This window comes from Vibrio splendidus (assembly GCF_002873455.1).
Lineage (GTDB): Bacteria > Pseudomonadota > Gammaproteobacteria > Enterobacterales > Vibrionaceae > Vibrio > Vibrio splendidus_J.
Window position 1 is genome coordinate 54066 of the sequence record NZ_MCUN01000008.1, and the last position, 57671, is coordinate 111736.

Consider the following 57671-nt stretch of genomic DNA (forward strand, 5'->3'; position numbering starts at 1 on the left):
GCTCCCTTTTTTGTATTCGGCGTTCTATCTTAAAATCAGCTATCTGTTTATTCACACTAGATAAGTATGAGTTAGATAAGTACGCTTTAGATGAGTATCGTAGCTAAGCCTAAGAACACCGATAGGCCAATCACATCGGTTACTGTGGTCAATGCCATACCGCCCGCAAGTGCAGGGTCGATATTCATCTTCTTCAGCATCACAGGAATGGTTACACCGGCAATACCCGCGACAATCAAGTTTGTCATCATCGCCGCCGAGATAATACCTCCTAAGATCCAATTGCCTTTCCAAGCAACCACGATACCGCCAATGATAACGGCCCATAGAATGCCGTTAAGGAAGCCGATAGAGGCTTCTTTGAGTAGTAGTTCGCGCTTGTTACTGTCACCGATGTGACCAAGTGCTAAACCACGAATGACTAGAGCGACGGTTTGGTTACCAGCAACACCGCCCATGGATGGTACGATGGTCATCAAAACAGCGATGGCTGCCATCTCATTCAGTGTCGCCTCAAACATGTTAGACACAGACGCTGCGGCGAGTGCTGCCAAAACATTTGCGCCTAACCACACACTACGACGACGTGCGGATTTTACGACCGGAGCGAAGGTATCTTCGTCATCGTCCATACCCGCCATACTCATCATTGAGTGCTCGGCATCTTCACGAATGACATCAACCACGTCATCGATAGTGATACGACCGACAAGGTGTTGATTACTATCGACCACTGGTGCAGAAACCCAATTACGACGTTCGAATAGGCTAGCAATATCAGAGGCGCTAGTTTCGACCGCGATCGCTTCGTCGGCATCTTCCATCACTTCGGAAACAGACACATCAGGCTGAGTCGTAATTAGTGTGCTGAGCGATAGGTTACCAATGAGGCGTTCGTCGTCATCGATAACATATAATGCATCGGTAGCGTCAGGTAATTCACCACGCATACGCAAATAACGCAATACGACCTCAACATCGACATCACCACGGATCGTGATTACGTCGGTATTCATTAACGCACCCGCTGAATCTTCTGGGTACGATAGTGCGGTTTCAACTAAAGCACGATCAACGGAGTCCATTTGAGAAAGGACTTCGCGAGAAACATCGTCAGGTAGGCTTCGAAGTACGTACGCGACGTCATCGGTTTCCATGCCTTCGGTTGCTTCTGCCAAGGTCTCTGGTGCCATTTTCGACACAAGAGCATCTTTGACGTCTTCGTTTAGTTCATCAAGAATTTCACCGTAGTCTTCTGGATCGGTGAGTTGCCAGAGTACGTCACGACTTTTGCGAGGGGAGGCTTCTAAAAGGTGTGCAATATCCTCAGGTTCCATATCCTGAAGTTGTCGGCGTACGTGAACAAATCGGCCGTTTTCTAGGGCTTCGCTGACTTCTTGGAGGGTTTGGTGAGCTTGGTCGAATTCTAATTGCTCTGCCATATTTTCCTCCTATCTCATTATTCTAACAATGCTTGGAATAGTAACTTAATTCTGGGGCTTATTTAAATCATTAACTTAGGTAGAACTAAGAATTAATATTGGTTGATGCGTGGTTTGAGTTTTAGAGGTTGTGAGTGAAGCGTTTTTGCTACTCGCCCTCATCAAACCGGTCTTCAATTAGGTGACAAACGGCATCAAGCGCTTGCTGTGAATCGGTGCCTGCGGCTTGGATGGTGATGTGTTGCCCTTGCGCCGACTCCAGCATAAGTAGCCCCATCACACTGTCTGCTGTTGCCGTTTTATCTTCTTCACTATGGATAGTGATGGTTGCATCAAAGCTCTGTGCAAGCTCAACCAATTTTACGGCTGCTCTAGCGTGAAGACCCAAGCGATTTTGGATCAGTACAGTTCGAGTTAATTCCATGGTTAGCCCTGTTGGTGCTTCTCTAGGGAGGCGTGTCTGATTTGAACTTGATGGCCAAGTTGTTCGAAGTATTCACCAATTTTCTGAGTTAGGTAAACCGAGCGGTGTTTACCGCCAGTACAACCAATCGCGACCGTTAGATAGCTGCGATTATTCTTCTCTAACATTGGCAACCACTGTTCAACAAAGCCTTGGATTTGCTGCTTGAGTTCAAGAACTTCTGAGTGTTTTTCAAGAAAAGAGTGAATGGGTGCATCAAGACCCGTTAATGGTCGTAGTGCTGGTTCCCAGTGAGGGTTTGGCAAAAAGCGAACATCAAACACATAGTCAGCATCACTTGGTAGTCCGTATTTGAAACCGAAAGATTGAAAGACAATGATCAGCTCTTGCTTCTCTTTGCCTTCAACTTTAAATCGAACCTTTTCGCTCAGTTCATAGAGGTTGCACTCACTGCTGTCAATCACAATGCAGGCTTGCTCTGCGAGAGGTGTTAGGAGTGTCTTTTCTAAATCAATCGCTTGCTCAAGAGATAACTTTTCCTGACCGATCGATAAAGGGTGAATTCTACGTGTTTCGCTGTAGCGTTTGAGCAGCGTTTGCTTACTTGCGTCTAGAAACAACACGTTCACATCAATATCTGTGGCGGCTTCTAGTTGTTCTAGTGTCTTTGTAACTAACTTCGGTTCTTTCGGTAAGTTGCGAATATCAATGCTAACAGCGACGTTTTGATTGATCTCGCGTACCGATTCGACGAAGTCGCTGAGCAGGTTTACTGGAAGATTATCAACACAGTAATACCCCAAGTCTTCAAGGACTCTTAACGCAACACTTTTACCGGCCCCAGATTGGCCACTCACAACGATTAATCGCATGTTATTGCTCGCAAGTTGGCACTTGGATCATGATGTCGTAAAGCTCTTGATCGCTTTGAGCATTACGCAACTGTTTAAGAGTCTGCTTGTCGTTAAGTCGTTCTGCCATACATGAAAGGGTTTTTAGATGCTCCTTGCACTGTTCACTTGGAACAAGTAGGGCAAACAGTAGGTCAACAGGACGATTATCAATCGCATCAAATTCGATTGGGTCTTGGCATTGCAGTAATACAGCTATCGCTTTATCACTGACATTCATACGAGCATGAGGAATAGCGATGCCATTACCAATACCAGTACTGCCCATTTTTTCACGGCTCAACATGCACTCAAACAGTTCTGTTGAATCTTGACCACAGCTTTCTGCTGCGATTTGACTGATGAGTTCAAGGGCTCTTTTCTTGCTTGTGCATTGGACTGCACTTTTGGTGCAGTCCAATGAAAGTACTTCGCTTAATTGCATGTTAGTGACTACTTAGCTTTTCTTTGTGCTTGTTGAGTTGGCGAACGAGTTTATCAACCAATGAATCAATCGCTGCATACATGCTTTCATCTGTTGCTGTCGCATGTATCTCCCCTTGATTTATATGCAGGGTAGCTTCCGCGATTTGATTGATTTTCTCAACTTTTAAAACAACCTGAACGCTATTGATATGATCAAAGAAGCGCTCAAGTTTGTCGAATTTAGTGCGAACATAGTCTTGCATTGAATCGGTAAGATCAACGTGATGGCCTTGAATATTGATTTGCATAGACTTTCCTTTTCAGTTGGTTGCCAAGTTATAACTAAATTAGTCGTTAACTAAATAGCTAACGAAACTAGCTTATAGCAGGCGTTTACGCTGACTCGATGGGGCAATGCCCAGAGACTCACGGTATTTTGCTATGGTACGTCTAGCTACCTGAATTCCTTGGTCAGCCAGTAAAGCAGCAATCTTACTGTCACTTAGAGGCTTAGCGGTATTTTCCGCTGCGACAAGCTTCTTAATGAGTGCGCGAATTGCTGTAGATGAACATTCACCGCCATTGTCAGTGCTGACATGGCTTGAGAAAAAGTATTTGAGTTCGAAGATACCACGTGGCGTGTGCATGAACTTTTGAGTCGTCACACGAGAAATCGTGGATTCATGCATATCAACGGCTAACGCAACATCATTCAGAACCATTGGCTTCATCGCTTCTTCGCCATGTTCGAAGAAATCACGCTGATGTTCAACAATGCATCGCGCAACTTTGAGTAGCGTCTCATTTCGGCTTTCTAAGCTTTTGATTAGCCATTTTGCTTCTTGCAAATTTGAGCGAATGAATTGGTTGTCTGCGCTGCTGCCCTTGCTACCAAGAGCGGCATATTGCTGATTTACTTTCAGCTTAGGGACGCTATCAGGGTTAATGGTGACTAACCACTTTCCAAGATCTTTGAATACCGTTACGTCAGGAACCACATATTCAGTCTCGTCCGGTGTAATCTTACTGCCAGGTCGAGGATCCAGTTGCTGAATCAGCTGCAGAACCTCACGTAGTTCCGCTTCTTTCAGCTTGGTTTCTTTGATGACTAATTTGTAATCGCGGTTACCGAGTTGGTCGATGTGGCTAGTAAGTACTAACTTAGCTTCGTTAAGCCAAGGGGTATCCTGGGGAAAGGTTGCCAGTTGCAGTAACAAGCAATCTTGTAGGTTCACTGAACCGACACCCAGCGGGTCAAACTGCTGAACTCGTTTGCGGACGGCTTCAATCTCATCAAGCTCTACTTCTTCGCTATCGAAGTTTTCAAGGATATCTTCACAAGATACGGTTAGGTAGCCATAGTCATCAATGGCATCAATCAGCGCGAAAGCAATGCTTCGGTCAGTTTCAGAGAATGGTGTTAGGTCGAGTTGCCAAAGTAGATAATCGTGTAGGCTTTGAGTGGTTTCGCCTTGATAAACAGGCATCTCGTCATCAATCGCAATACCAGTGTTACCTGTGTTTGCGCTGTAGACGTCTTCCCAAGTTGTGTCGATTTCTAGTTCGTTGCCAATTTCTGACTTTTCGATTAAGTCTGAGCTATCAGGTAAATCTTGCTCTGTGGCTTCAACTGTTTCTTTCTCGTCACTGCTAGGTTTCTCTTCCGATGTAGGCGTGTCTTCATTGCCTTCTTCGACATCGAGTAGTGGATTAGATTCAAGTGCTTCTTGAATCTCTTGTTGCAAATCTAAAGTAGACAATTGCAACAAACGAATCGCTTGCTGCAACTGAGGAGTCATTGCTAACTGTTGGCCTAGCTTAAGTTGTAATGAGGGTTTCATTCAGTGTGACTTACCTAGTTATTATTCTTAGAACTCTCGATACTCTCTATATAATCATAGACGGAATTGTTCGCCTAGATAAACTTGTTTAACTTGTTCGTTATTGAGAACATCTTCAGGAGTACCCTCGGCGATCAGGTGTCCTTGGCTTACGATGTAAGCTTTTTCACACACATCTAATGTTTCACGAACGTTGTGATCGGTAATCAAAACGCCCAAGCCGCGATCGCGCAGGTGGACAATGATTTTTTTGATATCGATAACTGAGATCGGGTCAACACCGGCAAAGGGTTCATCCAGTAGAATGAACTGCGGGTTTGCTGCTAGAGCACGAGCAATCTCAACACGACGTCGTTCACCACCTGACAGAGCCATACCATTACTGGTGCGGATATGTTGGATGTGGAACTCTTCCAGCAGGTCTTCCAGCTTATCTTGACGCTGTTCATTGGTCATCTCATCACGGGTTTGTAAAACGGCCATGATGTTGTTCTCAACTGACAACTTACGGAAAATCGATGCTTCTTGCGGCAGATAACCGATCCCAAGGCGAGAGCGACTATGCATAGGCAAGATACTGATGTCTCGGTCATCAATGCTGATGGTACCTTCATCACGCGCAACCAGACCAACAATCATATAGAAAGACGTGGTTTTACCCGCACCGTTAGGTCCAAGCAGACCAACGATCTGGCCTGACTCTACCTGCAAGCTTACGTCAGTAACAACTTTACGCTTGCTGTAGGTTTTCGCTAGGTTTTTTGCTTTAAGAACAGCCATCGTTACTTATTCACTTCCGTTGGTTGTAAAACCGTTGACACTCGTTTGTTTTCACCACTGTCAGCGACTAATTTTTGAGAGCCGATCTGGTAGGTGATCTTAGATCCTCGAATGATGCTGCCATCTTGAGATAGCATTGCATTCTTAGTCATGATCAGTTTGTCGGCAACAAGCTGGTAATGTAAGTCGTCAGCTTCACCGTAGAGTGTCTTCCCGTCGTCAGTCAGTTGAGAGAAGGTTGCTTGCTTACCGAAGCCTTGAATTTCTTCAATCTCACCGTTTACGGCGTTGCGGGTAACAATAACCTTATCGGCATTGATATTGATGCTGCCTTGCTTAAGGTTTACATCACCAAGGAAGGTAACTTGGTTACTTTTCATATCCAATTGCTGGCTGTCTGAGTCAATGTAGACAGGTTGCTCGCTATCCGAAGAAAGGGCATAGACATTAGGCGCCGCAAGGGTCAAAGCGAATAAACTAAGGTGTAAGAGTTTCATATCTACCTTGAACAGAATTAAAGAGGGTTGCATTGTTGGTACCGAAGTTACCTTTCATTGCTTGTCCCTCAGTTTCAAAAAATGTACCGATCATGTGGACCGGAGTCTCTGAATAAAAATCTCGGCTAGGCAGCTCAACAACCATTTTATCTGTGGTCATTGTATCGAAGCTGGCTTCTGGCAATAGGTTCTTTGCCACGACGTTGTCATAAAAAGTGACAACTTGATTCTCATCCATAATCGCGCGATCAGCGGTGACTTGCCATTCAATAGTGTGTCCTTCACGGAATACCGAAAGAACCGGGTTTTGAAAATGCGTATCGCCAACCACTGAATAATGTTCTAAATACGTCGATTCAACTTGATAGCTACGAATACCGCTTTCGTCATAGCTAATGTTGTTTAGACTTTTGCCACTAAACGCAGGCAGCTCCAAATTTGGAGCTACTTGTATTGTCGAAGTTTGCTCTTTGTCGAACAGATAATAGGTCGACCAAGAGGCAATAAATATTAGTATTAAATAGATAATACGAGTAAAACTCATATGCTTAAACCTTTATGCACGTCGAGTTCATTTCTTGCTTGTAAAATAAGGTCGCAGACTTCACGTACCGCGCCGTGACCACCGTTAATGGTTGTCACGTAATTTGCACGCTTTGCTAGCAGTGGGTGACCATCTGCTACACATACCTTCAAGCCAACTTTTTCCATCACAGGCCAGTCGATCAGATCGTCTCCGATGTAGCCCGTATTTTCAGGATTCACTGAAAGTTTATCGCAAATATCTTGATAGGCCTTAACTTTATCATCTTGACCTTGGTAAATAAGCTTAATACCGAGAGCGGTCATTCGATTCTCAACAATTTGAGATTTACGGCCAGTGATGATCGCGATTTCGATACCAGCGTTCATCAGTGACTTAATGCCATAGCCATCACGAGTGTGGAAGGTTTTCAGTTCTTCACCGTTGTTGCCCATGTAGATGCGACCATCTGAGAATACGCCATCGACATCGCAAATAAGCAATTTGATCTCTTTTGCTACGGCAAACACTTCTGAATCTACCGTGCCGTATAGAGTTTCGACTGTCTGTGTCATTACATTACTCCTGCTTTCAGTAAGTCATGCATGTTTAACGCTCCGACTAGTTTGCCTTCATGGCACAGCATTAGGCCATTGATGCTCTTAGCTTGCATCAAGTTCAAACCCTCAACCGCGAGCATGTTTGGTTCTGCTACCGTCGGATTTAGCGTCATCACGTCGCCGATCTGCGTATCATGGATATCGATGCGCTTGTCTAGGATACGGCGCAAATCACCATCAGTAAAAATACCGGCCATTAGACCGTCTTCACCCACGACTGCCGTCATCCCCAAGCCTTTTTGAGATATCTCCAAAAGAGCGTCTCGTACCAATGCTTCCGGTGCTACCACTGGGAGTGCATCGCCCGTATGCATGATATCTTCAAGCTTCAATAATAGTTGTCGACCCAAAGCGCCGCCAGGGTGGGACAAAGCAAAATCTTGCGCAGTAAAGCCTCTGGCTTGTAAAAGTGCGACGGCTAATGCATCACCCATCACTAAGGTAGCCGTTGTACTGGTTGTTGGCGCAAGACCAAGTGGACACGCTTCTTCTGGTACTGATATTTGTAAATGAATATCAGACAAAGTCGCCATGTTTGATGCTGGCTTACCTGTCATGCTGATAATCTTGATGTTCAAACGCTTCAATACCGGGAATAAGCTTAGGATTTCACCTGATTCGCCAGAGTTGGATATTGCTATCACAACATCGCCAGCCCCGATCATTCCTAAGTCACCGTGCGCAGCTTCCCCTGGGTGTACGAAGAAAGCGGATGTCCCAGTACTTGCTAGTGTTGCTGCTATTTTTTTGCCGATGTGACCAGATTTCCCCATGCCCATCACAACCACTTTTCCTTTGTTGTTTAGGATAAGGTCGCAAGCTTTGCAAAAGTCATCATTAAAATATTGGTCCAATTGAGTAAGACCTGCAACTTCGGTTTCCAAAACTTGCTTTGCAACACTGCGGTAATCGAATGACTGAGACATTAAATACTCCAAGTACGGGAAGTTAAATCAATAATTAAGCTGACATGTTCATAAGTAGGTAAGCTTGGTAGGCCACGAATGTCACTATTAGTACGCCGCCTTCAATACGATTCACACTGCGTGATTTACCTAACGCCATGACGACAAGCAGTAGCGATACGCCTAGCATTACCCAGAAGTCACGACCCATAGCAAACTCGCTTAAGACGGAAGGGTTGAGGATGCCAGGGATACCCATAACAGCAAGGATGTTGAATACGTTCGAGCCAATGATATTACCCACGGCCATATCATCCTCACCTTTCATTACGCCAGCAAGTGATGCTGCTAGCTCAGGCAGACTTGTACCAACGGCAATAATGGTTAAACCAATCACAAGGTCGCTCATGCCAAAGAACTTCGCGATAACAACCGCGTTATCAACTAATACATTGGCAGCTAAAGGCAGAATAATTAGACCAACCACTACCCACATTGCGGCTTTAAGGTTACTTACGCCTTCTGGAACCTCAGATTCTTGCTCGTCAAGGAAGGCATCGCCGTTCTTTTTCTCGCTGCGGCTGATTTGCAGCATCGCAAATAAGAATGCGGCAAAAAGAACAAACAACAACACACCTTCATAGAATCCTAAATGGTTGTCCCACAGCAAAGCGCCCGCTAGTAGAGTGACACCAATCATCAATGGTAGTTCACGGCGAATCACGCCAGAGCTAATAGATAGTGGCTTGATAAGGGCTGTAATACCTAGAATCAACGCGATGTTGGCGATGTTTGAACCGAGAACGTTACCTACAGCTGTATCTGTTTTTCCGTCAAGCGCGGCTGTTGCAGAAACCATCATTTCTGGGGCCGAAGAGCCCATTGCTAGAATTGTCATACCGATAACTAGTGGTGAGATACCGAAGTTGCGAGCAAGAGCAGCGGCACCATAGACCAGTTTATCTGCACTCCACACCAAAAAACCTAGACCGATAATGAGAAACGCAATCGCTTCAAGCATGATGATTCCTAAAAATTAATAAAAAACGGAGAATTAACCGCTAATTTTGACTTGTTGCTAGATAAAAGGGAAGTCACTCTACAAATTAATTGCCAGTTAGTGATAAAGAAATGTAGCCGAGCAAAGAATTTCTCAATGCTTTCAAATCCCTGCCATTATTTTCTGTTTTTTATAATTAATTGAACAGTGCTTTTAATTCTAAAGTAGACTCATTATTATTGCAGCCATAATTGGCGTTTTTTAAAGCAAGGAAACAACAAAAATATGTTGAACACTGAGCTTGTTAAAGTTAAGAACCTCAGCTTCTCACGCGGTGATCGCGTTATTTTTGATGACATCAGTTTAGAGGTGCCTCAAGGCAAAATAACCGCAATCATGGGCCCGTCAGGGATCGGTAAAACGACTCTACTGCGTTTGATTGGCGGACAATTACCGCCAGATGAGGGCGAAATTTGGTTTGATGGTGACAATATCCCTGCATTGTCACGTCGTAAGTTATATCAAGCCCGCAAGAAAATGAGCATGCTTTTCCAATCGGGGGCACTTTTTACTGATCTTAATGTCTTCGATAATGTGGCGTTCCCGCTGCGAGAGCACACTGAACTTAACGAAAAATTCATTCGTACCATCGTATTACTTAAGCTTGAAGCGGTAGGGTTACGAGGTGCTGCGCAATTGATGCCGAGTGAATTGTCTGGTGGGATGGCGAGACGAGCTGCACTGGCTCGTGCGATCGCATTGGATCCTGAACTTATCATGTACGATGAGCCGTTTGTTGGCCAAGACCCGATCACTATGGGCGTTTTGGTTGAGCTGATCCGTAATCTCAATCAAGCTTTGGGTTTAACCTCTATTGTTGTTTCTCACGATGTGCCTGAGGTGATGAGTATCGCTGACTGGGTTTATCTGATGGCTGATGGAAAAATCATTGCTGCTGGCACGCCTGATGAGTTGTATAGCAATAGCGACCCGAGAGTACAGCAATTTTTGCAAGGTGACGCGGATGGTCCTGTGCCGTTTAGATTTCCTGCGAAGAGCTTAAAAGAGGATTTGTTTTAATATGATTGTTAAAGCTATTGCGGGTGTCGGTAAGCGAACACTTGCGATCTGTGAGTCATTTGGTCGAGCAAGTCTGATGTTATTTGGGGCTTTGTTTGGCATTCCGAGACTAAAGAACTTCCCTTTATTCGTTAAACAACTTTATAGCGTTGGTGTTCAGTCATTAGCTATTATTTTGGTTTCGGGTCTGTTTATTGGCATGGTACTTAGCCTACAGGGTTATGTCGTATTAATTGATTACGGTGCTGAGGGTAACCTTGGGCAAATGGTTGCGCTTTCACTCTTACGCGAGTTGGGCCCTGTGGTGACTGCGTTGTTATTTGCAGGCCGCGCAGGTTCAGCGTTAACCGCTGAGATCGGCTTAATGAAAGCTACCGAGCAGATCTCTAGCCTCGAGATGATGGCCGTCGATCCTCTCAAACGCATTATTGCGCCACGCCTTTGGGCCGGGCTTATCTCAATGCCGCTGCTCGCTATGATCTTTATGGCGGTTGGGATTTGGGGCGCTCAGTTAGTTGGTGTTGATTGGAAAGGCATTGACCATGGCAGTTTTTGGTCTGCGATGCAGTCTTCCGTTGAGCTAGGTCGAGATATTGGTAACAGCACAATCAAATGTATGGTCTTTGCTATAACAGTAACTTGGATCGCACTTTTTAATGGTTACGACGCAGTGCCGACCTCAGAAGGTATTAGTCAGGCAACCACACGCACTGTAGTGCACTCTTCTCTAGCGGTATTAGGGCTAGATTTTGTTCTTACCGCATTGATGTTTGGGAATTAATCATGCAACAAACTCGAAAATTAGAATTATGGGTCGGCACTTTTGTTATTGTCGGAATTTGCGCAATCTTAATCATGATCTTTCAAGTCGCTGACGTAAAAGGCTTAGGTTCTAACCATACTTACAGTCTAAAAGCGACCTTTGATAACATTGGTAGTCTAAAAGTTCGCTCTCCAGTGAAGGTGGGTGGTGTCGTTGTCGGTCGAGTTAAAAGCATTGAGCTTGATACCGAGAGTTACCTTCCTATTGTTGAATTGTCTATTGATGCGAAGTACTCACAATTTCCAGATACCTCTAGTGCTCAAATCTTAACGTCTGGCTTAATCGGTGAGCAATACATCAGTCTAGTCCCAGGCTTCATTTTTGATGATGAAGAGATGTTGGTTGATGGTGATTCTATTGAAGACACCAAATCAGCACTAGTGCTAGAAGATTTGATTGGTCAAGTGCTGTATAGCGTTGGTGGTTCTGATGACAGCGAAGCTAAGGAATAAGATAATGTTGAAAACTATTAGTCACTTCAAAGCTATTGGTTACTTGAAATCAATGTTTATGGTAGCAATGGCTTCACTTATTTCTGCTCAAGCTTTTGCAGCAGAATCGATTGATCGCACTCAGCCTTATCAGATGATGACGCAAGTTGCTGAAGTGGCGTTTGATCGTTTAAAGAGTGAACAAAACAATATCCAAGAAGACCCTGAGTTGTTGAAGGTCATTGTTGAAGAAGAGTTGATGCCTTATGTAAATGCTCAATATGCGGCACTTAAGCTTTTAGGGCCTAACTTAAAAGGTGCGGATAGAAAAGACGTGCGTGTATTTATCGATGCATTCCGTAAATATCTCGTTTCTTCTTACGCTCAAGTACTGACTCAGTACACAGATCAGACGATTGAATTTGGTCCAGAACCAAAAATCAAAGCAGATAGTCGTATTACCAGTATTAAGGTTAGTATCATTGATACGCCGCGACCAAACATTAAGCTTGAATTTAAGCTACGCAAAGATAAGAAGTCGGGCGAGTGGAAGGCGTTTGATATGGTTGCCGAAGGTATAAGCCTGCTATCGAGCAAGCAGTCGGAGTGGAATTCTAAGATTCGTCAAGAAGGTATCTTGACTGTTGCTGATGAACTAGAGAGACTCGCAGCACAACCTATTCGTTTTGAGAGTAGTAAATAATGAGCCACTCTCAATGGCAAGCACTAAGCTCTAAAGAATATCAACTTCTCGGGGATATAGACCGAGATAGCGTCCCTGCAATCTGGCGTATATTGGAAAAGTGGCAAACGACGGAATCGAGCGTTGAAATTGACCTTAGCCATTTAAATCGGGTCGATTCAGCAGGAATGGTGATGCTAATTCACTTATTAGAGCATGCAAAAAATCAAAACTGTCATATAATGCTCAGTTTCGTGCCAGAACAATTACGAACGTTGTTCCAATTGAGCAATATCCAGCCAATGATGGCAGAACACATAAAAAATTAGGCAGGAGCTATTTGTGGACAGCACAAAAGTACAAGAATTATTGGCAGAGGCACTGAACCTTCAGGAAATTATCGTGAAGGGTGAAGGCAGTCATTACGAAGTTGTTGCGGTTGATGAATGCTTTGACGGCATGAGTCGAGTTAAGAAGCAGCAACTAATCTACGGCCCATTAGTGGAATACATTCAACGTAATGATATCCATGCTCTTTCTATTAAGGCATTCACGCCGGAAGAGTGGGAACGTGATAAGAAACTGATGTCACTTTAAGGTTTATGATGGAAAAGTTTCGAGTTATTGGATCGGACAAACCGCTAAGCGGTGAAGTGACGATCTCAGGCGCAAAAAATGCAGCGCTACCTATCTTATTTGCTTCAATCCTTGCTGAAGAGCCAGTTGAAGTAAGTAATGTTCCTCACCTACGTGACATCGATACTACGATGGAACTGCTTAAGCGTTTAGGCGCAAAAGTTTCGCGTAATGGTAGTGTTCATGTTGATGGCCGCGAAATCAACGAGTTCTGCGCGCCGTATGATTTAGTGAAAACAATGCGTGCTTCTATCTGGGCTTTAGGTCCTCTAGTGGCTCGTTTTGGTGAAGGCCAAGTGTCACTTCCTGGTGGTTGTGCAATTGGTGCTCGCCCTGTCGATTTACATATCCATGGCCTAGAACAGCTAGGTGCAACCATTGTATTGGAAGATGGTTATGTGAAGGCAAGTGTTGATGGTCGTCTGAAAGGCGCGCACATCGTGATGGATAAAGTAAGTGTGGGTGCCACCATTACTATCATGTGTGCAGCAACGCTAGCAGAAGGCACAACAGTATTAGACAACTCAGCGCGCGAGCCTGAGATTGTTGATACGGCTGACTTCTTAAACAAGCTAGGTGCTAAGATTTCTGGCGCAGGTACAGACACGATTACTATCGAAGGCGTTGAACGTCTTGGTGGTGGTCAACACTCTGTGGTTGCAGACCGCATTGAAACTGGTACTTTCCTTGTTGCAGCTGCTGTTTCTGGCGGTAAGGTGACTTGTCGCAATACTAACGCTCATCTTCTTGAAGCTGCTTTAGCGAAGCTTGAAGAAGCGGGTGCGAAAGTTGAAACTGGCGAAGACTGGATCAGTCTTGATATGACAGATCGTGAGCTGAAAGCGGTGAAAATCGTAACAGCACCTCACCCGGGTTTCCCAACCGACATGCAAGCACAGTTTACTTTGCTTAATATGATGGCGAAGGGCAGTGGCGTTATCACTGAGACTATCTTTGAAAATCGCTTTATGCACATTCCTGAATTACAGAGAATGGGTGCAAAAGCAGAAATCGAAGGTAACACGGCGATCTGTGGTGAGACTGAGAAGTTAAGCGGTGCTCAAGTAATGGCAACGGATCTTCGTGCATCTGCGAGTCTTGTTATTGCTGGTTGTATTGCTCAAGGCGAAACTATCGTTGACCGTATTTATCACATCGATCGTGGTTACGATAAGATTGAAGATAAACTTTCAGCCTTAGGCGCAAACATTACACGATTTAGTGAGTCGAACTAACTTAGGTTAGTTGATTTATGAATCAGTAAGATGAAAACATAAAAGTCGAAACCTTGGTTTCGGCTTTTTTATAGTTGTATTTACCGCAAGTGAACCTATTGCCTATTTTGTGCGAATAGATGAATCAACTTGGCGGTTGATGAGGAACAAAATGATAGCAATATTACGTATTTTCGCAGTGGCGATATTTGCGATTCTTATGTTTGTATTTGGGTGTGGTTACTGCTTACTAAGTCCACGTAACCCAAAACACGTATTTACCTTTGGCCGTTATTTTGGTCGTATGTCGAAAATCTTTGGCATGAAGTTAGAGCTTCGTATCCCAGAAGATGCTTACTCTCGTGGCCAACATGTTTATGTTGCAAACCACCAAAACAGCTGGGATCTATTCACTATTTCATCAGCGGTAACACCTAAAGTTGTGACAGTGGGTAAGAAAAGCCTAGTGTGGATGCCTCTTTTTGGTCAGCTGTACTGGTTGACGGGCAATATTCTAATTGACCGCGCTAACCGTAGCAAAGCAGTAGGCACAATTGATCAGGTTGTGACGAGTTTAAAAGAGAGCGATGTTTCGGTTTGGATGTTCCCAGAGGGCACTCGTTCTCGTGGCCGTGGTATGTTACCGTTCAAAACGGGAGCTTTCCACGCTGCAATTGGTGCGGGCTTGCCTATTATCCCTATCGTGTGCAGTTCAACAGGTGGCGTGAAGCTAAATCGTTGGAACAATGGTCATGTGATTGTTGAAATGCTGCCACCAATCAACACTGAAGACTACGATAAGTCTAATGTTCGTCAACTGGCTAACCTCGCTCGTGAGCAGATGGCTGCTAAGCTTGAAGAGTTAGACAAAGAAGTGGTTGAGCTTAATAAGAAGTAATCATATACGCGAAACGATGAACAATAAAAAAGGTTGCCAATTGGGCAACCTTTTTTGTATCTGATAAACGCTCAGCTTTATGCCAACTTGTTTACTAGAAACCGTTGTTCTATAGATTAAAATCTATTTGCGAACCGCAATAGCCTCGATCTCAATACCTACATCTTTTGGCAGACGCGCTACTTCAACACATGAACGTGCAGGGTAGTTTGCAACACCGTGCTCATCAAAGAACTTACCGTAAACTTCGTTTACTGTACCGAAGTCGTTTAGGTCTTTAACGAATACCGTTAGTTTTACGATGTCTTTTACTGTCAGGCCAGAAGCCTCAACAACGGCTTGAACATTGTCTAGAGATTGGCGAGCTTGCTCTGCGATATCAGCAGATACTTCACCAGTTGCTGGATTTACTGGGATTTGACCAGAAGTCAGTACCATGTTGCCAAGGTCAACACCTTGCACGTATGGGCCGATTGCAGCTGGAGCAGATTCTGTGTGAAGTACTTTAGTCATTGGTTTATTCCATCAGTTATTAGATAAAAATCAATTTTCAGTGTGCCTTCAAACTTTGGATAGGTAAAGGGTAAAATACCCCGCACAGGCGAGGTATTGAATAGTTTTTGCGTTCGATCGGTGTTGCCGTATGACGTTATCTTTCTGTCACGATCTCACGAGAGAATACTTTTTCGCAGTACTTACACTTCAATCGAATATCTTCTTTCTTTTCAAAGATCTTAAAGCTGCTTTCAACGGGTTCATTGTGAGTAATACAGTTGGTGTTTGGACACTCGAACACATCGTTGATTTGCTCAGGAAGTTCTAGTGGTAGCTTTTTAACCACTTCGTAATCTTCGATTTGGTTGACGGTCGCATGAGGCGCGTAAAGAGCCAGCTTGCTTGCTTGTTCTTCCGTGATAAACACATTCTCTATCTTGAGTAAGTCTTTACCGCCTAGAGCAGAAGATGGCAGGTTTAGGCCGATGGTTACTCGCTGGTTAGAGTTATGCATGTCGAACAGTTTGAGTACCTTGATCCCGATGTTTGTTGGGATATGGTCGATGACTGTTCCGTTCTTGATTGCTTCAACTTTTAATTGAGTCTCTTTAGACATGATATCTCTCCTCTACAGCGTTTCGTTAAGAACAAGGGCTAGCAATGCTTCACGTGCGTAAACACCGTTCTCTGCTTGCTGGAAGTAGTAAGCGTAAGGTGTTTTATCAACATCGATAGTAATTTCATCAACACGAGGAAGAGGGTGAAGAACCTTTAGGTTATCACGTGCATTTTCCAACATCGGAGCTGTCAGGATGTACGCTGATTTGATGTGTGCGTATTCCGATTCATCAAAACGTTCTTTTTGAACTCGAGTCATGTACAGAACATCCAACTCTGGAATCACATCTTCCATGTCTGTCAGCAGTTGGTACTTGATGCCCGCTTCATCAAGCTCTTCACAAATGTAGTCAGGCATCGCCAGTGCTTTTGGAGCAACGAAGTAGAAACAGATGTTGTCGAACTTCGCTAGCGCTTGAGTCAGCGAGTGAACCGTACGGCCGTACTTAAGGTCACCAACGAATGCAACATTGAGATTGTCTAAGCGGCCTTGTGTTTCAGCGATAGAGAATAGGTCTAACAGTGTTTGAGTTGGGTGTTGGTTTGCGCCGTCACCTGCGTTAATTACAGGTACACCATTAGAGAACTCAGAAGCCAAACGCGCTGCACCTTCTTGAGGGTGGCGCATTACGTAAGCATCAACGTATGAAGAGATAACCTGTACGGAATCCGCTAGCGTCTCGCCTTTCTTCGCCAGTGACGTGTTACCACCACTGTCGAAACCAATTACATCACCACCGATGCGTTGAATAGCCGTTTCGAAAGAGAGACGAGTTCGTGTTGAAGGTTCGAAGAAGCAGCTTGCAACAACTTTGTTCTTGATGAGTTCTGGGTTTGGTTTAGCCTTTAGCTGACCTGCCGTTTGAACAATTAATTCTAGCTCTTCACGAGAAAGCTCTGGAATTGAGATGATGTGCTTTTGATAGAGCGAATTCGCCATGATCTTCTTCCCCACAATAATGTATTGGCCATAAAAAAGCCCCCCATAATGGGAGGCTTTAAAAAAGTGCTGAAAAGCAGAATAGGCGGCCTGGCAAGCATGCTAGCTTGCGAGCAATATTTGGTGTTTTCACAATTTTATTATGTGTTTTCACAATATCATTATGTTTTATCACAACATTGCTTGGCGTCATTTTCACTACTCTCAGACAAATTGCCGAGAATTATACGCTTTCAAATTGTGAGCGCAAGCGATTACATCAAGCTTTGTTTACTTTCAGTTTTCGCTATTGACCCAGTGTCGCAACCATTACCGCCTTGATGGTGTGCATGCGATTCTCTGCTTCATCAAACACAATTGAGTAGTTGGACTCAAATACTTCGTCTGTTACTTCCAAGCCGTTCATTCCATATTTGTCTGCAACTTGCTGGCCGATCACGGTTTCATTGTTGTGGAAAGCTGGCAGGCAATGCATGAACTTCACTTGAGGGTTACCTGTGAGCTTTATGACATCCATATTCACTTGGTAAGGTGTCATCACAGCCACGCGTTCGTCCCAAGCTTCGGGCGCTTCACCCATAGAAACCCAAACATCGGTGTAAAGGAAATCACAGCCTTTCACGCCTTCGGCAACGTATTCTGTCAGCGTGATTTTGGCACCTGTACTTTGCGCGATAGCTTGGCACTCTTCAACGAGCTGTTCTTCTGGCCAGAACGCTTTAGGCGCGACAAGGCGAATATCCATACCCATTTTCGCTGCACCTACTAACAGAGAGTTCCCCATGTTGTTACGTGCATCTCCTAGGTAAGCAAAACTGATTTGATGCAGATGTTTACCGCGACCATGTTCGAGCATTGTGAGGAAATCAGCCAAGATCTGAGTTGGATGGAACTCATTGGTTAGACCATTCCAAACCGGTACACCGGCATAAGCGCCAAGATCTTCGACAATGCTTTGGCCAAACCCTCGGTATTCAATGCCATCGTACATGCGACCTAATACACGCGCGGTATCTTTCATTGATTCTTTTTGACCAATCTGAGAACCAGAAGGGCCTAAATAAGAGACTTGAGCTCCTTGATCAAAAGCAGCTACCTCAAAGGCACATCGAGTTCGAGTTGATGCTTTTTCAAAGATCAAAGCGATGTTTTTACCGTTAAGCTTTTTCTGCTCTGTACCTGCATACTTAGCTTTTTTAAGGTCAGCAGACAGGTCGAGTAAAAACTGAATCTCTTTAGGAGTAAAGTCGAGAAGTTTTAGAAAGTTACGATTGCGAAGATTAAATGCCATCTCTCGCTCCTTGGGTATATAGAATCAATGAAGAACTCAGTTAAACATAAAAATGCTATATTTGTGAATATTTATTTTATTTATTTGATAAAAAAGGCCAGTACAATGGTACTGGCCTAGATAAGTTAATGTGTTCGCTTTATTGAACTACTTGAGTTAAATACCGTCTCTTTCGATAGGACAGCTCATGCAACGAGCGCCACCACGACCGCGACCCAGTTCATTGCCTGGAATTGTCAGAACTTCGATGCCTGCTTTGTCGTATTTCTCATTGGTGTAAACATTACGTTCATAACCGATAACCGTACCCGGTTTCACCGTCAGTACGTTGTTAGCGTCATTCCACTGTTCACGTTCAGCTTCGTAGTTATCACCACCAGTTGTGATGATCTTCAATTGATCGATATCCAGTGCGCCTTCAATCGCTGTTAGGTAGTTTTCAGCTTTCTCTACTCGCATTTCGCCATTTTCTTTCGGCGTTAAGCGCCAGGTGTCTAAGTCTTTGCGAACGATCTCTGGATAGACTGAGAATGTGTCGATATCCATGTGCGTCATGACCGTATCAAGGTGCATACAAGAGCGGTGCTTCGGTAAATCAATCGCAATCACTTCTTTAGCTTGACCGGACTTGAATAAACTCGCGGCTAGGTTTTCGACACCTTGTGGTTTAGTACGCTCTGAAATACCGATAAGAACAGCGCCTTTACCGATAACCAGTACATCTCCACCTTCAATATTGGCGTTGTCGTAATGAAGATCTTCATCACCGAAGTACTTAATGAAATCTTGCCCAGCGAAAACAGGGTGCCAGCGATATATTGCTCGCAAGTGATTCGTTTCTCGTTGGCGAGCAGGCATCATCATAGGGTTAAGAGAGACACCGCCATAAACCCAGCAAGAAGTATCGCGGGTAAATAGATGGTTAGGTAGCGGCTCAATAACGAAATCAAGTGGGCGATGCATCTTTGGTAGCATTGAAGACGATTTAATAGGAAGCTCAGAGTAGGCTAAACCACCAAGTAGGATCGTAGCCAAGTGCTCATTGTCCATTTGAGCAAGGTACTCTCTTAAATCACGTGCGAATGTAGGGCCGTAACGGAAATCAGAGATTTGAGTATTAAGCAGCCACTCACGAGCTTGAGCTACAGCGAGTGTCTCAACCAGTAGGTCATGCAGTAATAACACTTCAACGTCTTGGTTACGAAGTGTTGTCGCAAAGGCATCGTGTTCTTCACCTGCTGCTTCTACTGCAAGTACATCATCAAAGAGTAGCTCATGACAGTTAGAAGGGGTGAGGTGGGTGAGTGCCCTTTCAGGCCTATTTAGGAGAACTCGTCTTAATTGACCGACTTCGGAGCCAACGTACAGCTTACTCATTTTGCATCCTTACTATTAATCCAGCGTCTATTTATGACAAGCTTGTTCGTAATATGCAAGTTTTGAAACTTGTGTAAAGGTTATGTTATTTTGATATTTTTGGTTTTAAATGCTGAGTTGTTTGGGATTGTTAATATTAAAATCCAACCGAAAGGCAGAGTTCTGGAACAAACTTTTTGCGGATCTATGCTCCAATTTCAGTGATTTGATAATCCACTTTGCTTGGTGAACGTGATTTTTCATTCAAAATTTATGCAGTTACTTACTTATAAGTGAGGTTTTATGCATCGATGAAGTGATCGGCAGTATGCATCTGATATGACTAACCACTCAATTTTGAAGGAGTAAGGCTAAAAGTAACAATAAAAATGAAATGCTAAAACACACGATGGTTAATAATATGTTGAAAATTTGTTTCTGTGATTTTGATTTCACTTTTTAATTGATATCCCTTCTGTTATCTAGCGATAAACTTACTCTTCTACACTTGATCTAGGTGGCTTTTCTGGGCGATCCGTGCCATATTTCGTGGCAATCAAATTTGATCTTTTCATAGTCAACACTCTGGAGCAGACACATGTCTCACGAAGATGAATATCTATCAGTAGCGGAATTAATTGAATTTCAAAAAGGAGAGACTCGCGACATCATTGAAGCACTAATCGAAGATGGTAGCGATCCTGAAGCTCTATACGATATCGAGCATCACCTATTCGCTGAAGATTTCGCAGTACTTGAGAAAGCCGTTGTTGAAGCATTCAAAATGGGCTTTGAAGTGCTTGAAGCTGAAGAGACAGAAGACGAAGATGGCAACAAGCTACTTTGTTGTGATGCAACGATGCAGTGTACTCTGAACGCAGAAGCGATTGATGAGCAAGTTGAAAAGCTTGTAAATCTTGCAGAGAAGTTTGACATTATCTACGACGGTTGGGGCACTTACTACGAAGGTGAAGATGCTATCTACCCTGACGAAGATGATGAAGACGAAGAGTAATCTCTCCCAGTTTTAAAAAATGCCAGCCTTGAGCTGGCATTTTTTTATCCTCAGAAAAATAAATGTCTTTATATGCATTCATTCATTATAATGCGGTCAAAATTGATCTAGCTCAAGGAATGACATGCGGCTACCTCTCGATGGTCTTTGGCAAATTTCGCCACTGACGGATCTCTCTATCCCACAAGATGACATTACCTTTCCTGCTCCATTAAGCTCAAAGCTCCCTAATAGCTTGAGTGAAGAGGAAATCGCAGAGCAAGAATGGCACCTGATGCATGACATCGAAGTGGATGATGCCATGTTAGCGTGCCCATTTGTTGAGCTAGTCGTCGCAGGCGTTGACTACTTTGCCGAAGTGCGACTCAATGGCGTTGCCATGTTTGACTGTGATGGCAGCGAAGCCGAATATCGTAAAGACATCCGTCCTTATATGCAGCCTGGTCGAAATCGTTTTGAGATCCTTTTCCTTGAAGAAGAGGAGAGCCTGTTGCTTGAAGAGGATATGGATGACTTTATCCCTTCTCAGGTCGTCGCTAAATCAGATTCTCGTATCGGAATCTGGCAAGCTCCATATTTGCAGTTCGTTCGTAACGTCAAGCTTGAGCAAGTCGTCACCGAGCAAATCTGGCATCACGGTGGTGGCTGTGAGTTTAAAGTAGATGTTATCTATCAAACGCTAAAGCCGGGGTTAATATCGGCATCAATCAAGTTTAATGGTATGACTCTCGTGATGCCGATTGATGTGCGAGCAGAACATACGGGTGTTGTGTTTCAGGTTGAGGCTCCAATGGTATTTAACCTTGATAAGCCCAATCCTAAGCATTTATATCAGTTAGAAGTGGAACTCGATGGGCAAAAAGAGAGTTCTTTCGTAGCCTTGAATCCAGCCTCTTGCGTGAGTAACTTTTTGCGTAACTAGCGGTTATTCAATTAGTCTTTTACGCAATAAATCAATTTGCTCATTCGCCTGTCATCTAATGAACTACAGACGCTCACCCTATTTCAAAAACACATTATAGCGTTTTGGCCATGACAACCTCACAAGCGTCATGGCCTGTTTCTCCCCAAGCTGAATCAAGGTGTTCAAAGCCCAACTTTTCGTAAAGTTTAACGGCGGCATTAAGGCATTCGGTCGTTTCTAGATACATATGTTGATAGCCCAGTTCCTTAGCTTTCTCCATCGACATATTAACCAACTTCTTCGCTAAGCCTTTGCCTCTGGTTTCTGGCAAGAAGTACATCTTTTGCAGTTCACAGACTTCGGGCATACCGGCTAGTGGTGCAAATCCACCACCACCAACAACCTTTCCATCAAGTTCAATTACCCAATACTGAGATCTTTCATTGTTATAAACACTGAACATGTCTTCTAAGGTGGGATCAGCCACACCATAACCTTTATCTTCGGTTAGCCCGTTTTCATAAGAGACTTGGCGAATCACATTGGCCACTACGTTGTTGTCCTGTTGTTGTAGGGGACGAACCAACACATCACTTGAAGCGTGGCATTGTTGCAGTGCTTTAAGGTAGTGCTTAATTCCTCCCAAAACTTGTTGAGTTTCCGCTTCCGTTAAACGCTCAAGTACCGAGTCATAAAACTGATTCTGTTGACTGTGAAGCTGGGCAAGAGTGTTTATCCCTTGCTCAGTTACTGAAGCAACAACACTGCGCTTATCGTTGGGGTGTGGCGAGGTTTGGATTAACGAGTTCTTCGCTAGATTATTGACTGCTCTACTGGCGTTGGACTTATCAATATTGAGCTTATCCGCTAATTGATTCACGGTTAATGGCTGCTGTTCTAGTTCGATCAGTGTATGAGCTTGAATCGGAGGTAGGGCAATATCACCACAATCTTTGTCGAGCATTCCAAGTTGTCGAACGAGCTGACGTGATAATTCTCTAAGTTGTGCTGAATTCATACTACCTCTTAATATGGTTGCGATGTACAACTATAATTTATTTGCGAATCGCAACTATGTCAACAGTGAACTATCTAGGTTAAGCATGTTGGTGTAAACAAAACTGTGGTTGTGCTGCTTTGCTTTCTGCTTTTCGTAACCACACCTTCTCATGGAAATAGTAAGCCACAGTATTCAAAGCGGGTTCTAACGTTGCCATCACACCACCAACAAAGGCGTCGCCAGTCAATAAGTAGACAACGGTAAAGGCAACACAAAAGTGGATAGTAGCGAAGCTTGCTGTTTTTAATTTAGTCATCCACTGACGAGCTTTAAGCGCTGGAACTTGAGCCCATGCTTTTTCATGAAAATAGAAAGCAACAGTATTCACAGAGGGCTCAATCATGGCGATTAAGCTACCAATTAAGATGTCGCCTGTTAGTACGTAAGCGACACTAAATGCGATAGTAAAATGTAATGCAGCAAAAGTTAGTGTCTTTTTCATGATAATTACTCAGTCGTTGTGTTGTTTCGATAGAGTCATTATTGAGAATTATTATCATTAAATCTAATGGGAAGTAGAGATTAATTTGATAGATGAAACCTATCAATAAATAAGTGACTGACGACAAGGCATGGAGTGAGAGGCATAAAAAAAGGTTGGTCACGAAGACCAACCTTTTTATTTAGAGCGAGAAGTTCGAAGCCTTCTCGTTCACTCAGCTTTAAAGCGCAGCGATTGTCGCTTTTTGCTCTTCAAGCTTAACAAGAGTTTCTTGGTAGCCTTCAAGCTTTTCACGCTCTTTCGCGATAACCGCTTCTGGTGCTTTAGCAACAAAACCTTCGTTACCTAGCTTACCTTCGATACGCTTAATTTCACCGTGAGTCTTCGCTACTTCTTTATCTAGACGAGCAAGCTCAGCATCTTTGTCGATAAGACCCGCCATTGGGATCATCAGCTCAGATTTGCCAACCAGTTTGGTTGCACAAGCTGGAGTTGCTTCGCCGTCTGCTAGAACTTTAATATCGTCTAGCTTAGCGAGAGAAGTAAGAACGATCTTGTTTGCTTCGATACGAGCGGCATCTTTCTCATCAGCGACTTTGATCATTACTTCTAAGCCTTGGCTTGGGGCAATGTCGTATTCCGCACGTAGGTTACGGATAGCTGTGATGAAAGTTTTAACCCACTCGATATCGTCAACGATCTCAGCATTGAAGTTAGCTTCATTAAACTGAGGAAGCGCTTGAGTCATGATGGTCTCGCCTTCAACGCCATCTACTAGCGGCTTAACGCTTTGCCAGATAGATTCAGTGATGTAAGGAAGAACAGGGTGCGCAAGACGCAGAGTTTTCTCAAGAACCGTAATAAGCGTGTAACGAGTCGCTTGTTGTTGAGCTTCAGTACCTTTCCAAAGAACAGGTTTAGTTAGCTCTAGATACCAGTCACAGAATTGGTTCCAGATGAATTCGTAAAGCGTGTTTGCCGCCATGTCTAGACGGTAGTTGTCTAGGTGAGCGTTAAACTCTTTCGCTGCAACTTCAAACTGAGATTCAATCCACTTGTCTGCTAGAGAGAATTCCATGTTTGCACGTTCTTCAACAGACAGTGACATGCCACAATCATGCTCTTCTGTGTTCATCAGTACGTAACGGCTTGCGTTCCATAGCTTGTTACAGAAGTTACGGTAGCCTTCAAGACGCTTCATGTCCCAGTTGATGTCACGGCCAGTTGAAGCCATAGCAGCAAGAGTGAAACGCAGTGCATCCGTACCGTATGGTTCGATACCATCTTCGAAAGTTTTACGTGTTGCTTTTTCGATCTTAGCAGCCAGTTTAGGTTGCATCATGTTGCCACAACGCTTTTCTACTAGTTCTTCAAGGCCGATGCCGTCAATCATATCGATTGGATCAAGTACGTTACCTTTCGACTTAGACATCTTGTCGCCGTTTTCATCACGGATAAGACCCGTCATGTAAACGGTTTTGAAAGGTACTTGAGCCTTGCCATCTTCATCTTTCACGAAGTGCATAGTCATCATGATCATACGAGCAACCCAGAAGAAGATAATATCAAAACCAGATACTAGTACTTCTGTTGGGTGGAATGTTTTCATTGCTTCAGTATCTTCAGGCCAGCCTTGTGTGCCGAACGTCCAAAGTGCAGAAGAGAACCATGTATCAAGAACGTCGTTGTCTTGCTTAAGAACAATAACCGGTGAAAGGTTGTTCTTTTCACGAACTTCTTCTTCAGTGCGACCTACGTAAACTTTACCATCGTTGTCGTACCATGCTGGGATACGGTGGCCCCACCAAAGTTGACGAGAGATACACCAGTCTTGCACGTCACGCATCCACGCGAAGTACATGTTTTCATATTGCTTAGGTACGAATTGGATTTCACCATCTTCAACGGCTTTAACAGCAGGCGCAGCAAGAGGAGCTGTGCGCACGTACCATTGGTCAGTCAGCATTGGTTCGATAACCACACCACCACGGTCACCGTAAGGAACGGTTAGATCGTGATCTTTGATTTCTTCCAGTAAGCCTAGTTCTTCAAATTCAGCAACCGTTGCACGACGAGCAGCAAAACGTTCCATACCTTGGTATTTAGCAGGAAGCTCTGTTGAGTACACATCGCTCTCTTCACCGTTAGTTGTGAAGATTTCAGCCGCATCACGGATATCACCGTTGAACGTTAGGATGTTGATCATTGGTAGGCTATGGCGCTTGCCCACTTCGTAATCGTTAAAGTCATGAGCTGGCGTGATTTTCACACAACCCGTGCCTTTATCCATGTCAGCGTGCTCATCACCTACGATAGGGATAAGACGATTTACGATAGGAAGCAGGATTTCTTTACCGATAAGATCTTTGTAGCGAGGATCTTCTGGGTTAACCGCAACGCCTGTATCACCAAGCATGGTTTCAGGACGCGTAGTCGCAACGACAATGTAGTCTTTGCCATCAGCCGTTTTAACACCGTTCGCTAATGGGTAGCGGAAGTGCCACATGAAACCTTTTTTGTCTTTGTTTTCAACTTCAAGATCAGAAATTGCTGTGTGCAGTTTAGGATCCCAGTTTACTAGACGTTTACCACGGTAGATTAGGTCTTCTTCGTATAGACGAACAAACACTTCTTGAGTCGCAGCCGATAGGCCGTCATCCATAGTGAATCGCTCACGATCCCAGTCTACAGATGCACCAAGACGACGAAGTTGTTGAGTGATCGTGCCACCTGATTCGCCTTTCCATTCCCAGATCTTGTCGATGAAAGCTTCACGGCCGTAGTCGTGTTTTGTTTTGCCTTCTTCAGCGGCGATCTTACGCTCAACAACCATTTGAGTGGCGATACCAGCGTGGTCAGTACCCACTTGCCAAAGCGTGTTTTTGCCTTTCATACGTTGAGCACGGATTAGCGTATCCATGATCGTATCTTGGAACGCGTGACCCATGTGTAGGCTGCCAGTGACGTTCGGTGGCGGGATCATGATGCTGTAAGCTTCTTTTGATGTGTCACCGTGTGGCTTAAAGTAGCCTTTCTCTTCCCAAGTCTTATACAGAGCTTGTTCGATTGATGTTGGGTTGTATGTCTTTTCCATAGTGCTCTTATAACGGATACTGTGAATGGTTAATCGTGGTCAAACTTCATAAGTGAAGCTTCTTGAATCTAAATCCAAAGATAGCTTTAACTATGAGGTTTGACTATGGATGTTGAATCTCGATAGTTTGTAGCTGATATCCAGCCTGACGGTAAATTTTATACCTTTCTCGAGCGAGTTGCTTAGCTTTTTCTTCGCAAGGAACGAAGTCTATCACCTGAGCAAAGGCGTTCGCAAAGGTTGTATTATTATCGGCCAGATTTATTACCAGTTGGCGATTCCAATTATGTTTTACGCCTTGATAGCCAATTTCGATGTTGGTTGAATACTTTGGGCCTTCGCCAACTAAGTTATGTGCAATAAATTCATTGGGTTCGACCTGCCAGAAAACCTCAGCGATACGTTCGGCATGTTCTTTGTCATTGCAGTTGAGATAAAGTTTAGCGCCTTGTTTAGCAAAGTGCTGAGCAAGAAACAGCACATAGTGAGCAAAACCATCTTCGCAGGCTTGCGGGCTGTCTGAAGGCACAATGTAAAACGTGGCAGTCTGCATACTTAACACTCGAAACTTGAACTGAAAATCGTGGATATCAATATTACTTGGTTAACAGGGTCTAACAAATAGCGCTTATTAAAAAAGGGCCCGTAGGCCCTTTTCATTATTTTGAAGATTGCTCTTCAGTCTCTTGGCCGCTGCGGTTCAATAAGAATTGGACTAGCATTGAGACAGGACGACCTGTCGAGCCTTTCGCTGCACCTGACTTCCACGCAGTACCTGCACTGTCTATGTGAGCCCAGTGGTACTTCTTAGTGAATTTAGACAGGAAACAACCTGCGGTGATAGTACCGCCAGGGCGGCCACCGATGTTTGCCATATCAGCAAACGGACTGTTCAGCTGCTCATGGTACTCGTCTGCCATAGGCAGACGCCATGCGCGGTCACTTGCTTGCTCTGAAGCATTAACAAGTTCATGAGACAGTGGGTTGTGGTTAGATAGAACGCCACTAATGTGGTGACCTAGAGCGATAACACATGCACCAGTTAGCGTAGCAACATCGACAACACAATCTGGTTCAAAGCGCTCAACGTAAGTTAGGGCATCACATAAAACCAAGCGACCTTCTGCATCAGTATTTAATACTTCAACGGTTTGGCCTGACATGGTTGTTAGAATGTCACCTGGGCGGTAAGCATTGCTACCCGGCATGTTTTCACAGCCCGCAAGAATACCTACAACGTTGATTGGCAAGTTAAGTTTCGCCAGTGCTTTCATTGTACCGAATACAGATGCAGCACCACACATGTCGTACTTCATCTCATCCATGCCTTCACCAGGCTTTAGTGAGATACCGCCTGAATCGAAAGTAAGACCTTTACCGACTAGAACGATAGGTTTTGCATTTGGGTCAGCAGCACCTTTGTATTCCATGATAGACATCATAGATTCGTTCTTAGAGCCACGGCCTACTGCTAGATATGAAGTCATACCCAGTTTTTCCATCTCTTCTTCGCCAATGATCTTAGTCTTTACAGTCTCATAATCGTCAGCTAAACGACGAGCTTGAGAAGCAAGATAAGCTGGGTTCGCGATGTTCGGTGGCATGTTGCCAAGGTCTTTAGACGCTTTTACACCTGATGCAATAGCAAGACCGTGAGAAATTGCTTTCTCACCAAGGCTCAATTCACGACGTGTTGGTACGTTGAATACCAATTTACGTAGTGGACGACGAGTCTCTGGTTTATTACTCTTGAATTGATCAAAAGTGTAAAGACCATCTTTAGTTGCTTCTACCGCTTGGCGAACTTTCCAGTAAGTATCACGACCTTTAACGTGCAGTTCAGTAAGGAAACATACAGCTTCCATAGAACCAGTTTCGTTTAGTGTGCTGATGGTTTTTTGGATAATTTCTTTGTATTGACGCTCGCCTAGCTCACGCTCTTTACCACAGCCTACCAGTAGAACACGTTCTGAAAGTACACCAGGTACTTGATGCAGTAGTAGCATCTGGCCAGGTTTACCCTCTAGATCACCGCGACGAAGCAGTGAACTAATATAGCCATCGCTAATCTTATCTAATTGCTCGGCGACTGGAGAAAGGCGGCGCGGTTCGAATACACCGACAACGATACATGCGCTGCGCTGTTTCTCTGGGCTGCCACTTTTTACACTGAACTCCATGCGTACTCCTACATCCTGAAGACAAATCGAACTAAATGTTAGATAATGGGTTCTTACTTGTTGGATCCTATAATGGAACTAACCTTAAAGAAGAACGCTAACACTTAGCTAAAAATTTAAAAAAATAAAAGGTTCAACGGGAAATTATAGTGATTCAATCAAAAAAACAAGTTTTGTATAGGTAATTTGAGCGTGATTATTGTTAGATATTTGATCCGCGAGACAATCAAGAGCCAATTTGCGATCTTTTTTGTTCTCTTTCTCGTGTTTCTCAGCCAAAAATTCATCAGTGTTTTAGCGGACGCCTCTGATGGTGATATTCCTGCGAGCCTCATATTGTCGATTGTTGGTCTAAATATGCCAGCGATGGGCTTATTGATGCTTCCACTCAGTATCTATATTGGTATTTTGCTTACTTTTGGTCGTCTTTACGCTGAAAGTGAAATAGTCGTAATGAACGCTACGGGTATTGGTAATAAATTCCTTATCCAATCTGCGCTTTATTTGGCTCTGATTACCGCAACAGTTGCTGCTTTTAACTCATTTTGGTTATCTCCTTGGTCACAAGATAAAGTTGAGCAAATGTATGAAGAGGTGGCTGCAGAGAACAGCGTTGATTTGCTGCCAAAAGGTAAGTTTGAAGGTACGCCGGATGGTTCTTCTGTTGTTTTCATTGATGATATCGACGGTAATAAGTTAGAAAATGTGTTCGTTGCTCAAATGCGCCCACGTGATTCGGTATTGCCTAGTGTGATGTTTTCTAAGTCAGGTGATGTAAAAGAGCTCAGCGATGGTCGCCAAGTGATTGTGATGTACGATGGTACTCGTCATGAAGGGGTTCCAACACGTCTTGATTATATGGTGACGCACTTTGAGGAGTACGAAGGCTTAATTGGTCAGCGTGAAGTTGAGAAGAAAGGTCGTGATTGGGAAGCCATTCCTACGCTCGAACTGATTGGCAATCCAGAAAAGAGTGCGAAAGCGGAATTGCAGTGGCGAATTTCATTGGTGCTTTGTATTCCATTGTTGACCATGCTTGTTGTGCCATTGTCAGCGGTGAACCCTCGACAAGGTCGTTTCGCTAAAATTGGCCCAGCCATTCTAATTTACCTAACCTATTTCTTAGCAATCAGTGCAACCAAATCTTCGATTGAAGAGGGGAGTATCCCTGCGGTAGTCGGCATGTGGCCAATTAATGCGTTATTATTATTTGTCGCGATTGGTGCAAACTTTATGGATAGCGTGCCAATAAGGCGTTTGAAAGAAAAATTCAAGAATAAAAGGTTAGCTTAAGCCGTGTTTAAGATTCTCGATTTATATATAGGCAGAACCATCATCGCAACTACGTCACTGGTATTGGTGACGTTTGTTGGTCTCTCTGGGATTATCAAGTACGTTGAGCAGTTGAGAAAGGTTGGTCGTGGTACCTATGATCTACTACAAGCGCTGTATTTCGTTCTATTGAGTGTTCCTCGTGATATCGAGATGTTCTTTCCAATGGCCGCATTACTTGGTGCATTGATTGGATTGGGTATGCTCGCTGCGAGTTCTGAGCTGGTGGTCATGCAGGCTGCGGGTTTCTCAAAGTTAGATATTGGCCTATCGGTACTCAAAACCGCTATTCCATTAATGATCGTCGTGACTCTTCTTGGTCAATGGGGAGCACCTCAAGCGCAGAAGATGGCTCGTGACTTAAGAACCATATCGATTGCTGGTGGTAATATTATCTCTACCCAAAGTGGGGTGTGGGCGCGTGATGCCAATGATTTTATTTTCATTGTCAAAATTGATGATCAAAAGCTATATGGTATGAATATGTGGCGCTTTGATGAGAATAAGGCTCTGAAAACAGCTATATACTCAAAAGAAGTCGATTACGTTGGAGACAACGTTTGGACGATGAAGGATGTAGAGATTACGTCTTTTGAAAATGAGCTTCAGATTACCAAAGAAAGCTTACCAACTTACACTTGGGAAACATCACTTGCTCCGGATAAGCTTGCGATCGTAACAGTTAAACCAGAAGAGCTGTCTTTAAGTGGGTTGTATGATTATGTTTCCTACCTTAAAGCCTCAGAGCAAGATGCATCGCGCTATGAACTCGCTTTATGGAGAAAGATAACTCAGCCGATCTCGATAGCGGTCATGATGTTGATGGCATTGTCGTTTATCTTTGGTCCATTACGAAGTGTGACGATGGGGGCAAGGATTCTTTCGGGGGTTATTGCAGGTTTCACCTTCTATATATCCAGTGAGTTCTTTGGTCCGGTCAGTTTGGTTTATCAAATACCACCGGCCTTTGGTGCGTTAGCCCCGAGCGTGGTGTTCCTCGGGATTGCCATAATGCTCTTGAGGCGGAAACTGTAAATAGAAAAAAGGAAGGCCTTATGCCTTCCTTTTTTTGATCTTGATTGTAGCGAGGTTCATAGCGTTATCGTGCTTGTGGTAGCACGACTACTTCAGTCTTGGCCCAGATGTCGTGAAAGCCACGCTTCTGAGGATCAAATGGTACACATAAGTTTGCCAATCCAAATCCTGAGGTCCCTAAGCGAATCAGCGCTTGGGTTACAGTAATAGCGGAGCCATCTTTGTTTTGAACACGCAGTTTCCAAGCTCGCATTCCTAGCGTTTGACCTGCTCTTGTCCAAAAGAACACAAAGAAGTACACCCAAACTACGACTAAGTAAAATGTATATGCAGGACTCCAAATCGGGTGGTTGGTCAAGAAGTCACTAACATCGGCATAACCACTGTGGTGAAAAATGCCAAGAGCCATGAGCGCATGCAGTAGAGCGACAATGACGCCAGCCGCTAACATTTCAATAGCGATTATGATGAGGGCGTCATAGAACAAGGCACCGAATCGGCGCATTATTCCTGCTGGTGGCATTGTGTTTGTTGATGTCATGATGTCTTATTTCTTCAAAAATTGAGGCGTCAGAATATAGGCTAAGGCTTGGCGTGAAAAGAGACATGACGCACAGCTTATGACTTAGTGGCGAAATTATCGGCAAACACACAGGAATTCAAGTTTTTATACTTGCCACATCAGTTCGCATACGTATAATGCCAGACATCGAAAGGGCAATGCTCCAAGATAATGCCGGTATGGTGAAATTGGTATACACGACGGATTCAAAACTTCCTAAGTTACTAATTTATAAAGAATTTTTATGAAAAGCCTCGATTTTTATCGAGGCTTTTCTACATTCAGAATATGCAAAAACACAACCTCCATCACACTTCAAAATACCCCTTCTTAATTTCGTTTATTTTTCTTTTACTGACAACTTCCTGTCCAACTTAAACATAGAACAGCAAAGCCAGAGCCTAAGCTTTACTGGTCACTAAGGCCAAAGTAACAAACTGAAACGCGTTACTGCATTTCCAATCTGTAATATCTTTAATATTTGATGGTTAGATGTTCAAGACAGTAAAACCGAAAAGGTTCTGTCCTTCTACTGTCGTAGACTGACAGAACCTGAAATACATCAGCTTTGCTTCTTAATTAAAAGTAGAACTTTAGACCTGTTACCCCAGACCATTGTTCAGATTCTTTATAAGTTTTATAACTTGCACCTAGTTCAATCGCAAAAAAATCAGTGAAGTTTATTTCGCCCATTAGTGAATATTTATTCATCGTATTCTTATCAACGTAAGAGTAGCGATAACTAGGAGTGAGAGTAATAAAACTAATTGGGGTAAACTTGAAACCAGCATGAACAGAAGGAGCATATTCACTAAAATTAAGTTTGCGTCGCTCTGCATCGATACGGTTCACGCCAACAGATAAAAAAGGTGCTACGCCATTAGTATAGTTACCGTTAAATCCTAATCCAGCATAGTGATCTCTAAATTGAGTTTTTCCAGTACTCATTCCTGAAAATTCAGTTTCCACGAAGGCATTATTAGTCAATGAGAAAGATAGTGAAGCATATGCACCCACAAGGTCTTGCTCTTCCTTTTCTGAAAACTTGGAACCTAAATATTGATCTAAACCTTCATTTTGTCCGGCTTGAAAGCCAAAACTGAGACTATTAAAATAATTGTGTTCAGCATGTGCGAAACTAGAAAATATGATAGGTAACGCAATGATTATTTTACTTACTTTTTTCATTATACATCCAGATATGCATTTTATAAATCAGGGCGTAAAATACAATTTATTTAGGGGGGATTCAATGATATTTTGTATGTTTTCATACTGTTTTTTACCGAAATTTATCATAATGGAAGATGTTTGTTCATAATTAGAGGAGGCATTTAGCTTGTTGACTTTTTTGGAAAATAATTAACTTACACTGGTAAGATGTGTGACCAGTATTTATTGGGTTAAATCCAATCAAATGTAAACTTACCCTTTTTTACCTATTACAAAACAATATATTTAAAAAACACTTACAACTCTTTAATTTTAATGGTGAGGGGGTGATATTAATTAAAAGCATGTAACATTTAACTTAAGTCAACAATTTCATTACTCTATGATTAATAGTATAATTAACTCCCAACGCAAAGAAAGATCTCTTCATGTTCATTAAAATATTAATTTTTATTATTAGCTGTGCTTTTGTTTTATGGTTAAATACAGCTAATGCTGATAACGAAAATTATGCAATCTTAGATAGGAGCTGTTCTAGTATTGTTTGTAATAATTCGATAGAAAATACTAGATTTCAGTATGATAAAGAGGAGAGTTTCGTATTCTCTTTGGAGGAGAATTCCACAATGGATAAGATATCATCATCTATATTCGTTATTTTAGAGAATAAAGATGACAAAAGCCATCATATAGATGCCATATTGGATATAGTAGAAGTTTGGGAAGAGTAAAAGATCGGGTATGTATGAAATTAGTCCAGAGATAAAACTATGCTATATATGGTTAACAATTAATTTCTAGCTAGTATTCACGTGAGTAACCTATTTAAATAAAACTCAAGATAGGCATTCTAAGTCTACCACAATTAAATTTCGGATACCAAAGTACAGGGATTAAAATTGCTTATAGACATATCTGGATAATATCAATGGTTGAATAAGAGAAAAGCTCCTCAAAAAGAAACAACCCTAAAAAGGGTTGTTGTAGTCTCACACTTCCAACTCTAAAGAAAAGAGAAGTAGAATTTTATTATTAGAGCTATTGCTATCTTTAGACGTAGTTCCGTCTATCGGAGGTCTTTAAATTATTATCCGGCTATCATTAACTCTGTATTTATATATTCACTTTCATACAGACGAATTTGCTTAAGACATTGCTCAAAACCTAATAGCTCTCGATATGGCTGCTTTTCTTCAACAAGTCGATGCATAACGATATTTTCATTCACTGCTCCATCTAGCATTAAATTGTCTATCAAGCCAAAGTTCTCTAATGTCATACCCAAGCTGTCCACATAGTGGTTGTGTGAGACTAGGTGTGTACCAGTTAATTCTGATAGATTTCGCTCCAAAAACAAACGAGTATCATTGGTATACGCAAAAACAGGCTTCTTAAGGCCACGCGCCAATCCCATCTCATAAGCTGTGCCCACATCACAACTAGTCCCGCGAAATGGCGTAATGTTAGCGAGAATAAAGTCAGCTTCAGCAATTAGCTTCTCATTTGCACTAGCTATCTCAAGCCCATTATCCTGTGGGATGTTAGATGTAAACTCTATTACATTATCAAGAGGAAAAAGACCTTCAAAACCATACAGCTGGCACAATTTTTTCTTGTTATTACCTATTTCGATCGCATTGTCTAAAAAAACCTCTGGTCCAGCAAGATAGATTTTCTTCACATCAACACCTTCAATATTAATTCTGACAAATCAGAAGCAGTTAGAGAATAGTTAGGAGCTTGCTCACCGACTCTGAACATCACCCTCGGGGCTCTTACTGTGTTTTTTTTAGTTGCCTTCTGTTGCATATGTGCCTTTTTCTTATGTCGTATGTTAATTAAAAATTTGAATGAATTTATCCGCGCTATAAAACCCCAGTATTGGGTTAACGTCAATGACAAAATGGCACGTCGGATCAGATACAATGTAAAAATAAATATCCTTTAGTACTTCACGATGGTCATTATTGCTATTATGTAAAATCTGCAAAGTTGCTATCAAAACAGACCTCAAAGCCTATAACCAACCACTCCCGATCTCGCATCACTTGAAAATATATATCAATACCTTACTTAATCACCGAGGTATTCACATGAGTAAACTATTCAAATTTACCCCAACCAAACTTAACAACATCCCACCTCACGATAGACGATCTAAATCCACCAACAATGAAGTCTCTGATACCGAAGTGCAGGGCTTGAAATTGCTTATCGGCAAATCTGGAAAAAAGCGCTTCTTATTAAGATTTGTGTCGCCAGTTTCCAAGAAAAAATCCAGCATTTCCATTGGCCCATGGCCCGATATGGATTTGCCTACTGCTCGCAATAAAGCGCGTAAGTTAAAGGTACAAATCGCTGATGGTATCGACCCTAAGCTTGAACGGGATAAGCAAGTCGAAACTCAAGTGCCGACCTTGTACGACTTCTTTCACGATACCTTTATTGTTTCTAAGAAAAGTAAAGGTAAGAAAACGTGGCGTGATGATATTGCAAGGTTTGAGCACTGGAAGCATCTACATATGAAGCCTATCAATAAAATTACTGGCGTTCATCTTCATCAAGTTCAAGCAAAGCTATTAGCAACGGAGTATCGCCCCGGTAAGAAGTACGCAGCAGCCACGGTCGATCGTACTATTGCCTTGATGAAAACGATCCTAAAGGAAGCATACCGCCTTTTAGACATTCCCTACATAGGCGATAAGGTGTCGCTTATCAATCCAGATAATATGAGAACTCGCTACTTAACCATGGAAGAAACAGCAGCAGTGATACGTGCATCACGAGATTACTATTGCCGCGTGACTGGAAATTTCATTTCTCTGCTTTTCCTTACGGGATGTCGAGATTCTGAATTACGTACGATTAAGTGGCGAAATATTAGCCTGATTGATAAGACGATGTTCGTGGCTGATACCAAGAACGGATCTAGTATGACAGTGCCACTGACGCCATTTATGGTCGAACTGTTCCGGGAGCTATTAAACATGAGACAAAAAGGCAATCCATACGTGTTCTTTGGTCGAAAGGAGAGAAGTCATATCTCACAACCTAGAAATGCTTTTACTCGAATCAAAGAGAGGGCAGGGATTAAGAATCCGAAAGAGGTTTGTTTTCATGTTGCCCGTCATAGCTTTGCGACAAATTTAATCGAGAATAATGTCGATGTGCTGACTGTACAGCGTTTAATGAACCACAAGGATTTAAGCAGCACTCAGAGGTATGTTAAGCATTCTAAGGAAAAGCTGCTCAACAGCTCGGACACTTTGTCTTCGGTATTGAAAGAACAGGCTCCAAGGCTGGCACACCGCATCAGTTAAATAGTTTTAACTTTAAAATCAAACATATATAAAGATTATACATACGCCCCTACTGGCTCTCGCTAGTAGGGGCTTTTTCGTATCTGGAACAAGGAAAAACACATGCAAGTAATAAAAACTTTTACGGAATTGATGGGCTTGAATTTGCCTAGCTCTGATAAGGCTAATCTCATGACACATTTAACTGAAGTTACGGATGGGGATTTAAACGAGCTAGAGAAAAGTTGGGACGAAATAGGCATCACTCTGATTTTGTTCGATGAGAGTGATACCAATCAAGACCTTCATGATATGGATGAACAAGCCAAGTACCTGATTGATTTCGTCACTGTTCACCCTGAGTACGTGCTACTTATCGGCTCTATGGTCATAGCGTTAGGTGTACTTAACGACCAAGGCTCAGGCTGTTACCTAGCCGGACATTCTACCTCTCAACTTCATCCAATCCAGACGCTACTCGCTCACGTTGATAGCTAGTCGTCACTCACGCAGCAATATTTCACATTATTACCGACAGGAGAATATCTATGAACCGACGCAAAGTAGACCCAGACTTCCCTAATGCAAGCACTCAAGATGAGCAGCACCAAGAGATTAATCATTTCGAACAAATCGTATTAACAGGTGCAGCGCCGAAACTAGCAGGGACTGGCAAGGTCTTGTACGAAGTGGCGTTGCATAATGAAGAAAAGCAACTCTACTTCAGGATTGCAGGGCAGGAAGGTGGCGCAGGGCTTCATTCAAAAGAGTGGCTATCCGTAAATACCATGCTTGAACTGATAGAAGCGCAGAAAGATAAACCATGGAAAAGTCAGCTGTACAAGCAACTATTTAACGGTGGTTCAGCAAACAACCATTCGTTCTGTTCTGTAATAATTCGGGACTTAGGTTTAGCATCAAAAACGGATTCATCTCGCTACTTACATGTGCTTTCGACAGACTTCGAGGAGAAGAAAAGCGCATTACTGGCACTCGCCAAATCTCAAACCACATCTAAGAAAAAATAACCCTACCAGACAGTAAGACGACAGAAGGAATTTGCTAAGCCGATGAGTTGTAATCTGTTTACTTCATCAGGTGATTACCGTCAACGGACGATGAGTAATACGGTCACCACTGATATCACTACTCGACGGATTTCAAATTTCTTGAGTTATCACTGGAAGAGTTAATGACGAGATCAGAATACTCACCTCGAACCAAGCCATTTCCTAGTTTTCATACCTCGCACTACACAAGAGTGCATCCCTAACAAACTAAAAGAGAATTTATTATGAAACTATGCTTTTCAAAGAATAAGCTGACTTTACCTGTCAGTGTCGATCTTCAAGATACTTTAAACCGAGTGATCACCGATTCAGGTAAATGGACACCCATGATCCAATCAGTCGTGATTAACTTTCGAGGAAAATCATACTGTCCTGAGAATGGTGGCTACCATCCTGTGGAAATCCGTATCAGTAGGCTTAATGATCAATGGGTTTTCGATTACATCACTGACTTTAGTTACTGTGGATTGATGCCTGAACTAGAGAAAGAAATCGACTTTGATTTTGGTCATGGTGTGGCTTACATCCGATACATGGGTGAAGTTCCCATTACTGAATCCAGTGTCGCTGAGTTCTATTCGATGTGGGAAACCAACTTTCTAAGCTACATTGGAATGGACTGCTTTGATGAGATAAAAGTCACGGTGGATTAGTCCATCACTAACGAATCAAGTTGAAAGCACCATGTATGCACCATAAAATCCGCCTCTCACTTCCTAGTGACACTAAGGCTTCCTATTGTTCCATGTAACTCATGGTGTGATGGGAAGCCTTTTTCATTGGATCAAGTTTCTACAACGGATTACTTAAACGTTGCCGTCGGGATTTAGAGAGGACGAAGTTGCTGGACTGTAATGGACGGTGGAAACACCAAAGAAGGGAGAATTGATTTTAACGAGTTTGCTTGGTTCTCACTGGTGTTTTGTTATTAAAGGCTCCCATTGCTATGTGGAAGCAATGGGAGCGAATGTTCAGGTTTAGCTATGGTGCGTATATGTAGCTGATTAGAAATGCAATTTACCCTGAGATTTCCCATAGTCATCTGTTTCTAATTACAGCGACAAGCGCCTTAATTCCATGTTTATAGATTGGAGTGAAAAAACTAGCGTTTTTCAACTAACTCATACCCAGTAAAAACCTTTCCGTGCCTTTGGTGTGTAATGTCGATGTTACTAATAGCCGACATAGTGAGTTTAAAAACCGGTGCATAGTGGTTTCTTTATGACATGGAGTGACTGCAACAGAGAACCGAAACGACATTATGTTTTGGTGGTCGCATTTCACCTTAACGAACCATCAATAAGCCTAACAACACGCTTCAATCTACTCTGCGTCTTCTACTTGGTTGAGTCCAGATACGTTTGGAGTTCTTGCTTAAACAAGTAACGTATCCAATCAGGCGAGAGCACCTCTGCATGAGGTAGCCACGTTTTAAGTTGGCGTAATAATTCTGGAATGTTCTTGGTTTGGTGACTAATGAACACATCCCCTGAATCCAGGTCTTTCAATACTTGGAAGTCATCAGCGTTACCTTCATTTAAGAAGGCTTCTACGCCTTTAGCGCTCATCTGTATAACCACTTCAATGGGATTGAGTAAAGGTTCTTCATATTCACAACCAGTTAGCTTCTGCTCAACGCTAGGGTCAGGAGAATATTTGTCCTCGTAACGCACTAGCTCACGAATCTTAGCCACTCTGAGAGACTCTAGGCGGTTTCTCTGTGTCCCGACAATGAACCACAATCCACGTTCATTCAACAGTTTGTAGCTGTGGAACTCATCGTAGGTTTTCCCTTCATGGCTAAAGCTGATCACGTTTCGTCGCTGTATCGATTCGATAAGTTTCTCGAACACTGAAGCACATTCACTGATGTCCTCGACTTTTGGGTTCTTGAAGAGAAAGGGCGGTGTGGTTTTGTTGTTCAATACGCCATTACTTAGATAGTGCTTACCCGAAAACAAAGTATCGAATCCCATATTTAACAGCAGGAGAGATAGCTCATTATTTGTCTGTCTGCCTAAGAACTTAGGGTCTAACGAGTAACAAGCACCGTCACGTTGTATAGGTAGGTAATTTAACCGTTCATTGAAGTCACGATTTAACGTCCTTCTTGTCACCCCAAATTCACGGCTTAAATCATCCAGATGCAACTTCTCACCCGTATTTAAACGGGTCAGGATGATGCCAAGTCGTTTCGCTAGTTTGTCATGCTCTTTCATTCTACGCATTGTAGATAGGTCGCTCGTCAGGTGGTGTCGTGGTCGGAAAGAACCTGATTATTTCTAGCTAATTTTCATAAGGTTACTGATATTGCTATAGCTTTCATCGGTTACCTCAAGGTATGCCTTACAAGGTATTCATCAATCATTTCAATATTTCTACATCTGAGCGACACACCCTGTCGTTCACCCTCTTTAAACTAATCATTCACGTTAACGCCGTCTTTAACGGTGGCGACATTACGTATTTAAGGAAAACAAACATGAAAACATCAATCATCCTGCTAGGTCTAACATCGCTATTCGCATCTTCAGTATTCGCAGGTGGTACGTTCGGTGGTAATCCGGGCGATATCTCGAAAATGAAAGAACTGCTAGAGCTGCAATGGAATGGTAAAGCAGGTATTCAGAATACAGCGTCTTACGGTGTCATCGTGCAATGGAAAGCGGATGTCTGTGGAACCATGAATGGTCATGTTACTGATGCGACTCAATGTGGCTCTGATACCCCGAAAGGTAAAGCACAATAAGTTTTGTTGCGGAGCTTGGCTCACGATATCTCAGTTTCGAAATTGGAACTCTCTAGGCTGAGGTATCAATGAGCTCCGCAACACTCAATCAACCAACAACAAGGAGCCTTAACATGGCGATTAAATCAATTACAACACTCGTTACAACCTGTCCTGCATGTGGTGAGCGTGCATATGATGATGGTAGCTGTCAGGTGTGCGGTCACTCTCACTAAAGCTGCATTCACAAAAACTCTAAAGGGTCATGTTCTTCATTGAGCATGGCCCTTTTTCATATCTATATAAAAGGAGTAAGTACGTGGGTAAAGACAACTATTCTGAACCACAAAAAGGATCAGAGACTCTATCTAAAAGTAGGAAGGAATTAGGATTTAAAGCTGCTCAGCTTGGTGGTGCTATAGGCCTTCGATTTGGTGGGCCGTATGGGATGTTAATTGGAACAATCTGTGGATTTTCAGCGGGCATTTTGATTGATGAGGTACTGGAGGACTAGTTAATCAATAAAGCAGGGACGCATGTTTCTGTTTTTTTTATATCGACAAGAACAAACCATATGGTCAAGTGGTACAGACTGCGGGGGTAACTAAAAGCCTCTTACGGTATTTCAAGTTTTGTCCGTGACTCTTAACAAAGTAATAACCCTGTTAGATAGCGCTTCGCTGTACAGGAATTACTTTTAATTAACCATTAAGGATAAGGTCATGGAAAACTTCAGTAATATTATCGAACACAACACAAGTGAACTTAAGAACGGCAATATGAGTGCATATTTGGTTGTGCTTGAAGACAGTATTTATCAATACGAAAAAAGATATGGACCGATGAAAGGCAGCGCTTACCTACGTAACTATGTTCGGTCTTGCTTACGCAATGATCTAGCCAAGAAAGGTGGTTACGATTCCTTTGGTCGTAAGCAATTCAAGACTTATATCAAACGTTGGTTCCACAAGGTTGGCGAGAGATAAAAACCACAGGGGGTGCATCGAGATCTTATCTCTATGGCACCAAAAGCGGACACCGAGCCTAACATAATATATTTAAAGGTTTCGAGTCCGCTTTTATTTGTGCTGAATTGTTTTTGGACAGAAATGTGTCAGCGATTTCGCTAGATTAGTAATTAATGAATTATTTTAGGTATGGCAAACTCGGTTAATGAAGTGTTCAGTCTAAGTGGCGTTACTCGCTTTTTTGAGCAAATGGATTAAGCTACACTAGAACCGATGAAGTAGTGTTATCTTTCGTTGATGATATCAGGGCTACTAATATAAATACAGTTGCCTTGATATAGTCATTTGCTTGGTTTATTTAGAAATAGAACTTTAGACCAGAAATGCCAGATCATTGTTCAGATTCTCGATAAGTTTTATAGCTGGCACTGAGCTCAAGAGCAAAGTGATCTGTAAAGTTTATTTCACCTGTCAAAGAGAATTTATTCATCGGCTCTTTATCAACATGAGAGTAACGATAGCTAGGAGTCAATGGTAAGAAGCTGATAGGGACAAACTTTACGCCAAGGTGAGCAGAGGGACTGTACTCATTAAATTTGCCACTCCCACGTTCTACATCAATTCGATTTATACCCAATGATAGAAATGGGAAAGTACCATTAGCGTAACCGTTAATACCGAGCCCCGCATAATGATCTCGATATTGGGTTTTGCCCGTACTCATTCCTGTAAATTCAGTTTCAAAAAAGACGTGTCTGTTGAATGTTGTCGTTAACGTCGCATATCCACCGACAAGGTCTTGCTCACCTTTTTTAGCGTATGATGAACCCAAATATTGCTCAAGACCATTATTTTGCTCTGCTTGAAATCCAAACTAAAACTATTGAAATAATTCGTTTCAGCATTCGCTAAATAGGCGCTGTTAAAATAAAACCTAAAAGTATGTTTGCTTTTTTCATTGTTTTTCTTCTTGTTTTTATGGGTGGGGAAATAATAGTTACATTATAAATAATCAAATAATATTATTGTTAATATTTTTATATAAATAGTGGTATTCTTTTGATATTTTTAATTTATTTTTTATATTGATAATTTGTTTTATATAGGTTTAATTTCATCTTGAATGTTTTATGAACTTTCTATAAATTACGTCAGTTTAATGAAATTAGAGCGAGGTTGAATGATAGTCTCCAAAGAAAATATAGAAATAGCTTTACAGAACAATGAGTTCGAACCCTATTTTCAACCAATTATGTCTCTCGATACTGGGAAGGTGGTCAGATGTGAAGTATTAGCTAGGTGGGTTTGTCATTCGGGTGTTATCGCTCCAAATCAGTTTTTAAATAAAGTTCAGTCATTTGGCCTTCTAGATGAAATGACAAGTCAAATAGTTAATAAAGCAATTAATTATTGTTTGTTTTGGACACGTTCACATGTTTTAAATGATATCGGTGTTTCTATTAATTACCACTACAAACAACTTATAAATATTGCTCATGTTGAACAGTTGATCGTTTTACTGAATGAGTTTGGTCTCTCTACCTCGTTAGTTGAAATTGAGATTACTGAGACACAAGTTATTGAAAACTATACGAAGCTTGCTTCTTCCCTTGAGAGGTTGAGGAAAGAAGGTATATCAATTGCTCTTGATGATTTCGGTGTGGGTTCTTCTTCTCTAAGTACGCTAAAGATGCTTCCAATAGATACATTAAAAGTAGACCGTTCGTTTGTTAAAGATATTGAAAGTTGCAAGGTTAGCCGTTCCATATTAGAGGGAGTCTGCGCTATTGCAAGTGCTATTGGTGTCAATCTTGTGGTTGAAGGAGTAGAGACAAAAGAGCAGTTTAACTTTATTGATGAAACCTGTGATTCTGTTGAAGTACAGGGTTATCTATGTGCACGACCTTTACCATTTGAGGAATTTTATTACTTTGCCGAAATGATTAACTTAAATAGTCCGCAGTCACTTTCTTTGTTATTTTAGTTAGGATGATTTATATGTTGTTCCGAGTTTGTGTTGTTGCACTTCTATATGCCCTAGTGTGTGGTTTTGTCAGAGCCGAGGCGAATTATCTCTATCCCTATACATGCGATAGTATCGTATGTAGGAAAACACCTGAACCTAGTTATTCTTTAATTGAATCACCGCCTCTCGTGATTTCAAATGAACCGGCAGAGTTACCTGACAAACTAGCCTTAGCTATCTATGTGACCGCGTTATTGATGCTTGACGAGCGTAATGTAGAGGTTAAAGATTGGAAATTAGAGATAGAGAATAGCGTTGAATAATAGAAGTTACGTTAAAGAGAGGTTGAAGAGTCTATACATGAACTTGATGCGTTATAGGCTTTGTTGCTTGATTCAGAGAGAAAGTATACCGACCCCATTTAGCTTGGTTCTATAACGATATAATGAGTTTCGGGCATTGAGTAAGTTTCATCAACCTGAGCGTTGTAGTTTCTCAGGTGTCATTTCCCGCCTAACGACTGGTTCAGTCGAAGTGTTCATGGCCCTCTCTAACTGATCTTCACCCGATAAAATGGACACCCTATTATCTTTAACCCGTCGCTACTTCATATTCATGCGGGGTTCGATATCCAAGACTTGAGTGCAGTCTATAACGGTTATAAAAATGCTGGATATAACCGGCAAGTTTATCTCTAAGCTGCTTCTCACTTTTAAAACTATTTTTCCTAATTATGTCGCCTTTGAGCGTATGAAAGAACAACTCCACCGGTGTTTTTCAAGGTAGTCGTCATCATTTGCTTGCTTATTAAGCAGCTTCTCTTTCTGGATTTAGGTGAACTTCATGGGCTCGATATTCAGAGCCTCTGTCGGTATGAAACAATAAGCGCTCTTGTGGCTTTCGATTTCTAATTGCCATTCTCAACGAACTCATCGTTAGTTGTGTACTCTTCTTGCTACCAAGCGACCAACCGACGATTTTACGCGAGTAAAGAGCGATAACGAACGCTAGATACATCCAACGTTTACCTTGCTTTATATACGTTAGATCTCCAGACCATTGTTGATTAACTGCCGTTGGTTTTGGTGTGTCTTTTTTAATATTCTTAATCGATTGATAGAACCGATGTAGCTTGGCCATTTTCATGTAAATGCGATAACTTCGCGCTCTTAGCCCTTGCTCTCTCATGCTCCGAGCTACACGCTTGCGGCTAACCAAAACTCCTTGGCGACTCAGCTCTGCATGAACTCGTGGACTACCGTAAGTCTCTCGACTCTGGGTAAACATTTTAATTATGCGCTTCTTCAAAGCCTGCTCTTCTTGATCGTAGCGGCTTGGCTCTCTATCAAGCCATGCGTAGTAACCCGACTTAGAAACAGATAGAAAACGACGCATCAAGACAATGGAATAACGTGTTTTGTAATGGGCTATGAATCGGAATTTTGTCGATTTTCTTGGGCAACGAATCGTTGCCACTTTTTTAGCAAGTCATTCTCGAGCTTAAGTTGCTCGTTCTGACGTTCAAGCTCTGCAATCCGACTAGACTCAGTTTTCTAGCTCGGGATCTGAGTCCTTTTCTTACGTTTATCTTCCATAATAACCCCTTATCTATAGTCCTTTCGCCATTTAGAGAGCATATAAGGGTGGATATCTAATGATAGCGCCACGTTATTAACTGTAGCTCCTTCTCGAAGCGAAAGTCGGACAGCAGTTACCTTAAATTGCGTAAGATATTGTTGAGTTTTTTTTCCTGATTTATAAGCTGGCATAAACACCTTCAATTACAATTGAAGGTGTCCATTAGATCGGGTCAACTACAAACTACTATTCAAAAGCTTTGTTATACTGTTCCAGTTAGTTGTTTTGTAACGAGGTTTAGGCATGATGCTACAGTGGAAGGTGAATGTAGCTGATCAGATCGTATATTGGAGAGTTAGTTCCATCGATTTACGCAACAAAGCCTGCCTATCTACAAAATCATCACTTATGAGCCCAATAGTATTATAAGAAGCAACAGTATAAACTACAGTCAGTATAGCGATAGTCCATCTTGTACACTCTCAAAAGCACGATATTTAAATTCCTTTTTTGGAAATTAGAATCCCAGTTACAAGTATAGACATATTTGTCAAAAAAATTAATCAGTTAGAATAAATGCTCTCTCCAGCACATTTTTGGTCCTGAAATGCCTCACATGCATAAAAACATTCCTACTGAATAAGTATTGCTGGTGTTACATAAACTGCATTTGTGCAAATTCTGGCTACTTAGGGCAGATGGTATTTGTACTAAACTAAATTTGAGGCAAAAATAAATTAGCTGCTCACTTTTTCAACCACTCTTCAATGGTGTTCACATTGCCATCTTTATTCCAACATTTAGGTTGTAAAGTATTGATGTCGGTTCGGATGTTTAGTTGAGGGTAGCGCTCCTGAATGACCTGAATCATTACCTGAGACGTCAGGTGCGCAACTTCCTTTAGCTCATCTGTTGGTGCCTCAAACACAAAAGCATCATGTAATGCGACAATCAATTTAGCATTATGGCGCTTATATAACTGATGTAGACGATTACCTGCGACTTTAAACAAGGCTGCAGCTGTGCCTTGCACTGGCATGTTGACCATCCAATTCTTTTCTTTGCGGTTACGTTCAGTATCTTGGGGACGTAATCGTTGTAGACCCGTTGCTGTACTCACATAGCCACGAATAAAACCATATTGTGGTGCTAAATCCATAGACTTACCAAGGGTAGGAAACATATTGAGAAACTTATCCATTAACTGCTGGGCTTTAACCTCGTGAACTTTGAGTTTCTTAGATAAGCCGTAGGCTGTGATTCCATAAATAAGCCCTAAAGTACACTCTTTCATCACGTTACGCTTATCGCTGTGGTGTTCTTTGAATATATCAGGCGTACAGGATTGGAACTCTATCGGTAGTTCATTTAAATAGAACTCTTGAGCTAATGCTGTGTATAAATCTCCTGCATTGTACTTCTTTATTAAGTCTTTATCGTTATACACAGCAGCCGTTATCGCCACCTCAATCTGAGCAAGATCAACCTCTCCGATACCATAGCCTTCAGGTGCAACAACGATGGGCCGAAGAACTGCAGGTAGCCCTAGGAGGTTAGGGGCCATTGTTGCTTGTCGGCCTGTTACTGTATCGAGGTGCTTATGTATAGGGTGAATACGACCACTCCCTCCGACGAGTCCTGGTTGGAATATGACGTCTTTAGAAATGGATACCATATTGGTGTACTTGGCTAGTAGTCTGATGGCGGGGTGCAAATTGTAGTTAGTACTTAATGCCTCTCGTTGAAAGCTATAATCGCAACCATCCTTGAAGTGGTGTAGCACCCCTAATGAATTAAAGAATGTAACTTTGTCATCGTGGCTGCTTGGATTGATGAGACCATAAACTGCAAGCTCTGATTGCCATTGTGCCAGTTTTGCTTTTGTACCTTTCAAGATTTTGGAACATTGCTCTCGACAAACAAGTACACCGTTTCTTTCCATACCCGCATTGGTAATAATCCAAGGCATTTCTACGTTTAATAAATGGTTATAAATACCCTGAATAACCACAGCTTGAACTTGCAGGATGTATAGCTTAGCCACTTCCACACATGTCGTTTCAGTCTGTTCTAATGGGGGACTATCTTGGCCGTAGCGAGTTGTTGTGGCGATTAAGCTATAGAAGTCTTTCCGCTCTTGCGTAAAGGATTCTTGAGCATCAATTTTCGATGATAAATCATCAAACTCATGATGTTTATTTAATTGATGAAGTCCTAGGTATCGTGCTTTTTCTGCAATCAAAATATCCCATATTTGATGTGGCTCGTTGAGCCCTAGGCGCCAGAGGCAATGCAGGACACTATTAGCGTTGTAAGCTGTAAATATGACGGGTAAGTCAAACAGTGCTTGTAAGTGGCTAATTTCAACGTTCGACTCTAAGTTGATTATGAAAGTATGCAGTTCCATGGAAACCGTGTCGCCTGTACACAGTGTTAAGCATAGTTGAGTAGGTTTAATCGTTGAAATATCGTATTTATCGTAACCATTCGGCAAAGTGACAGGTGCTTTAGGGTAGGTATACTTACAATCAATACTAATGTGGCTGATAGGCAGTTGTAGTGCTAAGTCTATGAGGGCGTTTAGTCCATTAGACGTATCAATATGCGAGGTTTGTCCATCGGTAAAGTGAGTACCTCTAGGCAAAATAGGTATTGATTCTCTTTTAGGTTTATTTGTTTGAAGGTGTCGTTCCGTTCCTGGTAGCAAATTCATTGGGGTTTCCTTGATGATTGGGGCAGTCTAACTAATTGGGGCAAGCAACGTCTTTGGATTGATAACGACGGACTGTCCGCACACTGATACCGAGAAGCTTGGCTATTTCTGTTTGTTTGAGGTCTTTGGCGCTGAGAGCTATAACATTATCAGCCGTCGTATTACTGCTGCGCTTACGCTTTGTGACTAGTCCAAAGTGCTTACGTAATTCTGCTAAATTAGAGAATTCTTTATCGTAGGTCGTAGCAAGAGCATCATTACTCTGGAATGTAATAATTTCACGGGTTTGGGTAAATGGACGAACACGACCTACAGCTTGAACAACCGTCCCCATTTCTAAGGTTTGCAGCATAGGGTTAGCCACTTCTGCTACATCGGTAAAGCGAAATTGTTCATCGGCTACGATGCCATAGCGTCGGCGTGGTTTTTTTGAATAGGTTATGGCGACATCGATCCGTTCACTATTAGAACGCAAGTCCTGAACTGAATTACTCAGCGTATCTTGCTTTACATAGTAGCTATTAAGGCAGTAACAACAATCAAACCCTTCGTATTGATTGATACCAATAACCCCATAGTGAATAACGGGTACTAAAGTCACGTTAGGGCTTTCTGTGTAATGCTCACCGTGTATGATGCGGACACTATTGATCCCTTGTTCCACTAACAGTTGGTTCATTGTTTTGACGCAGTAATCAACATGAGCTTTCTTCGATACTAGTAGTACTCGCTTACCTTCCTGAATTCGTTTAGTCGTGAGTTGTGTAAAGACATCAAGGATTTGAGGTGCGTTTTTAATGAAATTAGAACTAGCCCCAATGGCCGATGCAATGTTCAACCACGTAGAGCTTTCGCCTTTAAACTCATAAGTTTCGTATGGTGAGTAAAAGTCTATACCTAAACGCATCTTCAAAATGGATAGGTGAGTGGTACCACTGTACAACAGAACATCACTATCAGAGGTGAAAGGAGGGGCTGGAAAATGGATGTCACCATTAGGTAACTTTTCTCGGGATTCAGCCATGGAATAGCCGAAAGCTTGCAAGTCATAAATAATGTTATGAAATGACTCACCAAAAATAGCATCACCTACGGTTAATATCTGTGTCATCTCATTGGTATCAATGCGCGGGAAGTGCCATGCGCTAGTATCTTGTAAATCTTCACTTGGTGCGCTGAGTAAGCAATTCAAGTAGTGCCCAAGAGTGGCTTTACGTTTTGGGGATATATCAGATTGATTTGTTGCTTCTATCAACTGTTGTATGGAGGTAGGTGAAAGTGTACGGCTGTAATTCGCCAGACTGACATTGGCCTCATCAAAGATAACTAGCACTCTTTCGGCTTTCGCTTGTTGTTTTACATGAGTAATGAAGTATGGGTTATGCTCAAGGTGAGCTTGAGTAGCAAAAGCAACCTGCTTGTTTTGTAAATCTTTACCATATTGACTAGGCCAAAAGCATTCAGCGCGCTTGGGGCACAATTCACAACAGTGACGTTTTCCTAAATGACCTAGGTTACGGGCCTCATAGGCTTGCCATGCTTTGTTTCGTTCTTCGCCACATAGGTTTACTGGACGAGGGCGGATGTTGATGACTTCGATATCTTTGGGTGGCTTTTGGATGAATTTACGTTCATCTATGATTTTTCGTGTAGGAGCCATGACAAGTACAAGGTCGTACTTCTCTTGGCGAATAGCGGTTTCAATAACTAGATCCATGTTATAGGACTTACCCACGCCCACTTGCCAACGGATGACTACATGCTGGTGGTTATGACAATGCTGAAGAATGATTCCAGCATCGTTCTCTTTTCTGAAATCGGCGAGGCGTTTAGCCCCGCTAATTAATGTCTTACTTGTTTGCATTAGGCCACACGACCGCGTTTAAGTATGAGGCGTGTTGCGATTTGAGGGATAGTTTCTAGTTCTTCATTTGTTCTGATTTGGTAAATGTCAGAGAGAGCGAACTCACGACTGTCGTACGCTTCTTTAAATTCCATAACCTTGTCTTTATCAATCACAATGCCCGCCGGAATATCACTAGACGTTACTTCATAGTGGTAACCTTTCTTGACAATATTAACCAATAGGCCTCCTTTATTAAGCAACGGCTTTAATTGCGGTGCTAATGAGGTTGGTTTTAGTGTTGGGGGGATCGCGAGTATTTCCATGCGCTCTTCGATAAAATTGTAGGCAGGTGTAAGTATGTGATGGTCTAACTTGATTTGAGCTTCACACAGTGTGCAGTTTTCGCCATTGCACTGTATGTATCCTTTTTCTTCTGGGGTATCAATGTAGTGAAAATAGGACTTCTCAAAAACATTCATTACAAATGATAAAGCGGAACCATTGTCATCTAAACGAGAACGGTATAGGGCCTCAGGTTTAGTAAATATAGGCTGGTTGGCTGTGTTACCACCGAAAATGTCATCAAAGGTACCGCTTTGGTTACGACCGTGATTGCTTATTGTTTTTTGTTCAGTTGTCATGCTTTTATTCTCTACGTTGCTTTTAAAGGGGGGGGATGTGTTTGAGTGATTAAGGCGTATCAATCTGCTTTAGCGCATCAATCAGGTGATCCCACGAATCTGATTGGAAAAAATCATTAGTTAATGCACGTTCAGCATCAAAGTAAAATGACTGACCATCAGCAAAATCAACGCAGTCGAAGCATTCGCTGGCCAATGAAAAAGTGGAGGCACAAAAGAATTCGATGGCATGCGGGTGGTAAAAAGGCAGATCTTTGCTCGCGTAGCCTACTGCCTCATAAACTGAATTAGGTATGCTCTGAGAGGTACTTAAGTCATGTGTGCAGGTAAATCTCTTTCTTGCGTGACCTAATTGATGAACGGTATCAATGGTTAACACGTCTCCGTCTCGTTTCACGGTATTAGAGGCAAAATGCAATTTTTCATCGAAATAGAATTCAATGTGTTCATCGCCTTTGCTTTCATATTCTTCTACGCGTTGTACCGTCATGACGGCAATAGGTGTTCCCCCGCCATCACCGTAAGAGAGAACCTCATTTTCCGTAAACAAACGACCATAATGCGTTGGTAATTCTTTACGGTTGTAAGCTAAGCAAGCCGCAATATGGGCTATGCGTTTGCCGTGCAAAAGGTACTCTTGGTTAGAGTTGTCTTCATCCGTAACCATAGTTTCTAGAACATCATTCATATTATTCTCCACTTGAAATTATAACTATTAGGTAAACTTTTCAGGTAAAGATTACGACTTGTAGCTCAGTTATGTCAATAAATAATTGAAAAAAATTCCTTTAGCGTTAAAATTTCAATTGTGAGTTAGAGAGGAAAGTATGAAATCAAAGGTCGAGGAAAAAGTAAGTATCTTTACGCTGATATCAGAAGCGGTAAAAGATCTAAGAATGTATGGCTGCGATTTTGTGTTGGGCATGGGCCTAACGAAAAGAGTTAAAACTAAATCCAAACAAGCGGAATATGCGAAGATACTTGGCGTGAAAAATGCGTTTTACTCTCGTCTGGAAAGTGGTAGTTCAGCATTTAACATCGCGCAACTTCATACCTTGTGTGAAGCCAAGGGGCTTTCATTAGGGGAGCTTTTTGCCTATGTAGACCACATGAAGAAAGATCTAATAGGTGCGGGGTATCAAGTCGTGACGGAAGCATTGCCAATTGAACAAGATGCAATGCGTAAAGACAACTGGCTTGAGGAAAAGGCAACGGCTCTGAATAACAAGTGGACACGTGAACAAAAGAGCTTAAAGCAATATAAAGACCTAACAGATCAACAAATCGCAGCTAAAAGGCAAGAGCATGTGTTACATGCCAGGCTTTTGTTTGCTGACAAGTTTGGTCATGTAGAGGATGTTGAGTTACAGAGGGGACAGTGGGACGAAGCATTCGCTGAAGATAGAGCGAAAGAGTAGACGCGAGCTTGCGTGTAAGTGGACACGAAGCCTAGTTAGATTATTTATTAGGTTTGGTGTCCATTTTAGCGATGATTTTGCTAACACACCTAATGGGATAAGACGTCTTGAACCGTCTTTGAACCTTTGTAAATGTGTTATGAACAACCTAATCCAACTCGGGATTAGGTTGTATTTATTTGATGTAGGGTGCCGGAAGCTATTTATTATTCTCACTATCTATCATTTGTGTTTTAATGCACTTAATTGCTTATTGGCCGAGAGTGAGATGGCACGACGTAAAGATGGAATCATATGGCACTTAATGGACGCTCCATGGTGGCTTAGTGTTTTGCTCGCAGGTGTTATATATCTAGGGCTCTCTAACGGCGAGTAGTGATAATTTTATCTTTTGGGAGTAAAAAACACTAGATAGTGGCTGGTAGGGTAGGATGTTTAAAATGAATGAGAGTTGTGATTTTATTAAGCGATTAGATAAAATTGCTTATAATGTTGAAGATAATAAAGAACGCTTTTTATACACTTATTCTAGGAAAATAGTAGATGAAGAGATAGCCTTACATGAATATTTAGATAGTAAGTCAATGAGGCTAACTAGTTTGTTATCATTGTTAATTACAGTGGCTATAGCATTTTTAAATTGGCTGGTTCAAGAACAAGATCAAAACTTACCAATGTGTTTTTATGCTTTTTATGTAGCTACTGCTGTTTTTCTTATATTGGCTTGGTGGCATTTTTTTAATGCGTTGAAGATGGTTACTAGTAAGAGGTTACCCTTAGATCAGTCGACTATGAAAATGTTCAAAGATAAATCTATTAGTGATGTGTATATATCAATTTCAAAGGCATGTATACACGTGGTTGAAAGTTTATCAGACATTAATTATCGCAAGTCTACGGCATTAGAGAGTGGTTATAACATGATTTTTATATCTGCCATCACTTTCTTAATTTCAGTTGTACTTTTTTTTGGATCATACATTGATGATAGCTTTAAAGGGAAAATAATCATGAATCAAACAAACTCTCATAGTGAAAAGAAAATGGATAAACCAGAACCTGATTACGATGCTCCACCATTGCATACAAGGAATGTAAAAACAGAGGTAGAGAAAGTACCAACCTCAAACGAAAGTCACTCTTCTAGTGACTTTGACTGAACCTAATACTTGAACTACGAACTATGAACAGAGAAAAGGTCGCCAATGGTGACCTTTTCTGATCGAGCGTTACAGGTTATGTTGCCTTCAGAGTCGTTATGGAGTGGAGAGGACCAAAAAAACATAGAAACTATAAATGTGGTACGTTAGTTTAAACAGGGTATTTACGCTCAGGTAATTTAGAATATAGAGGTTATAATAAATGGAAAAAATGAAGTCTGTACTGTACTCAATCGAAATTATTCTTAAAGAAAGTCATGATTTATCCGCATATTCAGCTGTTAGAATCCTGCTGTCAGACCTAACTAAGCTTGTAGATGAAAATAAGGGGCTTTATCCAGGGATCATGGATATAAAAGATAAAATCATGTTCATAGAGGTACGTTTATTGTCTTATTTGGGTATCAATGTAGAAGATGGTTTTCATGACGGACAACAGCAGGCTTTAGTTGACAATGCTCTATATAGTATTCGCACTATTTTAAATAGGGATATTTATAAAGTATAAGGTGCTTATTCAACTTGAGGGTACTAAATAAGGACTAGTTATTAATTTCTAGTCCTATAGAGCAGTTACGGTTTAGTTCTTACAACCGTTTTTATCACATGTGATTTTACTGTGTGAATCGATCCAATGAGATGCTTCTTTCTTAGTGTCAAACCCGCAGCCAGTAGATCCTCCTTTTCTTCCTTTATGAACGATTCCTGTGGGTGTATGTTTAACTGCCATAAATGAACCTCCTTTTTATCACCTGTATTGGTATTGATATCTTATATCTAAATTTAGTTGCAAAATGTGCACCTTGTTGCTTATTTAGGTGTGGCGAGAGGTAAACTCTATCTTTGTGAGCAACTTCATAGAAGTGTTGGAGCTGTACCGTAGTAGAGGTTCCTACCTTAATACCAGTATAGATAGCCTCTATTACTTCTTGTACGTAAATTGATACTGATTACTGAGCTCGGTTTACTAGTTGCTTCTGTTTTGGAATAACTAGGTTCGAGAGTTACATTTACCCATGATGTTTAGTTCCCTTCAAACTATTAAAGATATGATGTAAGTCGCATAAATAATAATGGGGTATGTATACAATTTAGTAATATTATGTCTTTGTTTATTCATGAGTTTTAGATGAAAGGTTTATTAAGTATTTACGTAGCTATCTCGTTTGTAGTGGCTGGTTATTCTATTTTCACCACAAGTGGGCCTGAGGGGTTTGGTAAAAATCATGTGACTGAAGGGCTAATGTGGCCAATGACTATATATGAATATGTGTTTGAGCCTGAGGTTGAGGGGGGATCAATTGATACGCTAATCGATTCAGTGTTTGACATTGTAGAATCGAGAGAGAGTGATTACGAGAAGTACTTAACTGCCGTATCTTTTAATCGAATCATGCTGCTTGAATATGTTGAGTCTCAGCCAAGCCTGACTCAAATTCGTGTGAATGAGCTAGTCAAAAAGTCAGAAAAAAGTAGTTTTGGTGAAGAAATTAGTTTGGGTTCTCAGAGTCAATCGAAGTTGAGTGACCGCTTAGATGGTCTAAATTACGAAGAGTTGGTTACGTTAGGTAAACAGTCTTATCGGAAGGTAATTTCAATAGCCCAAAGTCGCCCTATGTACGTACTTGGCGAAGATTGTGTCGATAACTTAATTAGTGCCTTTAGAAAAGAAAATGGACAGGATGCTTTGATAAGATATGACATGCTTCAAGAGTTTGATGAGATGTGTGGCTTATAACTTGAGGGCGTTCATATGATTAAGCTAATTTTTGTACTTCTATTTATGGTTTTCTGTATCAACTTTCCAATAGCAGCTCTAGCTATCGGGGTCTTAATGCTGTTCATTGGTGCAATTGGTAGCAACTAGGTTTTGTGGTTGCTAATGCTCTCACATTGTAAACCGCCACGCCCGAAGGCAACGGATTTTTGAAGAGGTAGTGTGTTGAAGTGGTTGGGGTGTTGTTTATGGTCTATATATGGTTCATCGATTTCGTCGCCAGCTCTGCGGTAGCATCTCCAACATTTCAATAGCGATTACAATAAGGGCGTCATAGAACAAAGCACCAAATCGGCGCATTACTCCTGCTGGTGGCAGAGTGTTTGTTGATGTCATGTGTTATTACTTCTTCAAAAATTGAGGCGTCAGAATATAGTTTAAGGCTTAGCGTGAAAAGAGACATAACGCACAGCTTATGACTTAGTGGCGAAATTATCGGCAAACACACATGAATTCAAGTTTTTATACTTGCCACATCAGTTCGCATACGTATAATGCCAGACATCGAAAGGGCAACGCCCCAAGATAATGCCGGTATGGTGAAATTGGTATACACGACGGATTCAAAATCCGTTGCCTTCGGGCGTGGCGGTTCAAGTCCGCCTACCGGTACCATATTTAAATGATAAAGCCTCGACTCATGTCGGGGCTTTGTTGTATCTAGGCTAATCAAAAGCTTAGCTTAGCTTAGTTTTCCTTTTCTGTTATCTACACTTTTCTCCCTCAATAGACTCACTTTATCAGCCTTGAATTTTCTTCCATGGTGCATCTATGGTTCATCACATGTCGATTCTGTGCTCAAGGGAATCCTGACAAATCCAACAACTGCTAAAAGCTGCAATCTTGCAAGCCAGTATCTCCAAGGGCTGTAGAGTCTGAGAACCATGGTACGACCATGGTGACTTTACGGTGCTATGAATTTTTTATGTGGCCTTTGGTTGCGAAAAAATCGTTTTTATGGGGTTGTTGTTAAGCCTTTTATCATGGGCGTTGTTGGGTAGTGTGTCACTAGCGCGCTGGGGATATACATTAATAACCAATCACACGAATAAGTGTACAGTTGCATTTGTCGTAATGATATGCATTATATTTAACTGGCTTTAAGTGAATGGAATTGATTTGAATGAAAGCGATATTTGTTGATGCTGAAAATGTAGGTTTAAAGGAGCTTGAGAAGATCAACGCTACGATTGTCGATAAGGTATTTGTATTTTCGAAATCAGATGCTGTTAAGTTGGTTTGCCAAAAATCGTTATACCACTTCTTGGGTGATTACCCTACTGGACCGAATCAAGCCGACTTCTACATTATTGCTTACCTATCGAGAGTGCTACTGGCTCTGGATAAGAAGCAACTAGGTTCAACACATTTTGAGCTATATAGTAACGATGAGAGCTTGATAACAGCTTTTGAATTTCAGTGTGATTTACTTGGATCTAGCTGTCAGAGTATTCGAACGAGGGAGCAGACCGTTGTATCTCTCATTGAATCTAAGCCTAAAAAGTCAAAGAAACTCACACCTGAAGAAAGAGTGCTTAATGCACTGACTTCCCCTCAATCTCTCAACCCTAATTTCCAGAAGAAAGTGGGGTTGTCACAATCGGATTTTAGTAAAGCAATTACTGAACTATCGAAAAACAAACAGATCAAGCGTTCCCCTCAGTCGAAGAAAAAGTGGGTATCTTGTTAGCCATGTATTTTTACATGTAAATGTCTCGACATTCCCTATAGAAACCTACTAACTAATTCCACCACTGCCACCAGAAGCGATTCTAACGCGATGATTCAGTATCGTTATTACTTACCTTCAATGGGTGAATATCACTGTTGTAAGCTCACTGAGAGATTGTCAGGGGTGTTTCTGTGGGGAAGTGGGTGAGATTACTGAGTCGAGCACTGCTGGAAGAATAAATTTATATTGCTGGTGCGATTGCTATGTGTGATATAGGTTTTGATTGAGGTGGTGGTATCGGTGGCTAGTTGATTGCGTGAATGTGGTGAGATGAACTGGGAGCTGGGTTTTGGATAGAGTCTTGATATTAAATATATAATAACCAGTACAACAGCTTGCCGTAGGCCGCTGTTGTACTGGTTATTATTAATACTATGTTAGTGGTTCTGCTGACGAAAATTAGACACTAAGCCCTTAGAAAACCTCTTTTTCTAAAAGAGCTTTTTTCGTGTCAGTTACCCCAAAACCTCGACATCACTAAACATGTAGCCGTGTTCTAGCAGTGATTGCTTAACTGACTCTCTGAGACTGATGTCGATATGATCTAGTAGTTCCTCTGCTGCTAGTTTTGGCTGTATTGTTAAGATTTTTTGGTCGCAGATGCTAGCTTCTTGAAGAAGAATTAGATCATTGTTGTCTAAAGAATATATTAAAGTCTTCCCTTGGTTTTCCCCTTCTGTAGAGAAAGCCAATTTACCACCAATTTGAACTGTATGAATGACTGGTTCGGGTGCTTGTGCAGTCAACATGTCTTTGAGTCCATCGAATAGTTCTAACTCATGTTTATTTCCGTCCAAAGCAACTTTTAGCTGGCCTGATTTCAAAATGCTATCGGCAATAACAGATAGGTCATTCAGGCGAGGATCTAGAACCTCAAGCTCTTTACCTGATGTGAGAGCTTCACAAGCTTTTTGGTGGAATACTTTATCGCTATCTAGCTTGGAACATAGTCCTAGTTCTTTCTCCTTAAAGTTAAAGAGTTCTGAGTAGCGTTCTTGCTGTTCCTCTATAAATTTTTCAAAGGTGCCTTGAAGTTTTTTAGCGGAATCAATTGCGAATTCGATATCGTCAAATTCGATGAAGTCTTCTGGTTTCGTAATAGACTCAGGGTAATACATGTTTTGGTTTTCTAGCCGTAACATACCGTACTTAGGACCAAACTGACTGTCATCGAGAAATTGAGCAACTCTCTCCATAATGCTTGCGAGCTGTTTTAGAGAGTAAGAAAACTGCGAACCTGAGTATTTGAAATCTTGTAGAGCTTTGTCAACTTGCTGAAGAAACTCGTCTTTCATATCTTCAAGGCTTAGTTCGGGTTTTCGATTGTATAGGGTTCTTTGTAAGCTACTCGAAATGGAATGTTCAATAGTACTCTTGAAGAATTCTCGTCCGTTTTTCTCACGCTGCTTTTTATTTTCTATCTGTTCTTCAGTCTCTTGAATTGTCTCTTTAAGCTGTGCGAGTACGGCTTGCATAGTGTTTTGGTAACTTGATGGTAATACGCCAAATGGTTTTACATATGGTGACTTTTGGTTAATCAAGTGTTCTTCCCTCTTAGAGAAATAGAGGTCGGAATCCACTTCCTTACATACATACAAGTGATACTGAGTCGCGATAACCTCATTTAATGACTCTAATGAATCAGCACTATCGAACTTCTCACGTAATTCGAAAGGAAGTGACTTGAGCTCTCCTATAAAGGCTTTCATTTGCTTTACCAGAAATAGGTCTAGGTCTTCTTTAGATAAAGCTAAACGCACGCATTTTGAAACTTGGAATGTTTCTGCTTTATGGTTCGGTAAGCGGAGGTTTAACAATGCTCTTAGTTTTTGAAGATATTCATTGCTAGCTTTCTGACCGTCTTTCCATCCGTTGATTCTGGACTGTTTTACGCCACATCTGCGAGCGATTTCTGATGGGGCTATATTTAACGATTCAAGTTGCTCGACAATGCTTTTTGCGCAGTCCTTATCAAGCTTTTGATTGTGGGTTATTGATTCTGACATAGACACCTCTGTTTGGATTAAGTTTGAAATGACTATAAGTGCATGTGATTATCAATGGAAAGGAAAACTTACGGAAAGCCGTCTTTTTAATTTACTGAAATTTAAGGGGTAATTTTTATTTTCAAGAAATTAACAAAGAAATTTTGGGTGTTTTAAAGGT

At 41.9% G+C, this 57671-nt stretch carries 58 protein-coding genes, 1 tRNA gene and 4 pseudogenes; 28 read left to right on the forward strand and 35 right to left on the reverse strand.

The window, feature by feature from the left end:
- Positions 1-86 precede the first annotated feature (86 nt).
- The 12 genes from mgtE to BCU75_RS06680 form a co-directional block, all read right to left on the reverse strand.
- Positions 87-1442, reverse strand: coding sequence for a magnesium transporter (gene mgtE / locus BCU75_RS06625; RefSeq protein ID WP_017089958.1), 1356 nt, complete (start codon positions 1440-1442; stop codon positions 87-89).
- Between the two features lie 148 nt (positions 1443-1590).
- A complete protein-coding gene (locus BCU75_RS06630) occupies positions 1591-1866 on the reverse strand; it encodes an HPr family phosphocarrier protein (protein ID WP_004735299.1) in 276 nt (91 codons plus the stop codon).
- A 2-nt stretch (positions 1867-1868) separates the two neighbouring features.
- On the reverse strand, positions 1869-2738 hold the full coding sequence (gene rapZ / locus BCU75_RS06635) for an RNase adapter RapZ (RefSeq protein WP_102473306.1): 870 nt from the start codon (positions 2736-2738) through the stop codon (positions 1869-1871).
- A gap of 1 nt (position 2739) precedes the next feature.
- Entirely contained in the window at positions 2740-3201 is a 462-nt protein-coding gene (gene ptsN / locus BCU75_RS06640; protein ID WP_004738707.1) for a PTS IIA-like nitrogen regulatory protein PtsN, read from the reverse strand.
- Between the two features lies 1 nt (position 3202).
- A complete protein-coding gene (gene hpf, locus BCU75_RS06645; protein WP_004735302.1) occupies positions 3203-3490 on the reverse strand; it encodes a ribosome hibernation promoting factor in 288 nt (95 codons plus the stop codon).
- Between the two features lie 72 nt (positions 3491-3562).
- Positions 3563-5023, reverse strand: a complete 1461-nt coding sequence (locus BCU75_RS06650) for an RNA polymerase factor sigma-54 (protein ID WP_076675863.1) — start codon at positions 5021-5023, stop codon at positions 3563-3565.
- A gap of 54 nt (positions 5024-5077) precedes the next feature.
- Entirely contained in the window at positions 5078-5803 is a 726-nt protein-coding gene (gene lptB, locus BCU75_RS06655) for an LPS export ABC transporter ATP-binding protein (RefSeq protein ID WP_004735304.1), read from the reverse strand.
- 2 nt (positions 5804-5805) lie between these two features.
- Entirely contained in the window at positions 5806-6300 is a 495-nt protein-coding gene (gene lptA / locus BCU75_RS06660; protein WP_076675862.1) for a lipopolysaccharide transport periplasmic protein LptA, read from the reverse strand.
- Entirely contained in the window at positions 6281-6844 is a 564-nt protein-coding gene (lptC, locus tag BCU75_RS06665) for an LPS export ABC transporter periplasmic protein LptC (protein ID WP_102465201.1), read from the reverse strand. The genes lptA and lptC overlap by 20 nt, the downstream gene beginning before the upstream one ends.
- Positions 6841-7398 carry a 3-deoxy-manno-octulosonate-8-phosphatase KdsC gene (gene kdsC / locus BCU75_RS06670; protein ID WP_004735307.1) on the reverse strand — a complete coding sequence of 186 codons (558 nt, stop codon included), beginning with the start codon at positions 7396-7398 and terminating at the stop codon, positions 6841-6843. The genes lptC and kdsC overlap by 4 nt, the downstream gene beginning before the upstream one ends.
- The gene (locus tag BCU75_RS06675; protein ID WP_017080888.1) at positions 7398-8369 is read right to left on the reverse strand and encodes a KpsF/GutQ family sugar-phosphate isomerase; all 972 of its coding nucleotides are present in this window, start codon (positions 8367-8369) and stop codon (positions 7398-7400) included. The genes kdsC and BCU75_RS06675 overlap by 1 nt, the downstream gene beginning before the upstream one ends.
- A gap of 34 nt (positions 8370-8403) precedes the next feature.
- Positions 8404-9369 (reverse strand): calcium/sodium antiporter, encoded by a 966-nt coding sequence (locus tag BCU75_RS06680; protein ID WP_076675859.1) that lies wholly within the window; start codon positions 9367-9369, stop codon positions 8404-8406.
- A gap of 264 nt (positions 9370-9633) precedes the next feature.
- On the opposite strand from BCU75_RS06680, the gene mlaF reads away from it, so the two are divergent.
- The 8 genes from mlaF (at position 9634) to BCU75_RS06725 (ending at position 15112) form a co-directional block, all read left to right on the forward strand.
- A complete protein-coding gene (mlaF, locus tag BCU75_RS06690) occupies positions 9634-10428 on the forward strand; it encodes a phospholipid ABC transporter ATP-binding protein MlaF (RefSeq protein WP_102473307.1) in 795 nt (264 codons plus the stop codon).
- A gap of 1 nt (position 10429) precedes the next feature.
- A complete protein-coding gene (mlaE, locus tag BCU75_RS06695; protein ID WP_004735312.1) occupies positions 10430-11209 on the forward strand; it encodes a lipid asymmetry maintenance ABC transporter permease subunit MlaE in 780 nt (259 codons plus the stop codon).
- A gap of 2 nt (positions 11210-11211) precedes the next feature.
- Positions 11212-11703, forward strand: a complete 492-nt coding sequence (gene mlaD / locus BCU75_RS06700) for an outer membrane lipid asymmetry maintenance protein MlaD (protein WP_102465198.1) — start codon at positions 11212-11214, stop codon at positions 11701-11703.
- 52 nt (positions 11704-11755) lie between these two features.
- Positions 11756-12385: an MlaC/ttg2D family ABC transporter substrate-binding protein gene (locus tag BCU75_RS06705; protein WP_241903923.1), complete on the forward strand. Its 630-nt coding sequence runs from the start codon at positions 11756-11758 to the stop codon at positions 12383-12385.
- Entirely contained in the window at positions 12385-12693 is a 309-nt protein-coding gene (locus BCU75_RS06710; protein WP_076675853.1) for an STAS domain-containing protein, read from the forward strand. Before BCU75_RS06705 ends, BCU75_RS06710 begins: the two co-directional genes overlap by 1 nt.
- Positions 12694-12706: 13 nt before the next feature.
- A complete protein-coding gene (gene ibaG, locus BCU75_RS06715) occupies positions 12707-12961 on the forward strand; it encodes a BolA family iron metabolism protein IbaG (protein ID WP_017073431.1) in 255 nt (84 codons plus the stop codon).
- 8 nt (positions 12962-12969) lie between these two features.
- A complete protein-coding gene (gene murA, locus BCU75_RS06720; protein ID WP_076675846.1) occupies positions 12970-14235 on the forward strand; it encodes a UDP-N-acetylglucosamine 1-carboxyvinyltransferase in 1266 nt (421 codons plus the stop codon).
- Positions 14236-14386: 151 nt separating this feature from the next.
- Positions 14387-15112 (forward strand): 1-acylglycerol-3-phosphate O-acyltransferase, encoded by a 726-nt coding sequence (locus tag BCU75_RS06725; RefSeq protein WP_076675843.1) that lies wholly within the window; start codon positions 14387-14389, stop codon positions 15110-15112.
- 123 nt (positions 15113-15235) lie between these two features.
- Here the strand turns inward: BCU75_RS06725 and BCU75_RS06730 are convergent, their stop codons facing one another.
- From BCU75_RS06730 to arcA, 5 genes are all read right to left on the reverse strand, one after another.
- Positions 15236-15625 carry a RidA family protein gene (locus BCU75_RS06730; protein ID WP_004735319.1) on the reverse strand — a complete coding sequence of 130 codons (390 nt, stop codon included), beginning with the start codon at positions 15623-15625 and terminating at the stop codon, positions 15236-15238.
- A 136-nt stretch (positions 15626-15761) separates the two neighbouring features.
- The gene (gene pyrI / locus BCU75_RS06735; RefSeq protein ID WP_102473309.1) at positions 15762-16223 is read right to left on the reverse strand and encodes an aspartate carbamoyltransferase regulatory subunit; all 462 of its coding nucleotides are present in this window, start codon (positions 16221-16223) and stop codon (positions 15762-15764) included.
- A 12-nt stretch (positions 16224-16235) separates the two neighbouring features.
- Positions 16236-17165, reverse strand: coding sequence for an aspartate carbamoyltransferase (gene pyrB, locus BCU75_RS06740; RefSeq protein WP_102473310.1), 930 nt, complete (start codon positions 17163-17165; stop codon positions 16236-16238).
- Between the two features lie 286 nt (positions 17166-17451).
- Positions 17452-18456 carry an ornithine carbamoyltransferase gene (locus BCU75_RS06745; protein ID WP_102473311.1) on the reverse strand — a complete coding sequence of 335 codons (1005 nt, stop codon included), beginning with the start codon at positions 18454-18456 and terminating at the stop codon, positions 17452-17454.
- Positions 18457-18612: 156 nt separating this feature from the next.
- Positions 18613-19833, reverse strand: a complete 1221-nt coding sequence (gene arcA, locus BCU75_RS06750) for an arginine deiminase (RefSeq protein WP_102340107.1) — start codon at positions 19831-19833, stop codon at positions 18613-18615.
- A gap of 577 nt (positions 19834-20410) precedes the next feature.
- Here arcA and rraB point away from each other — a divergent pair.
- Together rraB and BCU75_RS06760 are read left to right on the forward strand one after the other, a co-directional pair.
- A complete protein-coding gene (gene rraB, locus BCU75_RS06755) occupies positions 20411-20827 on the forward strand; it encodes a ribonuclease E inhibitor RraB (protein ID WP_004735324.1) in 417 nt (138 codons plus the stop codon).
- A gap of 124 nt (positions 20828-20951) precedes the next feature.
- Positions 20952-21749, forward strand: coding sequence for a glycosyl hydrolase 2 galactose-binding domain-containing protein (locus BCU75_RS06760; protein ID WP_102473312.1), 798 nt, complete (start codon positions 20952-20954; stop codon positions 21747-21749).
- A gap of 94 nt (positions 21750-21843) precedes the next feature.
- Here BCU75_RS06760 and BCU75_RS06765 read toward each other — a convergent pair whose 3' ends face one another.
- From BCU75_RS06765 to pepA, 5 genes are all read right to left on the reverse strand, one after another.
- Entirely contained in the window at positions 21844-22749 is a 906-nt protein-coding gene (locus BCU75_RS06765; protein WP_102473313.1) for a bifunctional helix-turn-helix transcriptional regulator/GNAT family N-acetyltransferase, read from the reverse strand.
- Positions 22750-22828: 79 nt separating this feature from the next.
- The gene (locus BCU75_RS06770; RefSeq protein ID WP_102473314.1) at positions 22829-23233 is read right to left on the reverse strand and encodes a DUF2061 domain-containing protein; all 405 of its coding nucleotides are present in this window, start codon (positions 23231-23233) and stop codon (positions 22829-22831) included.
- Positions 23234-23453: 220 nt separating this feature from the next.
- Positions 23454-26327, reverse strand: a complete 2874-nt coding sequence (locus BCU75_RS06775; protein ID WP_102473315.1) for a valine--tRNA ligase — start codon at positions 26325-26327, stop codon at positions 23454-23456.
- Positions 26328-26430: 103 nt separating this feature from the next.
- Positions 26431-26880, reverse strand: a complete 450-nt coding sequence (locus BCU75_RS06780) for a DNA polymerase III subunit chi (RefSeq protein ID WP_017078776.1) — start codon at positions 26878-26880, stop codon at positions 26431-26433.
- A gap of 106 nt (positions 26881-26986) precedes the next feature.
- Positions 26987-28507 carry a leucyl aminopeptidase gene (gene pepA / locus BCU75_RS06785; protein WP_004735335.1) on the reverse strand — a complete coding sequence of 507 codons (1521 nt, stop codon included), beginning with the start codon at positions 28505-28507 and terminating at the stop codon, positions 26987-26989.
- 192 nt (positions 28508-28699) lie between these two features.
- Between pepA and lptF the strand changes: the two genes are divergently transcribed.
- A complete protein-coding gene (gene lptF / locus BCU75_RS06790; protein WP_102473316.1) occupies positions 28700-29800 on the forward strand; it encodes an LPS export ABC transporter permease LptF in 1101 nt (366 codons plus the stop codon).
- Positions 29801-29803: 3 nt separating this feature from the next.
- Entirely contained in the window at positions 29804-30874 is a 1071-nt protein-coding gene (gene lptG, locus BCU75_RS06795) for an LPS export ABC transporter permease LptG (protein WP_076675814.1), read from the forward strand.
- Positions 30875-30938: 64 nt separating this feature from the next.
- Here lptG and BCU75_RS06800 read toward each other — a convergent pair whose 3' ends face one another.
- Together BCU75_RS06800 and BCU75_RS06805 are read right to left on the reverse strand one after the other, a co-directional pair.
- Positions 30939-31415: an RDD family protein gene (locus BCU75_RS06800; protein ID WP_102473317.1), complete on the reverse strand. Its 477-nt coding sequence runs from the start codon at positions 31413-31415 to the stop codon at positions 30939-30941.
- 600 nt (positions 31416-32015) lie between these two features.
- Positions 32016-32624 carry a hypothetical protein gene (locus tag BCU75_RS06805; RefSeq protein ID WP_102473318.1) on the reverse strand — a complete coding sequence of 203 codons (609 nt, stop codon included), beginning with the start codon at positions 32622-32624 and terminating at the stop codon, positions 32016-32018.
- Between the two features lie 413 nt (positions 32625-33037).
- Here BCU75_RS06805 and BCU75_RS06810 point away from each other — a divergent pair, with 413 nt between their 5' ends.
- Complete coding sequence (locus tag BCU75_RS06810) at positions 33038-33340, forward strand: hypothetical protein (RefSeq protein WP_102464658.1); 303 nt, start codon at positions 33038-33040, stop codon at positions 33338-33340.
- Positions 33341-33696: 356 nt separating this feature from the next.
- On the opposite strand, the gene BCU75_RS06815 is transcribed toward BCU75_RS06810, so the two are convergent.
- Positions 33697-34290 carry a nucleoside 2-deoxyribosyltransferase gene (locus BCU75_RS06815; protein WP_102464657.1) on the reverse strand — a complete coding sequence of 198 codons (594 nt, stop codon included), beginning with the start codon at positions 34288-34290 and terminating at the stop codon, positions 33697-33699.
- Between the two features lie 412 nt (positions 34291-34702).
- On the opposite strand from BCU75_RS06815, the gene BCU75_RS06820 reads away from it, so the two are divergent.
- The 4 genes from BCU75_RS06820 to BCU75_RS06835 all read left to right on the forward strand — a co-directional run bounded on the left by BCU75_RS06820 (position 34703) and on the right by BCU75_RS06835 (position 37631).
- Positions 34703-35929 carry a site-specific integrase gene (locus tag BCU75_RS06820; RefSeq protein ID WP_102464656.1) on the forward strand — a complete coding sequence of 409 codons (1227 nt, stop codon included), beginning with the start codon at positions 34703-34705 and terminating at the stop codon, positions 35927-35929.
- A 102-nt stretch (positions 35930-36031) separates the two neighbouring features.
- The gene (locus BCU75_RS06825) at positions 36032-36406 is read left to right on the forward strand and encodes a hypothetical protein (protein ID WP_102464655.1); all 375 of its coding nucleotides are present in this window, start codon (positions 36032-36034) and stop codon (positions 36404-36406) included.
- A gap of 50 nt (positions 36407-36456) precedes the next feature.
- On the forward strand, positions 36457-36936 hold the full coding sequence (locus BCU75_RS06830) for a hypothetical protein (protein ID WP_102464654.1): 480 nt from the start codon (positions 36457-36459) through the stop codon (positions 36934-36936).
- Between the two features lie 266 nt (positions 36937-37202).
- Positions 37203-37631 carry a DUF2787 family protein gene (locus tag BCU75_RS06835; RefSeq protein ID WP_102464653.1) on the forward strand — a complete coding sequence of 143 codons (429 nt, stop codon included), beginning with the start codon at positions 37203-37205 and terminating at the stop codon, positions 37629-37631.
- 684 nt (positions 37632-38315) lie between these two features.
- Here the strand turns inward: BCU75_RS06835 and BCU75_RS06840 are convergent.
- Complete coding sequence (locus tag BCU75_RS06840) at positions 38316-39197, reverse strand: helix-turn-helix transcriptional regulator (RefSeq protein WP_102464652.1); 882 nt, start codon at positions 39195-39197, stop codon at positions 38316-38318.
- A gap of 263 nt (positions 39198-39460) precedes the next feature.
- On the opposite strand from BCU75_RS06840, the gene BCU75_RS06845 reads away from it, so the two are divergent.
- From BCU75_RS06845 to BCU75_RS06855, 3 genes are all read left to right on the forward strand, one after another.
- The gene (locus BCU75_RS06845; RefSeq protein WP_102464651.1) at positions 39461-39727 is read left to right on the forward strand and encodes a hypothetical protein; all 267 of its coding nucleotides are present in this window, start codon (positions 39461-39463) and stop codon (positions 39725-39727) included.
- 298 nt (positions 39728-40025) lie between these two features.
- Positions 40026-40220 (forward strand): hypothetical protein, encoded by a 195-nt coding sequence (locus BCU75_RS06850; protein WP_102464650.1) that lies wholly within the window; start codon positions 40026-40028, stop codon positions 40218-40220.
- A 208-nt stretch (positions 40221-40428) separates the two neighbouring features.
- Positions 40429-40692, forward strand: a complete 264-nt coding sequence (locus BCU75_RS06855; RefSeq protein WP_102464649.1) for a hypothetical protein — start codon at positions 40429-40431, stop codon at positions 40690-40692.
- 373 nt (positions 40693-41065) lie between these two features.
- Here BCU75_RS06855 and BCU75_RS06860 read toward each other — a convergent pair whose 3' ends face one another.
- Positions 41066-41506, reverse strand: a complete 441-nt coding sequence (locus tag BCU75_RS06860) for a hypothetical protein (protein WP_241905353.1) — start codon at positions 41504-41506, stop codon at positions 41066-41068.
- Between the two features lie 348 nt (positions 41507-41854).
- Here BCU75_RS06860 and BCU75_RS06865 point away from each other — a divergent pair, with 348 nt between their 5' ends.
- The gene (locus tag BCU75_RS06865; protein WP_102465659.1) at positions 41855-42658 is read left to right on the forward strand and encodes an EAL domain-containing protein; all 804 of its coding nucleotides are present in this window, start codon (positions 41855-41857) and stop codon (positions 42656-42658) included.
- 573 nt (positions 42659-43231) lie between these two features.
- On the opposite strand, the pseudogene BCU75_RS24795 reads toward BCU75_RS06865, so the two are convergent.
- From BCU75_RS24795 to BCU75_RS06895, 6 genes and pseudogenes are all read right to left on the reverse strand, one after another.
- Positions 43232-43408 (reverse strand): annotated as a pseudogene (locus BCU75_RS24795) (IS3 family transposase); the annotation flags it as partial.
- A 65-nt stretch (positions 43409-43473) separates the two neighbouring features.
- A pseudogene (locus tag BCU75_RS06875) lies at positions 43474-44409 on the reverse strand (IS3 family transposase); the annotation flags it as partial.
- Between the two features lie 554 nt (positions 44410-44963).
- A complete protein-coding gene (locus tag BCU75_RS06880) occupies positions 44964-46931 on the reverse strand; it encodes a DNA polymerase (protein ID WP_102473319.1) in 1968 nt (655 codons plus the stop codon).
- Positions 46932-46962: 31 nt separating this feature from the next.
- Positions 46963-48795, reverse strand: coding sequence for a helix-turn-helix domain-containing protein (locus tag BCU75_RS06885; RefSeq protein ID WP_102473320.1), 1833 nt, complete (start codon positions 48793-48795; stop codon positions 46963-46965).
- Positions 48795-49418 carry a hypothetical protein gene (locus tag BCU75_RS06890; protein ID WP_102473321.1) on the reverse strand — a complete coding sequence of 208 codons (624 nt, stop codon included), beginning with the start codon at positions 49416-49418 and terminating at the stop codon, positions 48795-48797. Before BCU75_RS06890 ends, BCU75_RS06885 begins: the two co-directional genes overlap by 1 nt.
- Before the next feature lie 49 nt (positions 49419-49467).
- Positions 49468-50106 (reverse strand): hypothetical protein, encoded by a 639-nt coding sequence (locus BCU75_RS06895; protein WP_102473322.1) that lies wholly within the window; start codon positions 50104-50106, stop codon positions 49468-49470.
- 139 nt (positions 50107-50245) lie between these two features.
- On the opposite strand from BCU75_RS06895, the gene BCU75_RS06900 reads away from it, so the two are divergent.
- The 5 genes and pseudogenes from BCU75_RS06900 to BCU75_RS06925 all read left to right on the forward strand — a co-directional run bounded on the left by BCU75_RS06900 (position 50246) and on the right by BCU75_RS06925 (position 53734).
- Entirely contained in the window at positions 50246-50836 is a 591-nt protein-coding gene (locus BCU75_RS06900) for a helix-turn-helix domain-containing protein (RefSeq protein WP_102473323.1), read from the forward strand.
- Positions 50837-51104: 268 nt separating this feature from the next.
- A pseudogene (locus BCU75_RS24800) lies at positions 51105-51200 on the forward strand (restriction endonuclease); the annotation flags it as partial.
- Positions 51201-51267: 67 nt separating this feature from the next.
- Positions 51268-51996, forward strand: coding sequence for a hypothetical protein (locus BCU75_RS06910; protein WP_133148287.1), 729 nt, complete (start codon positions 51268-51270; stop codon positions 51994-51996).
- Between the two features lie 202 nt (positions 51997-52198).
- Positions 52199-52504: a hypothetical protein gene (locus tag BCU75_RS06915; RefSeq protein WP_102473326.1), complete on the forward strand. Its 306-nt coding sequence runs from the start codon at positions 52199-52201 to the stop codon at positions 52502-52504.
- A gap of 621 nt (positions 52505-53125) precedes the next feature.
- On the forward strand, positions 53126-53734 hold the full coding sequence (locus BCU75_RS06925) for a hypothetical protein (RefSeq protein ID WP_102473328.1): 609 nt from the start codon (positions 53126-53128) through the stop codon (positions 53732-53734).
- A gap of 279 nt (positions 53735-54013) precedes the next feature.
- On the opposite strand, the pseudogene BCU75_RS24190 reads toward BCU75_RS06925, so the two are convergent.
- Positions 54014-54109: pseudogene (locus BCU75_RS24190) on the reverse strand (RDD family protein); the annotation flags it as partial.
- A gap of 194 nt (positions 54110-54303) precedes the next feature.
- Between BCU75_RS24190 and BCU75_RS06930 the strand changes: the two are divergent.
- A tRNA-Leu gene (locus BCU75_RS06930) sits at positions 54304-54388 on the forward strand.
- A gap of 508 nt (positions 54389-54896) precedes the next feature.
- Positions 54897-55463 carry a hypothetical protein gene (locus BCU75_RS06935; RefSeq protein WP_102473329.1) on the forward strand — a complete coding sequence of 189 codons (567 nt, stop codon included), beginning with the start codon at positions 54897-54899 and terminating at the stop codon, positions 55461-55463.
- Positions 55464-55960: 497 nt separating this feature from the next.
- Here the strand turns inward: BCU75_RS06935 and BCU75_RS06940 are convergent, their stop codons facing one another.
- Positions 55961-57511: a hypothetical protein gene (locus BCU75_RS06940; protein WP_102473330.1), complete on the reverse strand. Its 1551-nt coding sequence runs from the start codon at positions 57509-57511 to the stop codon at positions 55961-55963.
- Positions 57512-57671: the final 160 nt, after the last annotated feature.

Coding starts and splice junctions, on each gene's coding strand:
- mgtE (WP_017089958.1), bottom strand. CDS start 1,442: ATGGCAGAGCAATTAGAATTCGACCAAGCTCACCAAACCCTCCAAGAA.
- BCU75_RS06630 (WP_004735299.1), bottom strand. CDS start 1,866: ATGGAATTAACTCGAACTGTACTGATCCAAAATCGCTTGGGTCTTCAC.
- rapZ (WP_102473306.1), bottom strand. CDS start 2,738: ATGCGATTAATCGTTGTGAGTGGCCAATCTGGGGCCGGTAAAAGTGTT.
- ptsN (WP_004738707.1), bottom strand. CDS start 3,201: ATGCAATTAAGCGAAGTACTTTCATTGGACTGCACCAAAAGTGCAGTC.
- hpf (WP_004735302.1), bottom strand. CDS start 3,490: ATGCAAATCAATATTCAAGGCCATCACGTTGATCTTACCGATTCAATG.
- BCU75_RS06650 (WP_076675863.1), bottom strand. CDS start 5,023: ATGAAACCCTCATTACAACTTAAGCTAGGCCAACAGTTAGCAATGACT.
- lptB (WP_004735304.1), bottom strand. CDS start 5,803: ATGGCTGTTCTTAAAGCAAAAAACCTAGCGAAAACCTACAGCAAGCGT.
- lptA (WP_076675862.1), bottom strand. CDS start 6,300: ATGAAACTCTTACACCTTAGTTTATTCGCTTTGACCCTTGCGGCGCCT.
- lptC (WP_102465201.1), bottom strand. CDS start 6,844: ATGAGTTTTACTCGTATTATCTATTTAATACTAATATTTATTGCCTCT.
- kdsC (WP_004735307.1), bottom strand. CDS start 7,398: ATGACACAGACAGTCGAAACTCTATACGGCACGGTAGATTCAGAAGTG.
- BCU75_RS06675 (WP_017080888.1), bottom strand. CDS start 8,369: ATGTCTCAGTCATTCGATTACCGCAGTGTTGCAAAGCAAGTTTTGGAA.
- BCU75_RS06680 (WP_076675859.1), bottom strand. CDS start 9,369: ATGCTTGAAGCGATTGCGTTTCTCATTATCGGTCTAGGTTTTTTGGTG.
- mlaF (WP_102473307.1), top strand. CDS start 9,634: ATGTTGAACACTGAGCTTGTTAAAGTTAAGAACCTCAGCTTCTCACGC.
- mlaE (WP_004735312.1), top strand. CDS start 10,430: ATGATTGTTAAAGCTATTGCGGGTGTCGGTAAGCGAACACTTGCGATC.
- mlaD (WP_102465198.1), top strand. CDS start 11,212: ATGCAACAAACTCGAAAATTAGAATTATGGGTCGGCACTTTTGTTATT.
- BCU75_RS06705 (WP_241903923.1), top strand. CDS start 11,756: ATGTTTATGGTAGCAATGGCTTCACTTATTTCTGCTCAAGCTTTTGCA.
- BCU75_RS06710 (WP_076675853.1), top strand. CDS start 12,385: ATGAGCCACTCTCAATGGCAAGCACTAAGCTCTAAAGAATATCAACTT.
- murA (WP_076675846.1), top strand. CDS start 12,970: ATGGAAAAGTTTCGAGTTATTGGATCGGACAAACCGCTAAGCGGTGAA.
- BCU75_RS06725 (WP_076675843.1), top strand. CDS start 14,387: ATGATAGCAATATTACGTATTTTCGCAGTGGCGATATTTGCGATTCTT.
- BCU75_RS06730 (WP_004735319.1), bottom strand. CDS start 15,625: ATGACTAAAGTACTTCACACAGAATCTGCTCCAGCTGCAATCGGCCCA.
- pyrI (WP_102473309.1), bottom strand. CDS start 16,223: ATGTCTAAAGAGACTCAATTAAAAGTTGAAGCAATCAAGAACGGAACA.
- pyrB (WP_102473310.1), bottom strand. CDS start 17,165: ATGGCGAATTCGCTCTATCAAAAGCACATCATCTCAATTCCAGAGCTT.
- BCU75_RS06745 (WP_102473311.1), bottom strand. CDS start 18,456: ATGGCATTTAATCTTCGCAATCGTAACTTTCTAAAACTTCTCGACTTT.
- arcA (WP_102340107.1), bottom strand. CDS start 19,833: ATGAGTAAGCTGTACGTTGGCTCCGAAGTCGGTCAATTAAGACGAGTT.
- rraB (WP_004735324.1), top strand. CDS start 20,411: ATGTCTCACGAAGATGAATATCTATCAGTAGCGGAATTAATTGAATTT.
- BCU75_RS06760 (WP_102473312.1), top strand. CDS start 20,952: ATGCGGCTACCTCTCGATGGTCTTTGGCAAATTTCGCCACTGACGGAT.
- BCU75_RS06765 (WP_102473313.1), bottom strand. CDS start 22,749: ATGAATTCAGCACAACTTAGAGAATTATCACGTCAGCTCGTTCGACAA.
- BCU75_RS06770 (WP_102473314.1), bottom strand. CDS start 23,233: ATGAAAAAGACACTAACTTTTGCTGCATTACATTTTACTATCGCATTT.
- BCU75_RS06775 (WP_102473315.1), bottom strand. CDS start 26,327: ATGGAAAAGACATACAACCCAACATCAATCGAACAAGCTCTGTATAAG.
- BCU75_RS06780 (WP_017078776.1), bottom strand. CDS start 26,880: ATGCAGACTGCCACGTTTTACATTGTGCCTTCAGACAGCCCGCAAGCC.
- pepA (WP_004735335.1), bottom strand. CDS start 28,507: ATGGAGTTCAGTGTAAAAAGTGGCAGCCCAGAGAAACAGCGCAGCGCA.
- BCU75_RS06800 (WP_102473317.1), bottom strand. CDS start 31,415: ATGACATCAACAAACACAATGCCACCAGCAGGAATAATGCGCCGATTC.
- BCU75_RS06805 (WP_102473318.1), bottom strand. CDS start 32,624: ATGAAAAAAGTAAGTAAAATAATCATTGCGTTACCTATCATATTTTCT.
- BCU75_RS06810 (WP_102464658.1), top strand. CDS start 33,038: ATGTTCATTAAAATATTAATTTTTATTATTAGCTGTGCTTTTGTTTTA.
- BCU75_RS06820 (WP_102464656.1), top strand. CDS start 34,703: ATGAGTAAACTATTCAAATTTACCCCAACCAAACTTAACAACATCCCA.
- BCU75_RS06825 (WP_102464655.1), top strand. CDS start 36,032: ATGCAAGTAATAAAAACTTTTACGGAATTGATGGGCTTGAATTTGCCT.
- BCU75_RS06830 (WP_102464654.1), top strand. CDS start 36,457: ATGAACCGACGCAAAGTAGACCCAGACTTCCCTAATGCAAGCACTCAA.
- BCU75_RS06835 (WP_102464653.1), top strand. CDS start 37,203: ATGAAACTATGCTTTTCAAAGAATAAGCTGACTTTACCTGTCAGTGTC.
- BCU75_RS06840 (WP_102464652.1), bottom strand. CDS start 39,197: ATGAAAGAGCATGACAAACTAGCGAAACGACTTGGCATCATCCTGACC.
- BCU75_RS06845 (WP_102464651.1), top strand. CDS start 39,461: ATGAAAACATCAATCATCCTGCTAGGTCTAACATCGCTATTCGCATCT.
- BCU75_RS06855 (WP_102464649.1), top strand. CDS start 40,429: ATGGAAAACTTCAGTAATATTATCGAACACAACACAAGTGAACTTAAG.
- BCU75_RS06865 (WP_102465659.1), top strand. CDS start 41,855: ATGATAGTCTCCAAAGAAAATATAGAAATAGCTTTACAGAACAATGAG.
- BCU75_RS06880 (WP_102473319.1), bottom strand. CDS start 46,931: ATGAATTTGCTACCAGGAACGGAACGACACCTTCAAACAAATAAACCT.
- BCU75_RS06885 (WP_102473320.1), bottom strand. CDS start 48,795: ATGCAAACAAGTAAGACATTAATTAGCGGGGCTAAACGCCTCGCCGAT.
- BCU75_RS06890 (WP_102473321.1), bottom strand. CDS start 49,418: ATGACAACTGAACAAAAAACAATAAGCAATCACGGTCGTAACCAAAGC.
- BCU75_RS06895 (WP_102473322.1), bottom strand. CDS start 50,106: ATGAATGATGTTCTAGAAACTATGGTTACGGATGAAGACAACTCTAAC.
- BCU75_RS06900 (WP_102473323.1), top strand. CDS start 50,246: ATGAAATCAAAGGTCGAGGAAAAAGTAAGTATCTTTACGCTGATATCA.
- BCU75_RS06910 (WP_133148287.1), top strand. CDS start 51,268: ATGTTTAAAATGAATGAGAGTTGTGATTTTATTAAGCGATTAGATAAA.
- BCU75_RS06915 (WP_102473326.1), top strand. CDS start 52,199: ATGGAAAAAATGAAGTCTGTACTGTACTCAATCGAAATTATTCTTAAA.
- BCU75_RS06925 (WP_102473328.1), top strand. CDS start 53,126: ATGAAAGGTTTATTAAGTATTTACGTAGCTATCTCGTTTGTAGTGGCT.
- BCU75_RS06935 (WP_102473329.1), top strand. CDS start 54,897: ATGAAAGCGATATTTGTTGATGCTGAAAATGTAGGTTTAAAGGAGCTT.
- BCU75_RS06940 (WP_102473330.1), bottom strand. CDS start 57,511: ATGTCAGAATCAATAACCCACAATCAAAAGCTTGATAAGGACTGCGCA.